Genomic DNA, 57,671 nt, shown 5'->3' with positions numbered 1-57,671 from the left:
TGCATGAAGGAGATACGGGGGTTCAGGAAAAGGTTGCACGTGCTGAAAAAGTGGATAGGGATATGATCGCCGGCAAGGTATCTGATATCAAGCAGCTGATCATGGATCATGGAGTGCAGGAGATTATCGTGGCGCTTGAGCCGGATGAAAAGGAACAGCTCATACCCATTCTGGATCAGATCGATATCCCGGATGTCTCGGTTAAAATACTGCCGGACTTCCATCAGATGATCACCGGATTGAATCAGACGAATCAGATTTTCGGACTGCCGCTTATTGATGTCATGCCCGACCCGATGCCGACCTGGGAGAAGTTTTTCAAGCGAATGATGGATATTATCCTGTCGCTCGTCATATTGATCCCCACACTGCCGGTCATGCTGGTCATTGCCCTGCTGATCAGGATGACCTCGAAAGGCCCGGCCATTTTCAGACAAAAAAGGGTGGGCAAGTATGACAGGGTCTTCACCATGTACAAGTTCCGCACCATGTTTATTGATGCCGAAAAAGAGAGCGGACCCGTATGGGCAAGTGACAATGATCCGCGAATCACACCGGTTGGCTACTGGCTCAGAAAACTGCGTCTGGATGAGCTGCCCCAGTTTTTCAATGTACTGAAAGGGGATATGAGCCTGGTTGGTCCGCGTCCGGAAAGACCCTATTTTGTAGAGCAGTTTAAAAAATCCATCCCGTTGTATTCCCGCAGACTGCGTGTCCGGCCGGGAATAACCGGATGGGCCCAGGTCAAATGGAAGTACGACGAGAATCTGGAAGATGTCAAGGAAAAGACGAAGTATGATCTTTTTTATGTTGAAAATATTTCACTTAAGATGGATTTTAAGATCCTTTTTAATACAATTATGACCGTAATAAAAGGAAAGGGACAATAGGATGAGCGGCCAGAGTGAATCACTGATTATTATACCGACATTTAACGAAGCGGAAAATATTACGAAACTGCTTCCCCATTTGCTGGGACTTGAAGAGAAGGTGGATGTGCTTGTTGTTGATGATGGTTCACCTGACGGTACGGCAGATGAGGTAAAAAAGCTTCAGGGTGAGAATCCGGACCGGATCCATCTCATTGAGCGTGAGGGCAAGCTTGGTCTCGGAACCGCCTATGTAACCGGATTTTATTTCGCGCTTGACAAGGGATATGAATATGTCTGCGAAATGGATGCTGATTTTTCACATGACCCTGACGATGTACCCAGGCTCATCAGGGAGGTCAAGGAAGGCCGTTGTGATCTGGCAATCGGGTCACGGTATGCCAATGGCATAAGTATCATTAACTGGCCGCTGACCCGGCTGATCCTGTCATACTCTGCCAATGTCTATGCAAGATTCATAACCGGGCTGCCTGTTCAGGATACCACTGCCGGTTTCAAATGCATTTCCCGGAAAGTGCTTGAAAAAATAGACCTTAAAAAAATCCGCTCAAATGGATATTCTTTTCAAATCGAGGTACATTTCAGGGCTTTTAGAGCCGGCTTCCGCCTGAAAGAAACCTCCATCATATTTCGCGAACGCACCGAAGGTGTCTCCAAAATGTCCAAAAAGATTGTTTTTGAAGCGGTTTGGATGGTTTGGGTGCTGAAGCTGCGCAGTATTTTCGGAGTACTCTGAAGTCAAAAACGGCCGGGAAACGGCGAGCCCTGTTCGACGGCAACTTAGTTGTCTGTGTCTTATCTTGTGCAGCATATCCATGAATTAGGAAATCCGCGATGAATTATCTTGATTTCGAAAAACCGATTATTGAGCTGGAAAAGAAAATTTCCGAACTGAGTGAATTGCATCTTACGGATGACAATGTGCTGACACCGGAAATTGAACGGCTCCGCAGCAGGGTTGAAGAGCTCAGAAAATCCATATTTACCAACCTGACGCACTGGCAGCGGGTACAGCTCGCGCGTCACCCCGACCGCCCCTACACACTTGATTATGTCTACAAGCTCACGGAAAATTTTATTGAGCTTCATGGTGACCGGTGCTACAGTGACGACAAAGCCATTGTAGGCGGACTGGCTGCATTCCGGGGGCGCTCCGTCATGATCATCGGGCATCAGAAAGGACGGGACACCAAAAGCAGAAAGTACCGGAATTTCGGCATGCCCAATCCGGACGGTTACCGCAAAGCGCTGCGGCTGATGAAGACAGCCGAGAAATTCGGGATTCCCGTAATTACCATGCTCGATACTCCCGGAGCCTTTCCCGGTCTTGAAGCGGAAGAGCGGGGACAGGCAGAGGCGATCGCCCGGAATCTTCGTGAAATGGCGCTTCTCAGAGTGCCGGTAGTAACCGTCGTCATCGGTGAAGGGGCAAGCGGGGGAGCGCTTGGCATCGGAATGGGCAATGAAGTATACATGATGGAAAATACATGGTATTCGGTTATTTCACCGGAATCCTGCTCATCCATTCTCTGGAAAACATGGGATTACAAGGAACAGGCTGCACGGGCTCTTAAGCTGAGTGCAAAGGACCTTATGGAGCTGGAAGTTATTGACGGCATCATCAGCGAGCCACTGGGCGGGGCACACCGGGATTACGATGCGGCATCTGTAGCGGTAGGTGACCAGATAGCCGAAAGCCTGGACCGTCTCTCCAAAATGAAACCCGATAAGCTGAAGTCACAGCGTATCGAAAAATACTCCCAGATGGGTTCGTGGTCCGATACTTCAAAAAAATAACTGATGCTGCCTGACAAAGATCCTCTTGTAACATATGAAATGCAGCTCAGAAGCCGGTACAGCGAAACCGACAAAATGGGGGTGGTTTATCACAGCCGGTACCTCGAGTATTTTGAGGTCATCCGGACCGAATTCATACGCGAAGCAGGTCTTTCATATGCTGAAATGGAAGAAAGAGGGGTAATGCTCCCCGTTGCTAATGTGGAAATCCGTTTCAGGCGACCCATTTTGTATGATGAGCTGATGAACGGCCGTTTGATGGTCTTTGATGAACCTGCGGTTCGCCTTGTGACGTATTACGATATCCGTCCCGCCGGTTCGCATCAGTCCAGTGTGACGGGAAAGGTCGAGCTTGTATTCGTGGATGCTGCCACCCGGAGGCCCGTTCGAGCCCCGGAATTTTTCAAAAAAAAAATGCAGAGCTATGCAGGAATGGCCTGAACATGTTGACCGAATTGTAACACTGGCTCTTGAAGAGGATATCGGCAGGGGAGATATCACAACAGATGCCATATTTTCCGGAGATGAAACCGGGTCGGCCGTACTGGTGGCCAAGGAAAATGGCGTACTTGCTGGTCTGGATCTTGTAGACTTTATCATCGGGAAGCTGGATAAGGACATTACATTCCATACCGGCAGAAACGACGGTGATATTGTGGCCGGCGGAAGTGTGATAGCCACTCTGGAAGGCCCCATGGCGCCCATGCTGAGTGCGGAACGGACCATTCTCAATTTTTTCCAGCGTATGTGCGGCATAGCAACGCGCACCAGGAAGTATGTACGGGCCCTGTCATCAACAAAAACAAAAATCCTCGATACGCGCAAAACAGCGCCGGGCCACCGGTATCTGGATAAACTCGCTGTCCGGGCGGGTGGAGGTGAAAATCACAGGATGAGGCTGGATGACCGGTTTCTGATCAAGGAAAACCATATCCGCATGGCCGGCAGTATTGCTGCGGCTGTAAGCAGATGCAGGGCCTACCGGAGCAAACATAACACGGAAGCACCGCTGGAAATCGAAGTTACCAGTCTTGCCGAGCTCGATAAACTGCTGGCAGCAGAGCCGGTGGAGTATGTCATGCTGGATAATATGCTGCTTGAGGAAATGCGGGAAGCGGTAAGGCGGATCAACGGCAGGATTTTGACCGAAGTCTCTGGTAATGTGACACTGGATAGAGTTCCGGAAATAGCCGGGGCGGGTGTTGACTTTATATCCTCGGGAGAGCTGACCCATTCGGTCCGGGCAATGGATATTTCCATGCTGGTACGTGAACGTTCCGGCGGCTGATGCTTCAGAGAAGAATTTCCGGCATGAATCAAATTTTGTTAACGACGCAAAATGGGGAGTTCGATGCATAATGGTGCGTCTGATGTGCTGAAGCTTCATCCCGTGCTGCTGGTTGTCGTACTATCAGCCGCCCTTTTTTTTGCTGCATCGGCCTGGAGTCCGCCGTTAATCTATGAGGATATTGCCGGATGGGCCGGAAGCTGGCAAAAAAAGCTGTTTTCGTTTGTTTGTCATCAGCAGATCGACAGATCATTTCACATTGGAGGAGTGCCGCTTGCCGTTTGCAGCCGGTGCACCGGAATCTATTCCGGTTTGCTTTCAGGTTTGATGATTTTCTCAGTGATTTATGCTTCAGTGAATTACTGGAAACATTATATTACCGGAATATTTCTGATCGGATCGCTGGCTGCTGTTGTTGACGGATCAGCAAACATACTGGAGCTTTGGAGTACTGCTGATAGTTATCGTTCCGTCATCGGAGCGGTCTGGGGATTTTCAGCAGGAGGCCTGTTAGTATTTGCAATCATAATACCCCGGGAAAAAAAATGAGGAAATGCATATGGAACCTGTAGAAAAGAAAAGTTACTGGAATGCCGCAGGAATGGCCGGAGTCATATTCGGCTTTATTGTATTTCTTGTGGCTACCATCGGAAGTTATGCGACCATACATTCTGAGCCCACCGGAACCTTTTTCAGCGGCACCATAGTCGCATCTGTCATTGGCTGCCTGATAGGCGCTTTCGGTGGCGTGCTCGCCGTAAAACTGTACATCAATGAATACGGTCCGGAACTGAAAATCGGAACCGGAGCCGTAATCGGTCTGGTCACCGGCATTTTTATCACTCTGGTTTATCAGGTTTTTTCGATGATATGGCCGGTAATAGACAGCTCGTACATTGAAAATCTGCAGTCTGCCATGATCGCAAATATTGAGATGATGGATGCATTGCCGGCGGCGACAAGGGATGAGATGATTGATGCCATGTATGCAGATATGCAGAACTACTATTCTGCGGGCACCATAATTCAGAATTTGTTTTTCGGCGTTCTGACCTATGGTCTGCTCAATCTGCTGAGTGGTCTGCTTGCCGCCAAGTTCATGGGTAAACCCCCGCAGGAAGAAGCAATCTGAGTACAGCCGGATGATCATCCAATTTTTCAAACAATCTGACATACCATGCAGCATGATGAGAACAATTCCGGCTTGAACAACTCCGGAATGAACAGTTCCGGAAGTCAGCAGCACAACCCTGATTCCGGGGGACAAGGTGAATCCGGCTCCGGACCCGGATTTACTTCGCCCTCCGGCTACCTTCACCAGCAAAGCTGGGCAGAACGAAACGGGTTTCCGCCCTGGCTGCTTGCCCTGGTCTGGGTAGTACTCGGATTTGTACTGTTCCAGCTGGCCGGTAACACCATGGCGGCCATTTATCTCATTACTGCTGCCGATGATGCGGTAACAGCGTTCGATGTGGAATTACTGATGGAACACATCGATGTGCTCTTTATCACAAACTCAATCAGCCAGATTCTTTTTCTGGGTCTTATGACCTGGCTGATCACCGGTCTGGTAACCACCGGAAAACGATCGGCCTTTCTTCGTTTCCGGACCGATGACAAAACATTGCCGGTCGTATTGCTGACCGTGGTTCTGGTGATTGTCATGCAGCCCGTGATATGGCTGTTTTCCTGGCTCAATGCCCAGATACCGATGTGGGACGGTTACATGGCTATGGAGGAGACTCAGATGGAGATGATCAAGGGTTTCCTGACAGCCGATCACGTCACCCTGATCGCCCTGTTTCATGTGGGCCTGGTTCCGTCCATATGCGAGGAAATTCTGTTCCGGGGGTATGCACAGCGACTCATGGAAAAGTCATGGGGCATCTGGGCGGCTATCATAGTCGGAGGGGTGTTATTCGGGCTGTTCCACATCCGTCTGACCCAGCTGATACCGCTCACTTTGATAGGCATGCTTCTGGCGTGGCTGGTATGGAGATCCGACAGCATCTACCCGGCCATTACCGGACATTTTGTCAACAATGGCGGCAGTGTGCTGGTTGCATCTCTTTATTCTGATTATGCCCTGGAACAGATGACGGCAACCGAACTTCCGCCCGTCTGGTTATTGTTGGTTAGTGCAGGAGTCACTATTATGGTAATACGATACATCCATCACATAACCGAACGGGAGTAGCATATGTTCAATGAAAAATTGTCGCCCGATAAAATTGATGACTGGAAATGCATTTATGAGACCAGTATGGAAAGTGAAGCCCGGCTGGTCCAGGCTTATCTTCAGGATCAGGGACTGACATGTCAGGTTCTGTCCAAAAAAGACAGTGCCTATAATGTGAATTTTGGCGACCTGTCTGCCATTTTCCTTTATGTTCCCAGTGAGGAGGTTTCGGATGCCGAAAAAGCACTAAAAGAGTGGAAAGACGGGACAATTGATTTTGAAGATCCGGAAAACCAGGGATCAGATCATGATTCTGATGATCCGCAAACCGATGACACGTAAAAAATCGAAACATCAACCAAATTGCAGCGTCAGTCGCTGTTTCTGATTGAATAAACCTGTTAGTGCTGATGATTTCATTACTGAGAGGAGCTGAGGGTGTCTGAATTAACAAAGCGCATAGTTACCGCTCTGGTGGCGGCACCGGTTTTTTTGTACCTGACCTGGCTTGGCGGATACTATTTCCTGATTATTCTGCTGTTGATATCCGGAATCATTCAGCTCGAAATCATACGGATGATCGAAAAGCAGGAGATGAAAGTGCTTACCCCGCTGGCCCTGCTGCTCGGCGTACCGATCCTGCTGTTTGTGCTGTTTCCCGCAACTGCATGGTTGTTTTTCCTGGCGCTGCTGCTTCTGACCTTCCTCATTGAAACATTCAGCCATCAGGTCAATGGCTGGAAACGTCTGGTAACCACTGTCATGGTCGCTGTCGTGGTTCCCGCTTTTTTTTCCGGACTCTTATTGCTGCGGAACTACCAGGATGACAGCACCGGATTTATTCTTACCCTTACCCTGCTGCTCATGGTATGGTCAAACGATGTTTTTGCTTATGCCGGAGGTAAAACGATGGGAAAGCATCCGCTGGCACCGTCCATCAGTCCGGCCAAAACGATAGAAGGTTTTGTCTGGGGGTTCGTCGGCAGTCTCCTGGCTGTATCTCTATGCAAGGCATTTATTTCCGGATTTCCTCTCAGCTGGGGGGCAGCTGCAGGTTTTGCCGCAGTAACAGGATTCTTTGGTCCTGCCGGTGACCTTGCCGAAAGCAAGCTTAAAAGAGCTTCCGGCATCAAGGATTCATCCGGACTCATGCCCGGTCATGGCGGGTTTTATGACCGTTTTGATGCTGTTATGTTTTCCGCCCCGGCCGCTGTGATCTATCTTGGTATTCTTGATTTCTTTGGCTTGTTCTAATCCTCGGAGGCCGCTATGAAATTCTACATTACCGGTGGAACCGGATTTATCGGATCCCGTCTGTGCCAGATGCTGGTTGAAGACGGCCACCATATAAAGGCAGCCAGCAGAAATCCCGGAAAACATTCCGGCAGCGGGAATGAAAAGCTGCAGTTTGTGCCTGTGCAGGATGACCCGTCAGATCATCTTTCCGAAACAGATGTCGTTATCAATCTGGCCGGAGAGAATATATTTGGAAAACGCTGGACTAAGAGCGTTAAAAAGAGGATTTATGAGAGCCGGATCCGCACGACCAGTGCACTGGTATCCGGAATGGAGAAAGCGGACAAAAAGCCGCATCTGTTCATTTCCGCATCCGGAGTGGACTATTACAACGATCAGGGAGATGATGTAATTACGGAAGACTCTGAGTCCGGTGATGGTTTTCTGGCTGACGTATGCCGGGAATGGGAGGCGGAATCTGCCAGGGCGGCAGATTTCGGGGTACGTGTTGTCAACCCGCGGTTTGGTGTGGTTCTGGGAAAGGGTGGCGGTGCGCTGGCGACAATGCTGCCTGTTTTCAAGTCGTTTATCGGCGGTTCCCTGGGATCAGGAAAACAGTTTTTCCCCTGGGTGCATATCAGTGATTTGTGCAGAAGCCTGCTGTTTGTGGTGAAAAACGAAGAAATTTCGGGACCTGTAAATATCACGGCTCCCGAACCGGTGACCATGGATACGTTTACCTCGGTACTCGGGGAAGTGCTTTCGAGACCGTCGGTGTTCAGGGTTCCCGGTTTTGCACTGCAGGCGGCATTTGGCGAGGCGGCAGAAATGCTTACCGCCAGTCACAGAGTAGTGCCCGAAAAGCTGCAGAAACACGGCTTTGATTTTGATTTTTCAACACTGAAACCTGCGTTGGTGGATCTTCTGCTGAAGAATTGAGCCTGACTCCAATGTGCTATTCTTCGTTGTCGTTCTCTTCTTCCTCCTCCTCTTCATCTTCCAGAAACCGGAATGACCACGCCCGGATTCCGTCACGTGTCTGTCCGATCAGTTCCATATCTCCGTTTCCTAGAATGTCAGTTACAATTGGCATCCTCACAGAAGTGGCCGGAATATTTTCAAGCCGCTCTCCGGATTCGACCTGCCATGCATAGACTCTGCCGTTGCTGCTCACACCGATAATATCCTCCTTGCCGCTGCCATCGAGATCAGCAATCATCATATTGTTATAACCGGCTGATTCCTGGCCCATGTTTCTGGTCAGGCGCAACTGTCCGCCCTCGTTCAGCAGAAACATGTTTCCGTCCCGGGTCTGGACTCCAATAAGGGTTTCGGTGTTGCCGCCGCTGTCGTCAATTCGCAGTCTCCGTACGATCGGGGCATTAATGACGGGGGCGTTTCCGACATAAACCCTTCGTACATAAAGCCCGTTTTGTTCATCACCCCCTGCATCGTTGTTTTCGGGGGCTGCCACAAGAGAATCGGCAAAGTACGGTTCTTCTCCGATGGCATACAGATGACCATCCGAGCCTCCGGCAAGAATGTGGTCATTGTGGAAGCTGATCGGGCCGAAGTCCGACTCAATGAACACCGGAAACGCCTGTCTCCGCTCGCCGCTATCAGTAAAACTGAACAGAGCGTTTCCTGCTGTCACCCAGAGATTATGTTCACCACCGTGCTCTTTGAATACCGGCTGATGGCGAACCCGGGTATTGACTTCCTGAGGCCATCCTTCAATGTTTCGGCCGCGCTGGTTCAGGACGTGGATTTTCCGGTCGGCCGTGGCTACGATCATTTCCGGCCGGCCGTCGCGGGCCACATCCGAAACGGCAAGCGGTGCTGTGATTTCCTCATCCATCGTAACCGGAAAGTTGGGAAGCGGAACACCCTGCGCATTCCAGGCATAAATGCGATTGCCCGCTGCCACCAGGACGGCGAGCTGATTGTTGCCGTACCAGTCATAAAGCACGGGTGAACCTATCGGCTCCTGGTTGTCCGTCTGCATTTCCAGAAATCCGGTTCCGTCAGAGGCAATGCCGATGATCTCATTTCTGTCCGTGGCTGCGATAATCTGATCCCTTGATCCGCGTCCAAGATTGCCGAGTACCGGTTTTCCGGTGAGGCGTGCTCCTCCGATGTCGTAAACCCACAAGTCCCTGACCGGATCGGTACGATCTTCGCTGTAATACAAGTCCATGCTCAATTCCAGGCTGTTGTTCTCACGCACCATGCTCATCGCCCCCACATCCATCAAGCCCGCAAGCGAACCGGCATGGTTAACAGGGCTGAGCATCGGATCCAGATAATTTAAAAGAGGTGCGGTACGGGAATATGTCCAGCTGCTCACGTTTTGCGGATGGCGCTCCCTGGCGGCCATGTAGTCATCATCATAATAATAAACAGCTCTTCGGCGCCTGTCCTGGTCGACTCTGCGCGACAAGCCGGAGCGCTTGGTGATTACTGCGGCACTGCCGGAGCGGCTGATATAAAAATCGCTGATGCCGCTGTTCGGTCCGGCCAGAAGCCGGCCAAGAATGGCGCTGCTGGCATAGTAGATGTCTCCGGTCTGCTGCAGGAAGCCTTCGCTTTCCAGTTCACTCAGGATACGGCTGAAACCGGAGTTGTCCTCCAGACGCCGGAGATACATGTGTTCGCCTTCCGACAAAAAGCCGCTGGCTTCAAATGTGGCAAAAGCCGTTGTGCGGGATAGTGTTCCGGATATTTCCCCTATACGGTCGGGATCGTTTCGCAAAAGGGTGTCAAGCGGTCCGACGGGCTCGGTCTCATCAATATCGGGCACATTTGTGTCCTGATGATAAACGGAAAAAAAAGCGGCATCGGAAGGGATGTAACGGTCAAGATCAAAGCTTTCCGGTTCGGATGTGAAGGTGTTCAGAAACGGAGAGGAGGCATCACCTGAGAGCGGAATGGTAGCGGAAAGCGAGCGTTCATAAAGCGGATCATCGTAATCCTGGTCATGAACAGAGATTACCGCAGGTTCTGTGCCCGAAAAAAGCTCACGGAATCTTGGGAGATAGCGGGGTGCTCCGACGGCCTTGACCCAGTTTTCAAACCGTGGTGTGTTGAGCAGCATATCGCCTCCGGCAAGCTGGTCTTCGGAGATGCGTACATGCGCATCATCATCCATATAGGTAAGATAGCTGTTTTCAACGGCGATACTGTTGTTGCTCATTACAATCCAGTTATTCAGCTGGGTGGCAAACAGGCGCTGACCGTTTATGTGAAGAATGTGGATTTTCTGATTGTTGAAACGGTAGCTGTTTTCGGCCATTTGCTTGCGGAAAGGATCGGCGATGGCATCCAGCCCCGCGCCCGGGTCCTGCATTATAAAAACGGGGTTCATGTTGCCGCCCTCTCCGGGGAACAGTGCAACCCCTTTTACGGCAAGCGTTTCATCAAATCCGCCTTGCATGTCCGATACAAGCTCAAGATCGAAATCTGAAATATCCTCAAGCAGGGAGCTGCTGCTTTTTTCCAGCACGGAGTCAAAACCGGCATCATTGTGAAGGAAGGTCAGCGGACTTTCGGATGGGATGGCCGCCGTCCAGGGATGGTCGGCAGGCCGGTCGGAACAGCCGGAGGCGGCGATAATTACCGAAAAAAATAAAAGGAAGGAGAATCTGGATATTGCTATCATAAACAAGTGTTGGGAAATACCTGTACAGGCACAACGTTTACATCATATCGTTCGCGGACAACATAAAATATCATTTTTTGGATGAGTTTTCTGAACCCAATCTTATTTGCGGCTTTAGCGGCGGTGGCCATACCGGTCATCATCCATTTCATTAACTTCCGCAAGCCCAGGAAAATTGCATTTTCCACACTGGCTTTTTTTCAGGAGCTGCAAAAATCGACCATCCGGCGTCTGAACCTCAAACGGTACTTGCTGCTGGCCCTCCGTGTTCTTGGCATTGCCATGCTGGTCACCGCTTTGGCCAGGCCGTTCCTTCCGCCGCAAATATCGGGCTGGCTGGGCGCCTCTTCCGGGCAGCAGGTCATCGCACTGCTCATCGACAACGGACCCAGCATGATGCAGATCGATGAAGCGGGCCCTTACATGGATCAGGCGAAAACGGCAGCCCGTGAGGTCATCGAACAGTCATCCGATGACGCGCGGTTTCTCATAGTGCCCAGCCACGGTGAAGTGGAATCCGGCAGGATCATGCGCCGGGCCGAGGCGCTCAGATATCTGGAAGATCTTGAACCCCTGAACAAGGGCGGTTATCCCGCTGAGCGGATGCGTCTGCTTCAGGAACGGCTTGCTGACCAGCCCGGCCAAAGCGGGCATGCCTACTGGATTTCCGATGCACGAAAAACACATCTCCAAAAATTCAAAGACAACTACAACAACGACGATCCCGAAAGTGAACATTCCGTCACGTTTATCCGCGTGGGTGATGATTCGTTTCAGAATATTTCGGTTGCATCGGTGGAGCTGACGGACCATGTACTCGGCGAAGGTATCCCCGTGGGAGTTGCCGTTACTGTGAAAAACTTCGGGGATCAGCCGGCATACAACTCCTACCTGAGTCTCGAAATTGACGGTGAACGAATGGGGCAGTACGATGTGGATCTCGAGGCCGGCCAGGAAAAAGAGCTTCTGTTCGAAGTCATTCCCGAATCACCGGGCACCATCGGGGGCAAAGCCATACTCGAAGGCGGAACATATACCTTCGACCACAAGCGCTATTTTTCCATCGATGTCCCGGAAAGCCGCAATGTGCTGCTGATCGGAGATGAAGGCGAAGACCGTTCCCGCCGTTCTTATCTCAAACCCGTTCTTGACGCAGTATCGGAGACGGGAACCCGGGTAAAGGCCGAAACTACCGACATGCGGAACATCCGTGATCATGAGCTGGACAACTTCGATGCGCTTATACTTGAAAGTCCGGAGCAGATACCCGACTATCTGCAGGCCGAACTGGTGCAGTTTGTCCAGCAGGGACGCGGCCTGTTCTTCGTTCCGTCCGAAAAGGGAAGCATGTCAGAATACAATCGCTTCCTGAGTCAGTTTGATGCCGGTTCCTATTCAGGCATGAGAGGCACTTACGGCCGGTTTGAAGAAGTAGCTTCGTTCCAGCCCCTGTCAGAAGGACATATTCTGCTGGATGATGTATTCCAGTCCGACGAGGATGAGTTGCGAATTGATATGCCGACCATCTATCACTATCTGCGCTATGACAGGGATGCCGGAACTTCCGGCACATCGCTGCTGCGATCCAATCTGGATGAGCCGCTTTTTGTAGAACACCGTTTTGGAGACGGCATGATTCTGGTCGGCACGATGGGATTTTCGCCGGGCTGGTCAAACCTGAGCATCAAGCCGCTGTATGCCCCGCTGGTCTACCGCATGATACTGTATGCGGTTGCATGGGAACAGGGTGGTGTTCGCGAGCATACACTGGGCAGGTCATTTGACAGACAGTTTGCCGATATCGGAACCAGTGTAACCATGAAACTGAACGGAGACGAGATACGTCCGGAAACGGCATCAGGCGGACAGGGGCTCAGAGTCCGGTACCCGGCTGTTGAATGGTCGCCGGGTTGGCTGGAGATGAATCTGGATGAAAAAAAATATGTCATCGCGGTGAATCAGGATATATCGGAATCGGACTTTACGTCGTTATCCATAACAGAAACCGAAGAATTTCTCGAAGAGAGCCTGTCGCTGGCCGGAGTACTCGATATCACAGGTTACAGTGAGTCGGAAATTCGCACAGCAATGGCTGATATCAGTTTCGGACGAGAAATATGGAGTTTGTTTATAATTATTGCGCTTGCTTTTATGATTGCAGAATGCATTATTTCAAAGACATACAAAACGGAAACCGGTGCTGATAAACAGGCTTGATGTATGATACAACTTGCTACGATACACCTTGCGATAGTGGCCTTGGTAACTCTCGGAACGACGATGATCATGGTTGTCACGGCTTCAAATGCCTTGCGCCTGAGAAATGTAGAACTCAGCTGGAGCGCAGGGAAGTTGTTTGGCTACCCGCTTTTTGCCACGATTTTTCTGCTATTCTCCGTCAGCCTGACCGCCCTTGTGTACGTACAGCAGCTGCACCATCATACAGTCACCCTGATGTGCTATAACTGGATTGGAATCACCTGGTTCATCACCAGCCACCTGATGTCGCGCCGCTACGTAACCGATCACGGCATCGTAAAAAATGTCAATGACCCCTCCCAAACCGTTGCCTGGAACCGGATTATGGATTACGTAGAGCGCAATGAAGGCAAGAACCAGACCTATGTTTTCTTTTATCCCGATCATTTGCAGGCAGACCGCTCCCGTAATATCCGGCTGGAAATTGATATCCCGATTGAAAAACGCCTTTCTTTCGGCCACATCATCCAGAGAAAGCTGGGCCGGCGCTTTCATCTCGGAGAGCTTGAAAGCACGGATATCAAACAGCTCAAATTGTAATTCTCATCACAGATTAACGGAACAGGAAGAGTTTTTTGAACAGCGATATTCAATCCAACATAGAAAGCAAAGAACGGGCAGTACTGGTTGGTATTTACGGTGATACCATAGATAAGAGACAGGCGGAAGAATACATTACGGAACTTGAGCTTCTTGCTGACACCGCCGGAGGCGTCACCGTTGACAAAATCCTTCAGCATAAGCCGCGGCCGGATGTGAGTACCTATATCGGCAAGGGCAAGCTCAGAGAGGTCCGGCAGAAGATGAAAGAGGCATCTGCCGATCTTGTGATATTCGACGATGACCTGTCGCCAACCCAGGCCAGGAATATTGAAAAGGCAACCGAGTCCAAAGTGCTGGACCGCAGCGGCCTGATCCTTGATATTTTTGCCTCGAGGGCAAAAACGTCAGCGGCCAAAACCCAGGTTGAACTTGCGCAGCTTCAGTACCTGCTTCCGAGACTGACCCGCTACTGGACGCACCTTTCACGGCAAAAAGGCGGTATCGGCACAAAGGGACCGGGTGAGACTCAGATTGAAACCGACCGCAGGCTCATCGGCCGGCGCATTTCCGTGCTGAAAGAAAAACTTGAGAAGCTGGACAATCAGCGGAAAGTCCAGCGCAAAGGCAGAAAAGATGCGCTACGTGTTGCACTCGTCGGGTACACCAACGCCGGCAAGTCATCACTGATGAATGCCATGACCGACACCTCCGTATTTGCGGAAAACCGCCTTTTTGCGACACTCGATGCTACCGTCCGCCGGCTTCAGATTGACCAGGAAGAAGTATTGCTCTCTGATACCGTAGGATTCATCCGAAAACTGCCCCACAATCTGGTGGAAAGTTTCAAGTCGACACTGGATGAAATCAGGGAAGCCGACATTCTCCTGCATGTGGTGGACGTCGCATCTCCGGTAAAAAACGACTACATCGAAACGGTCAATAAAACACTCGAAGAACTCGAAGTCCACAAAAAGCCGGTAATTCTGGTCTTTAACAAGGTAGATCTGCTGGAATCCCCGCAGGACATGGCTGACGTCAAACATCAGTATCCGGGTGCCGTGATGGTATCTGCATACAGAGGTATCGGGCTGGATGATATTTCCCGTGAGATCAAAAAAAGAGTTGAAAGCAACTATTTATACCGAAAAATTGTCTTGCCCATACAGAACTATCACGTAGTTTCGTTTTTACATGAAGTAGCCGAGGTTGAAGAGGAGTCATATGATGAGGATTCGATCGTAATTACTTGCAGGATTCACGAGAAATACTCCGGCAGGCTCGACGAACTGCTGAGGAAAAACAATGCATCCGGTACAGATTTGCAGGGTGCGAACGGAGAAAACCATGCTGATCCGGGAAATTATCAGTGAACATATAAAACCCCTGAGGGCATCAGATACGGCTGCTGAAGCTCTGGCTGCCATTTTGGAGAGCGGCCAGGGGGTTTTGCCTGTTGTTGACCGGACAACCAACCGCTTTATCGGCATGGTTTCCCGGGAAGCGGCAGAAAAGCACTGCGGGTCTGTCGACAGTGTAATGCTGATCAGGGATGCAGAAGCTGTTGCAACCGCGCCGGATCAGAATGTGTTTGATACTGTCCGGTTGATGGACAAAAATGATATCAGTCTTATTCCCGTCGTTGAGCATGACCGCAACTACCTCGGTGTAGTCGAAAGACGGATTCTTTTCGACCGGATTATCCGTATGATGAATTTTACCGAATACGGTTCGCTGATCACCATCCACTTCAAGGAGCGGGATTTCACTTTGTCCCAAATGGTCCGGATAATCGAAGCAGAGGGCGGACTTATACTTGGATTGAGCGTAGAATCACCCAAAGACAGCCATCCCTTCTATGTGGTTTCCATCAAGCTGAACTTGCCCGATCCCGGACGTATTGTTGCCGCTTTGCGAAGGCACGAGTTTATAGTAGATAATCACAGCATGGAAAACCAGGAAGATCAGCGCTATGAGGAACGGGCTGATGAGCTGCTCCGCTATCTCGACATCTGACAAGGTCTGCATGACTCCATCCGGATCCGCCTGATAATCTGCAGAAGAACTATTCCCGGTCAATTATTATATTGTAACCTTTAAAATATTGCGGCTTTCCCTAATTTCTGATTGCAAACAAAATGACAGGGCTTTTTAGATTATGTATTATCCTGCTGGTGCTGGCAGGCTGGGTTTTTATACCGCCTCCGGCTCACGGCCAGTCGTCACCGTCTCCGGCTCACGACCATTTTGAAACAGGGAAAAGACTCTATGAAGAGGGGCTGTTCCTGCAGGCAGCAAACTATTTTAACAAAGCCCTGCAGTCCGGTCAAGAGCGTCATTTTACTGAAGATGCCCGCTTTTACCTTGCCAAGTCACAGGCTGCCCTGGACACGCTGAACCACAGGGTCTACACAGAGCAGTTTCTCCAGGATTACCCCGCCGGCAGATATGCTGCCAGAGTCCTTGAAGATATGGGAAGCCGAAGTTTTCAGATGCAGGACTTTGAAGAGGCTCTGTCGGATTACTCCCGTGCCTATAAAATCGAAACAGAAAAAGACGAAAGAGCGCGTTTCCTGTTTTTGATGGCCGAGTCAACCCGGGAAATGGCCGCAACCGACAGTGCATCCGTTCTGTACGATACGCTGGCGCACATGTATCCTGAAACCGAATGGGCGCCAAAGGCTCTCTATTCCCGTGGCAGGCTTTATCTGGAAAAAGAAGATTTTGATCAGTCCTCAGCAGTATTTGAATCGCTTCGGGAGCGATATCCCAACCATACCGTAACACGTCAGATCGGGACGGCACTCGGCGAGATGTACTACCGCCAGGAGCGCTACGAAGAAGCCATTGAGGCCCTGCGCAGTGAAATGTCGTACCTGGAAGGGGAAGCACAGATGAAAGCGGTGCTGCTCATCGCGGAAAGTCATAATTACCTGGAAAATTTTGACCGGGCCGCTACTTTTTACCGCCGGTATATCAATCTTGCAGACGATGAAATGGAAGAGCGTCCCGCCCATTATGGGCTGGGATGGGTTTATCATAAACAACAGGTCTATCACTGGGCGGCAGAGTCATTTGGAAAAGCGGCGAAGGGAGATGACGAACTGGCCCGGAAGGCACGATATTATCAGGCCGTCAACTACAAGCTCAGCGGCCGTTATGACCGCGCCCTGGAAGTGTTTGAAACTTTCGGAGACCGGTACACCGACGGGTTCTGGGTAGAGTATGCCTACTATGAGTGGGCGCTGACGGCATTTGAGCTGGGTAGATACGATCTGGCCATTGATGTACTTCAGAGACTCATAAGGGGAGATGACGACCTGGAGGATCCCGGCAAGGTATACTCCCTGCTCGGGGAAGCCTATTTTGCAAACAACGAATTTACCCGGGCTGTCAGGGCTTTTGAAATTGCAGAGCAGACGGATGAAGTTGATGCGGATATGAAGCGGCAGGCCCGTTTTCAGAGGGCCTGGGTCTTGTATGAAAATCATGCATTCAGAGAAGCCGCACGTGCTTTTGAAGAAGTTTACCGGGATCAGCCCTCGGGTGAACTTGCTGCCGAAGCACTTTTCTGGAGTGCCGACAGTTATTACAATCTCAGCCAGTGGGAGCAGGCGGCACGCCATTTTGAACGTTTTCTGGAAGGTTATCCCGACCACAGGTTTGCCGGAGCAGCCTCATACTCTCTGGGATGGGCAAACTTTCACATGAGAAACTTCCTGCAGGCAGTGCGCTATTTCGAGGCGTTCAAACGTGACCATGAACCGCCTCCCATGGCGCTTTTTCCGTATGAAATTGATACCAGGCTCAGAATCGGCGATTCTTACTATGCGCTGGGAAGATACGACGATGCTATCGCGAATTATGACCAGGTGGCCGGGTCGGAAGAGGGCGGCGATTATGCCCTTTTCCAAATGGGCAACAGCTACTTCAGAAACGATCAGTCCTTCGAGGCTGTAAGAACATTCCGGCGGTTGCCGCGCGTCTTTCCGGAAAGCAACCTGAGAGAGCAGGCCAGATACAATATTGGCTATATCTTCTTTTTGAACGGCAATTATGATCAGGCCATAGAAGAATTTCATGAGCTGATCAATCGCTATCCCGGTACCGAGTGGGCGGCACGTGCCCAGTATCAAATTGGTGATGCTTTCTATAATGCCGGCCAGTTTGAAGAAGCCGTGGAAGCCTATCGGACCGTACTCGATGAATACCCCGGAAGCCGTCTGGTCGTTGACGCAGTGAACGGAATTCAGTTCGCCCAGCTTGCCGGAGGTAAAGAAGATACAAGTCTTGATATCCTGGAAGATTTTCTGAATCAGCATCCGCAAACCGGAACCGCCGACCAGCTGAGATTCCGTCAGGCCGAAAACCTCTTGCAGGCCGGAGATTACGAACAAGCGGTCAGTTCATTCCGGCACTACATCAGAGTGACCACCTCCGAGTCCATGATTCCGGAAGCCTGGTATAATATCGGCGACGCCTATGAACAGCTTCGTGAGTACTCTGAGGCTGTTGCTGCCTATCGCACCATTGTTGATGAATACCCGGAATCCGACAGGGTTGATCCATCCCTGCTGAATATTGGCCGGATTGAATACGAGCAGGAGCGATATTCCGACGCCATCAGCGCACTGGAAAAACTGGTTGAAAGTGAGGGGCGACTGCAGGTTGAAGCACTTGCGACTCTGGGTGATGCTTATTTCGCAGACGGAAGAACCGGCCGTGCAGAATCTGCCTACAGGAGGGCAACGGATATCCGTGATGATCACCAGCAGTCACTCATCGGAAAAGGGCGGGTTGCACTCGAGCGGGGACAGTATATGGATGCCAGCCAGCTCTTTTCACGCGTTGCGGAGATGAGTACCGCAAACAGGGGGGCCGAAGCGCAGTATTATCTTGGAAAAGTCGAGCAGGCACGGAACAATCACGAAGAGGCGATCGATGAATTTGCGCGTGTGAGCGCACTGTATGAAGCTTATGATGAATGGGTCGCCCGGGCGATGCTGGCCACAGCCGACTCATACAGAGAGATGGGTCGGACCGGAAGGGCCAGTCAGACCCTTCAGGATGTCATCGAGCGTTTTCCGGATACGAAATATGCCCGTCAGGCGTCCGAGCAACTGTAACCGCTTCAGAAGGTATGAATAAATCAATACTCCCCGCGGCAAAACTCCAAGGTCATATATCCGTTCCGGCAGACAAATCCATTGCCCAGAGGGCAGCACTGTTTTCGCTTCTGGCTGAAGGCCGCTCTGAGATTAAGAACTTTCCGCCAGCCCAGGATCCGCAAACCGCATTGCAATGCATCCGGCTGCTGGGTGCTGAAGTCATTCAGGAAGGAAGCGATGTCGTGATTACAGGTCCCGGCCGCTGGAATATGAAGGTGCCCGGACAGGAAATAGACTGCGGGAACTCCGGAACCGTGATGCGGCTCTTGTCCGGCATACTGGCAGGGGCCGGAATACCGGCTACACTCACGGGAGATGAGTCCCTTTCTTCCAGGCCTATGATGCGAATTATTGAGCCCCTGATGCAGATGGGGGCTGAAATTACATCATCTGAAGGAGGATATCCTCCGCTGCGGATTGAAAGGAACCGGGAGCTTGCATCTGTTGATTTCACACTGCCGGTTCCCAGTGCACAGCTCAAGTCGTGTGTTTTACTGGCCGGTTTATTCGGAAGCAACCCCACTACAGTCACGGAAACGCTGCCCAGCAGAAATCATACGGAAACCATGCTGCAGCTTCCGGTAAAACAGCAGGGCAATAAAAAGATTATTACGGTCAGCCGCGATCATGCGGTCAGGCCGATGAAGCTTCACATCCCGGGCGATTTTTCATCCGCTGCATTCTGGCTGGTCGCCGGATCTGTTTTAAATGATTCCGAAATCAGACTTTCCGGCACCGGTATCAATCCTACCCGAAGCGGAGCCCTGAAAGTCCTCGAAAGGATGGGAGCCGATATTTCGGTAACCGGTGAACGTACTTCTGCCGGAGAACCCGTTGCTGATATTGTGGTCCGTTCTGCCCGTCTGAAAGCCACCAGCATTCAGGCAGAAGAAGTGCCTGATGTCATTGATGAGCTGCCCGTTCTGTCTGTGGCCATGGCTTGTGCAGACGGGGTTTCGCATATCCGGGGTGCCGGTGAACTCCGCGTCAAGGAAAGCGACCGCCTGGCTGCGATGGAAAAAATGCTGCATCAATCGGGAGTCCAGATCAGGACATATGAGGACGGACTAACCATTTCAGGCAAACCGGATGCCCGCCTTTTACCTGGAAGATACCTCAGTTTCCATGATCACCGCATCGCCATGGCAGCTGCCATATTGGCGCTTAAGGCTGACGGTGTGTCAGAAATTGCTGACGCAGAAGCCGCCGCAGTGTCATATACGGAATTCTGGGATCATCTGGACATCCTGTCATACCGCTGATCAGGCCGGTACACCTGTTCTCTGTCAATTCGACAGATAAAACTGCCTCTCCGTGTGTTGGCATCGTAATTGCATTAGTGCTGGCAGAAGTAATAAAAATGTTACTTACAGAATGTTAATCTGAACAGGAATCATACAGAAACGGAATTTATTATGAGTAAGATTATTGGAATTGATCTCGGAACAACAAACTCCTGCGTATCGGTGATGGAAGGCAACGAGCCGGTTGTCATTCAGAATTCAGAGGGTGGCAGAACCACTCCGTCGGTCGTGGCTTTCTCCAAAGACGGGGAACGGCTGGTTGGAGCTCCCGCCAAGCGGCAGGCGATTACCAATCCCCAGAAAACCATCACTTCCATCAAGCGTTTTATGGGTCGCTTTTACGATGAAGTGACCGAAGAGCAGAAAACCGTATCCTACAAGATTGTCAAAGCGGATGACGGCACCGCCCGCGTAGATCTTGAGGACAGGACCTATGCACCGCAGGAAATATCAGCCATGGTACTGCAGAAAATGAAGCAGACTGCAGAGGAGTATCTTGGCGAAAAGGTGTCGGAGGCAGTGATTACCGTACCGGCATATTTCAACGATGCACAGAGAAAAGCAACCCAGGAAGCCGGAAAGATCGCCGGACTTGAAGTCAAGCGGATTATCAACGAGCCGACAGCGGCATCACTGGCTTACGGTCTGGACAAAAAAGACAAGAGCATGACCATCGCCGTATTTGACCTTGGCGGTGGTACTTTTGACATCTCCATCCTGGAGCTGGGTGACGGTGTGTTTGAGGTTAAATCCACAGACGGTGACACCCATCTTGGTGGTGACGACTTTGACGAGCGCCTGTTGAACTTTCTGGCTGACGAATTCAAGAAAAGCGACGGAATTGACCTGAAAAAAGACCCCATGGCGCTTCAGCGTCTGCGTGATGCTGCAGAAAAGGCAAAGGTTGAGCTTTCAAGCTCACAGAAAACCAACGTCAACCTGCCGTTTATTACGGCCGATCAGTCCGGCCCAAAGCACCTCAGCATCGATATCACACGTTCTAAGTTTGAGCAGCTTGTTGAGGATCTCGTCCAGAGAACGCTCAACCCTTGTGAAAAAGCTCTGAAAGGTGCCAAACTCAAAAAGTCCGAAATTGATCAGGTTATTCTGGTGGGCGGATCCACCCGGATTCCCAAAATCCAGGAAGTTGTAAAGGATTTCTTTGAAAAAGAGCCCAGCAAGGGCGTGAACCCGGATGAGGTTGTTGCCATTGGTGCGGCCATTCAGGGCGGTGTCTTCTCAGGGGACGTTAAAGACGTAGTATTGCTTGACGTCAACCCGCTTACCCTCGGTATTGAAACCCTGGGCGGTGTAATGACCAAGCTCATCGAAGCCAACACCACGATCCCGACAAGCAAGACAGAAACCTTCTCCACAGCTGCCGACAACCAGTCCAGTGTGGAAATCCATGTGCTTCAGGGTGAACGTGCCAAGGCCGAAGACAACCGGACGCTCGGACGGTTCCACCTGGATGGCATCCCGCCGGCGCCCCGCGGTGTGCCTCAGATTGAAGTGACTTTTGACATCGATGCCAACGGTGTACTCAGCGTAGGTGCCAAAGACAAGGGCACAGGCAAAGAGCAGAGCATCCGCATCGAGGCAAGTTCAGGACTTTCTGAAGAAGAAATCGACAAGATGAAGAAGGCGGCTGAGGAACATGCCGATGAAGACAAGAAGCTGCGTGAAAAAGTGGAGACACTGAACAAGGCCGACAGTCTGATTTTCTCCACCAAAAAGCAGCTTGAAGAGTACGGTGAAAAGCTTTCCGAGCAGAACAAAGCCAACATCCAGCAGGCACTTGAGAAGCTGGAAGGACTCCACAAGGAAGAAAAAGTGGATGAGCTTGAAGCTGCTATGGAAGAGCTGAATAAGGCATGGTCCGATGCATCAAGCGAAATGTATCAGGCAGCCCAGGATGCTCAGCAAGGAGCCGGAGCCGGTCAGCAGGCCGGAGCTTCAGGCGAAGCCGGTGAGCAGTCCGCCGGTGAAGAACAGCAATCCGCTGATGACAGTGATACTGTTGATGCGGAGTTTGAAGTTGTCGATGATGAAGATAAAGACAACAATGATGACAAGAAGTAACTTGCGGTTGTTTATCTAACCGCATTGTGAGCAAGCAGTTGCAGAACCCGCACTGGTACAATGCTATAAGCAGGTACCGGTTGCGGGTTTTTTTATATAAAGTAATGGAACGTAATTGTCTCAAAGGTGCTTTTGCATTTTGTGCAGAAAAATTCAACCCGGACTAGTTATAAACACAGTCCGGGGTGTTAATCCACAGAAGATAATCCGGGCTCATATGCAAGAGGATCTTTACAGGCAACTGGCATCCAGAATAGCAGCATCAGACGAGCAGGCTTTTGACGAACTTTTCCGAACGTTATATGCACAGCTCGTTTCCTATTCTTTTACCTATACAAAAGACAAGGAGACGGCAGTTGATATCACTCAACAGGCATTCATAAAACTATGGCAGAAACGAATGGAGCTGGACGTGGATAAATCAATTAAAGCGTACATGTACAGAATAGTCCGCAACCTTTCACTCAACCACAACCGTGACACTGCGGCGGTTGATTACATTTTTGACTTCGATAATCTGCACAACGGACGTCATACTGCGGATGAGCCGTTTGCCGACGACGAATCTGCGGATACGCCGGCCCGGATGAAACTGCTTGAACAATGGATATCATCACTGCCCGAAAGACAGAAAGATGCACTGATGCTCAGCAAATTTGACGGCCTGGATCATCAGGAAATTGCAGAAATCATGGAAGTATCCAAAAACACTGTGAATAATCATATTGTAGCAGCAATCAAAAATCTGAAAAAGCGGTATTATCAGTATCTCAAAACATCTCATGCAGGTTATGTCTGATAACCCACTGAAATATTATTTAAACTGTTACGTGACTGCGTTGAAACAGATATGGGCTGATGTTCGGGGTGGAGAAACACCGGACAGGCAAAAAAGCACTGTGCCGGTTCGCAAGCACCCGCAAAGTAATATTGTTTCGGAAGCTGAAACCGAAATCGCGCTGGCATCAGTAAAAAAACAGCTGGGTCATAAAAATACCGGTCCTGATTCCGTAAAGAAGCAGGCTGTTGTTCGCAGGAAACCTTCAGTAACTGTGCGATTTGTCCGGTATGGCATAGCTGCTGCCATACTTTTTGCTGCAGTCGGCACAGGCTATTATATGATGCCGGTCACATCAGTCGTGCCCAAGGGTGAAATTATGACGAAGACGTTATCTGACGGCAGCACTGTGACGCTGAACAGCGGGACCAGTATCAGCTACAACAGGCTGTTCGGCACATTCCACCGGAACATCACACTGGACGGTGAGGCCTTTTTTAATATCGCATCAGCCGATCACCGGTTTCGCGTCCGGGCAAATGAGACCATAACCGAGGTGACCGGCACCCGTTTTAACATTCGCTCCTGGAGTTCGGATCCCGAAATAATAACTAAAGTAACCGTGGCTGAAGGATCAGTACTGTTTTACTCCCGTGATTCCGAACCGGATAAAGTCGAGCTCTCCGGTGGAACTTTCAGCCTGATCGAAAAAAAACGCGGCATCCCTGAAGAACCCGGGACGGCAGAACTGGACAATATCCTGGCATGGAAGGAGCGGAATCTTGCGTTCACCAGTCAGCCGCTTGGTGTCATTTTTTCCGAACTTGAGCGACGGTTCGACAAGACTATCGAAATTGAGGATGAGCAAATATCCGGCGAATATCTGACAGCATTCTACACCAAGCCGGACAGCCTGGAGAATCTTATCAATGACATATGCACTGTCAAAGGGCTGAAATACGCCAGAACGGCCAATGGTTTCAGGATATATATGTGACTTTTAAATCTGAAAAAAAATCACGGGTCAGGGGAGCAATGAGAAAACGCGTACAGAAAATTATCATCCTTCTTTTTCTGTTTGGTCTGACAACGTCATCAGAATCAGAAGCACGTGGTGCTGATGAAAAGAAAACGTACACATTTGATTTCACCGGGGAGTCCATGGTCAGGGTTCTCGAGCACCTCGGCAGCCAGGAAGGTGTTGATCTGATTTTTGACCCGTCAATTCTCAAGGGGTACGAAGTTTATGCAAGGATCAGGGACAATACTATGGAAGAGGCACTCTCCAGTGTACTCAAAGATACTTCGCTGGACTACATCGTACTGTCATCAGGCACATATGTTGTCATCCGTTCATCCCGCCGCGATCCTGCATACGGAGCATTCGCCGGCAAAGTATATGATGCCCAAAGCGGAGATCCGCTGCCCGGTGCCACTGTAATGCTCGCAGATGCCAGCGGCGGAACCGCATCCAACAATGCCGGACACTTTTCACTTGGGAAAATGAAATCCGGTTCATACGACATCATTTTTTCCTATGTCGGATACGAACCGGTAAAAATAACGGTATCCATTTCGCCGGATGAGCAGCACAGGCAGGAAATTGCACTCCATCCGGCCCGAATAGAGTTCAGTCCCATTGTTGTCACAGATCACCTTCCGCTTATTCCTGCTGCGCACATGTTGCAGACCGATCAGGAAACAGCAGCTGAATGGGTTTCCGGTCCGGGAGCACCCGGTGTCATTCAGGATCTTTCATTATTCAGAGGCGTCCAGCACGGGCTGCCATTGTCTGACATCCACATGCAGGGCGGACAAAGCGGTGATCATCGGTTTTTCCTGGATGATGTTCCTGTTTATCAACCCTACAGTATGGGCCGTCTGTACAGTGCCTTCAGTCCTTACGCAATCGGGCGCGTGTCGGTGGAAAAAGCCGGATTTGGCGTATCATCGGGCAGTTACATCGCCGGAAAAATAAATATGAATCATAAGCACGGCAGCTATGCAGGACAACACGGACTGGTCCAGGCAGATCCGCTGAATACGAATGTCCGCCTTTCCGGATCTGCGTTGAACGGCGATCTGCGTCTCATGGGAGCATTCAGGCACAGCTTCTGGGACTGGTTTGAAGAGCCGGTTCTGTCCGATGCCATTTCTGACTGGGACCTCGTTGACCCGCTGACCTATTCCCTCGTTACCGGCAGTGATGGTGAGACCCCTGCGTTTCAAACAGCTTCTGACAATACGGACATCCGGTACCGCGATCTGCACCTGTCCGGAGATTATCAGTTCGACAGGTACAGAAGTCTCTCTTTTTCCCTGTATCACGGGCAAAATTTTGTCGAAACCGACCTGCTTGCCGAAAGCGGAAATTCAGCACCTGTGCAGCGTATGTACTCCAGAGACGGGTACGACTGGCAAAACATCCTGTCGCAATTGCGCTATGAATGGCTGGTTACGCCGCGTCTTGATCTCCATTTCCAGGCAAGTTACAGCAGCAACCGGCTTGAGCACAGTTATGCCATGTTTGACGACGACGAAATCAGCAGGCGTGCTGAGTCAGATCCCGGGCAAAATTTGTTTCAGCTTTTGGTATCAGGGGCTGATGAAGCTCCGGCTCAGGCCGATCAGAACATAATCAGGCATGCGACAGTAAAAACCGATCTTGAATATTCGGTATCATCGGACTTTTCACTCTCAGGGGGAGTTCGCTTAGATCATGTGAATTCGGAATTCGATCTTGCCGGACTGTTTTATCTGCCAGCGCTCAACGAACAGGCATCCCGGCTGGTTAGCACGTATGTGAATGCGGACCGGAGGATATCAGGAAACATTGGAGTCAATATCGGCTCGCGCTTTACCTACTTCGATCCCGATCAGCGCATATATGCCGAGCCCAGAGGCTCCATTCAATTTGACAGAACGAGCAGCAGGACTGGTTACTGGTCCCTTAAATTGTCCGGCGGGATGTACCGCCAGTTTGTCAACCAGTTCCAGATCACAAATGTAGGACCGAGCTCTCTGGTTCCGGAGTTCCAGGTATGGTATCACGACGACGGCATTGACCAGCCGCTGTCATACAACACAGCTGCAGACCTTGTTTTCGAGCCGTCGTCAAGCACGACAATCCGGTTGGATACCTATCTGAAAATTCAGCCGGTTGCTTATATTACATCATACCACAATTTGCTGCTGGCGGATGAGGCCGACCGCCAGGGGATAAATTCGTTCGCGGAGGAGACAAGTTTGCGCGCCTACGGAGGTGGTGTCCGCATTCATCAATCCTTAATGGATGATGATCTGCAGTTTCTTGTGGGATACGATCTGAGCAGGACTGATATTGATTATGACACCCAGTTCGGACGTACGCTGCCTGCTCCGTGGAACGAACCTCACCGGCTCCAGGCACGTGTGCTGGGCCATGTGCGTTCAGATCTCTCTGTCATAGCCAGATGGCAGGGAATTTACGGCAGAAAGTGGGGTTTTCGTCAATCCTACTACGATTTTCTGACACTTCACAATGTGAGCGAAGCAGGCGGGTATTCATTTATGAATCCGGAAGATGACCGTCTGGCCGCTTTTCATCAGGTAGACCTATCACTTATATACAGCCCCTCACGTGACCCCCTGAACCTGGAAATCCGGGTTGATCTCATAAATATTCTCAACCGGCGGAATGAGATCGACTGGAGCCTTCAGCCAGCAGATTCCGGGTTTGCACAGCAGAATGATGCTGAAGTCAGTGACTTCGAAAAAAGAAGCCGAAGAATGCCAGGGTTTATGCCGTCGCTGAGTATCAAGCTGGGACTGTGATTTGCCGTAACACCTATGAAAATGCAACAGGACATCTGTAATGCTCAATTGGTTTGATTTGTCCGGGTTTTGTGTTGCGGCACAATCGGTCATCGCAGTATTAAACAAAAAAAATTTTACCAGGGCTAGTTGTATCTGATTTTCAGGTGTTTAAGAAACGATTCGCTTTTAATACAGGTAAGCCTGTGTCAAATATGAACTCCATTTTCTGGACATAATGTCTAAGAATGTAAAACCCCAACCAAAACACACAATCATGAGACAACTAACTACATATTTAAAGTATGTACTGGCTTTTGTTGTGATACTGCTTGCAGCGCCCGGCGTGTATGCCCAGAACGGCACCGCCAATCTGCAGATTATCCACAATTCGCCTGATCCCGCCGTTTCATCGGTGGATATTTATGTGAACGGAGATCTGTTTCTTCGCGATGTCAATTTCCGGGATGCTACAGCTTTCGATGAAGTACCGGCCGGTGCGGATCTTGACATTGAGATCGCTCCGTTAGGAGAAGGTATCGAAAATGCTGTCGGGCCGTTCACTTTCAACCTGACCGAAGACGAAAACTACATACTTGTTGCTTCTGGTGTAGTTGACGAATCGGCTTTTGAGGATGCCGAAGGATTCTCACTCGAGGCTTTTACACCGGCCCGGCAGGAAGCGGAAGATGCAGGAACGGTTGATGTAAATATCATGCACGGATCTCCTGACGCCCCTGACGTGGATATTCATCTTGTCCAGCCCGGAGATACACGCATCTTCCTCAGCGAAGTTTCCTATCCCGATTTCTCAGGCTATGAGGAATTTGATCCGGTGAATACAATTCTGGGAATCTCAGGTGTCGGGGGAGAAATTCTGCTTGAGTTTTCTGCTCCGTTAGCTGATCTGGATCTTGAAGGATCGGCACTGAATGTCCTGGCGTCAGGATTTTTTAATGAAGAAAACGCCGGTGACGATAATGCTTTTGGTTTACTGGCCGTACTGCGCGATGGCACAACACTGATGCTCGAAGCCTCGGAGCCCCAGATCGAGCGCAGCGTCTCTTTCAGAGGACAGGCACTGGATCTCACCGCTGATGACACAGAGGTAGTGGTTGAAGGACTGACTACCATGGAAGATGATCTTTTAGTCATTACCACAAATCCGGCCGATGGTGACTTTGTGGGAGCTGAAATCGTTGGATTTACAGAGGTCGGAGCAATGGAAGACGGCAGTGTTGCCGTAGACGTTTCCGGTGCTGATCCGGTCGACCACGTTGCTCACGTTCTTTCCGGCGTTTCAGAAGAATCACTCAGTGATGGTGTGGTATCCGAAGAAACACTCGGCTTTGTTCTGGCGACAAGTGACGCTGCTCCCGTCTATGCGCTGGCAGCATTTGAATGGTCAGATCAGACCTTCAGCGGTTCCGCTTCATCGGTGACGATAGATGAGATCCAGATACTCTATAATGGTGAGCTGGGCGAGTCGCTGTTTTCCATTGATCTTCACGAAGTGGAAGACGGTCAGATCGGTGCGTTTGTTGGAGTTGCACAGATGGACCTGGAGTTCAACGAAGAATATTCCGGCGTCGAGGTTGACGTTGTTGAACCGGTAGATCCCGCTGATGACAATCCGGTACGTGTCGATGCGCAAATCACCGAAACGGGTGAATATTTTGCGATGACACATCTCGGACCTGCCGGTACAGACGCCGATGGCAACCGGATTCCGGCCCAGACCCCCGGACTGCTCACCAATCAGGGTGATGGTACCAATCTGAGGCCATTGATCGGAGACTTCGCCACTGTTACAATCGAGCCTGCGCTTGCAAACCTTCAGATCATTCACAATTCGCCTGATCCCGCCGTCTCCTCGGTGGATATTTATGTAAATGGCGATGAGTTTCTGAGCGGTGTAGATTTCCGCGATGCCACGGCTTTCGATGAGGTTCCTGCCGGTGTAGAACTCGAAATTCAGATTGCACCTGCCGATGCCGGCATTGAAAACGCAGTCGGGCCATTCACATTTACGCTCGAAGAAGATGAAAACTATATCCTGGTAGCTTCCGGTGTAGTTGATGAGGATTCCTTCAGCGGAGCCGAGGGTTTCTCACTTGAAGCCTATGCCCCTGGCCGGATGGAAGCGGAAGACGCAAGTCTGACAGACGTCAATATCATGCACGGCTCACCTGATGCCCCGGCAGTTGATATCTATCTGGAACAGACCGGAGCTGACAGTCCTGCCGTTAGCGAGCTTGCATTCCCGGATTTCACCGGATATGTCTCTCTTGAACCGATGAACGAGACTGTTGGAATAGCCGGTGCCGGTGGTGATGTTCTTGTAGAATTCGCTGCTCCCTTCGCCGATCTCGGACTTGAAGGTGCGGCACTGAGCGTATTGGCATCAGGCTTTTTTGATGACGACAATGCCGGTGAAGACAACGCCTTCGGTTTGCTGGCCGTACTGCCGGACGGTACTACGCTTATGCTTGATGTTATTGAGCCCGAGCCGGAACCGGAGTTTGCCCGTGCACAGATTATTCACAACGCGGCCGATCCTGCTGCAGAAGTAGTGGATATCTATGTCAACGGAGATCTCTTCGCAGACAGTCTGGCCTTCCGCGCCGCCACCCCGTTTGTTGATGTGCCGGCCGGTACGGGACTGGATATCGAAATCTATCCTTATGGAGCAGACGCCGGTGATACGGATGCTGCGTACACCCTTGAAGGAGCAGAATTCGATGCGGATGAAACCTACACCATCATTGCCAATGGTGTGCTGGGTGACGGGTTCGCTGAAAATCCCGATGATATCTCTGTGAATTTTGACTTGTTCGTAGTTGCTGACACAAAAGAAAGTCATGATGATGGAAACGAAACCAGCTTGTTTGTCTGGCACGGTGCTACGGATGCTCCGTCTGTAGATGTTCAGATCCGCAATGATCCGCCGGTTGTTACCGATCTTGCATACTCAGAATCAACTGACTATCTCGATGTACCTGCTGCTGATTATATTCTCGACATCAGCCCGGAAGGTACCGGAGATGTGATTGCTTCCTTTAAAGCACCTCTGGCTGAGGCAGGCGGACAGGCCATCGCTGTACTTGCATCAGGATTCCTTGATCCTTCCAACAACAACGATGGACCGGCTTTCGGACTGCTGGCTGTCTTTGCTGACGGAACCACGCTGGAGTTGCCGGCTGCCGATCTGCCTGAGGACCTGTTCAGCGTTACTTTCAACGTGGACATGAGTCAGGCTGATGACTTCGATCCGGATTCCTACGATGTCTACATCGGCGGAAGTCTTGCCGGTGACTGGACCCAGCCCGGCTCGGATCCCGAGTTCCGTATGGAACCGGTTGAAGAAGGCTCGGACATTTACACCATCACCCTGCATCTCGAAGAGGGAGACTATGAGTACAAGTACTTCCTGATCGATGATGAGCCCGACTGGGATATGGGCGAGTGGCCCGGCGATCCGAACCGCTCGGTTTCGGTAACCGGAGACATGGAAGTCAACGATATCTTCGGAGTACAGCCAGATGAGATGGTTGCCCGGGCGCAGATCATCCACAATGCCGCTGATCCGGCAGCAGCATCGGTTGACATCTACGTCAACGGCGAACTGTTTGTTGATGAACTCAGCTTCCGTGAGGCGACCCCGTATGTCGACGTTCCGGCCAACACGGCCCTGGACATTGCCATCTATCCGGCCGGAGCCGATGCCGGTGAGACCGATCCGGTATTCAGTCTGGAAGGAGCCGAATTTGCCCTGGGCGAGACCTACAGCGTGATTGCCAACGGTGTGCTGGGAGACGGCTTTGCGGCCAATCCCGATGGTGTGGAAACCGACTTCAACTTGTTTATCGTTGAGGATGCGCAGGAAGATGCTTCTGAAGAAGATGTCAGCTTCTTCATCTGGCATGGGGCGACCGATGCTCCCGCAGTTGATGTCTGGGTTGCTGACGGACCGGCACTGGCTGAAGGCGCCGCCTACACCGATGCTACCGGAATCATCACCGTAGAAGCCATGATGTATACACTCAATCTGGGTGTGGAAGGTTCGGCTGACACGGGAGATGCCCTGTTCGAGTTTGCGGCTGATCTGTCAGGAGCCGCCGGTTCAGGTGCTGCAGTACTTGCTTCAGGATTCCTGGATCCGTCAGCCAACGAAGATGGCGAGGAATTCGGATTGCTGGTTGTTCTTCCTGACGGCACAACATTGCTGCTGGAAGCGGTCGATACCAGTACCGAACAGCACCTGAGTGACCGTCCCGAGACATTCCGTCTGGAGCAGAACTATCCCAACCCGTTCAATCCGACGACCAAGATAGAATTCTCAATTCCCGAATCGTCTGATGTCACCCTGGAGGTGTTCAATGTACAGGGACAACGGGTAGCTACACTTGTCAATGAAAGCCGCAGTGCCGGTGTGCACACTGTGGAATTTGACGCAACCAATCTGTCCAGTGGTGTGTATCTCTACCGGATTCAGGCCGGTGATTTCACACAGGTGAACAAAATGATGCTGGTCAAGTAAACCGGATTTCCGGCTGAAAAAAAGGGTGCTCCTGATGAAGGGGTACCCTTTTTTTGTAACTGCAACTAACAAAAACGATCAGGATCATATTTGCGGGATAGCTGCACCTGATCCTTGATGATCATTTACAGATGCAGCCGGCATACTGAGGGATTCGTCATAAGTGGCGGAATTTCATCATTTTTCGTGGTGAAATATCGCCCTTTCCCGGCGTAATTTCGCCACTTTGCTGCATGTTAACTCGGATTTCTTTTTGAAAAACAGTCTTTAAAAGCACTCACGGCATCCTGTATGTTTGACTGCTAATGTGGCATTTTTTTTGTGCATTACGATTGTCAGGTAGCAAGAAACATTCGGGATAGTAACCTTATCGTAACATCATCTGAGCTCTCTTATTAATACTTTGGTTATTGAAACCGCTGTGATGCAGTGTTGCTTCCTGAAACTATCTGAATCCCGGAAATTTTGCCCGGTTATGAAGTGATGTCCGGACATATTGCCTATTTCAAAGCTCCACATAAAAAACAAACTATGCACACAGATACAAGTGAAACAACCCGGAATATTTTTAGTTCTTACAGAAGCGCTTTCAAATTGCCACTGTTGTACGTCCTCATGTTTATTACAGGTGTGACGTTATCTGCCAATTCAGTGATGGCAGGGGATATAACCATTGACGGTGCAGAGACTTTCAGCGACGATCAGACATTTGGTGATATCACGCTGACCATTGACACTGATGAAGATGTCGTGTTCGAACAGAATGTCACCTTCGATGGAACAACGGTCGTATTTACCCAAAATGCAGGGGGAAACCTGATCGTACACGGTGATATAACAGTTTCAGACACAGACTGGGAATACGCGTCGGAATCCGATGTCTGGAACTTTGATGTACGGGAAGACGGAAATCAGACGGTCAGTGCCGGAAACGGGTCTTATCTGCTGGCATACAACTTCCGCGCGGACAAAGAAAACGGTGATTTCGAACTGCATTCAGAACAGGAAGATGAAACTGTGCTTCGCGTGCTCAATAATTTCCGGACAGATTTCTCGGGTGCGGCGATATTTCGCGACAACTCCACCAGGTTTATTGTGGGTGATGACATCCGGATTCGCGGTGAAGCGGACTCTTATGATCTCACCGGAACACTGGAGCACCGCGTGCATGACGGCAACTCGGATTACGAAGCTGTCGCTGCCGATCTTAATAATTTGTTTGTTCATGTCCGCGGCGATGGCAACCCGCGATTCCGCGATGAACAGGGAGAAGGCGATGATGATGATTTTACCCGCGAAATCACTATTAACGGCGATTTCATAGTGGATATGGACGGCACCGGCGATTTCGAATTCAATGATGTCATCCTTGATATCGGCGGATCTTTTGACCTGACCCATCATCGTCCTGAAGAAGGCCATGACGACGGCGACGGTGAAGGCGAAATTGATATCGATGATGCTGTCATCACCACCGGAAGCGATGTCATTGTCCGCCTTTCCAAAGACCTTCCCGACGGAGACGAGAATATTGATGTGGATGACGGAGTCGTCAATGTGGGAGGCAATCTATACATCTTTGCTGAAAACAACGGTGAGTTTGATTTCGACGGTTCTGAGTTTACGGTCGACGGCTATACTGAAATCACCATGACCGACGGAGGGATTGTTGATATGGACGAGTCGGAGTTTTCCGTGCAGGGTGATCTGACTGTGGATATCAACAGCGTCGAGGACTTTGAGTTTGGCGAAGCCATTGTCAGCATCGGCGGTGACTTTAACCTGACCCACCATCGTCCCGAAGGTGCCGACGGCGACGGCGAGATTGACGGCGATGAAGCCATTATTGAGATCGGCGGCGACTTTATTGTCACGCTGACTAAACACGAAGCCGACGATGATGAAAATATCGACGTTGATGACGCCGAAGTTACGGTCCGCGGCAACCTGTACGTATTTCTGCTGGAGGACGGCGAATTTGACTTCGACGACTCGCAATTCCAGGTGGACGGCTATGCCTTGTTCGACATTCGTGACGGCGGCATCGCAGACATGGATGAGTCGGACTTCACGGTCAACAACAATCTGAGGATAATGATCGATGAGACCGGAGTAGTAGATACCGAAGATCTTGATGAAGGAGCTGTGTCGGTGGGAGGCGATCTGCTGATCGATCTTATCGGGCACGATGATGACACGCTGGTAGACACATCCAAATTTGATGTTGCGGGAGAGATAATTATTACTGATAATGCCGTAACTGCTGAAGAAACAAAAGATATCCCTGAAAAACTCTCTCTTGAACAAAACTATCCGAATCCTTTCAACTCATCTACTGTCATAACTTATGAGCTGCAAAGAAGCATGCATGTCACGCTGACAGTGTATGATGTCCTGGGCCGCAAAGTACGCGTCCTGGTTGACGAGACACATGATGCGGGCCGGCATGAAGTCAGCTGGGACGCAGAGAGAATGAGCAGCGGAATCTATATCTACCGGCTTCAAAGTGGTGAACAGAGTCTTATGCGGACCATGACACTGGTCAAGTAATCCGCTTATGACAGTATTCCTATGCTCCAATATTCCGGCATCCCGAAAATATATTTATTAAGAACAGCCACCCATAACTAAACAATCGATTAATATGAAACACGTCGAAACGCTACAATCCAAATTTTTAAAACTACGGCGAAACAGCGTTCGAAGTGTGCTTGCAGGCACTTCGATGGTGCTTGTGCTGGCACTTGTCTTCTGGCCGCTGAATGCCCATGCCAATGATGATGTAACCCTCAGTGATGAAACGGTTTACGATGAAGATGTTACCTTTGGTGATATCACGCTGACCATTGACACTGATGAAGATATCATCTTTGAGCAGAACGTTTCCTTTGATGGTACTACGGTCGTATTTACCGATAATGCAGGAGGCGATGTGATCGTCCACGGTGATATTACGCTCAGTGGTGATCTGACATGGCAGTACGATGATCCCGGTGATGTATGGAGCCTGGAAATGGAAGAGGATGGCGATCAGACCATCACAGCCGGCGAGGATTCCTGGTTTTTGGCTTATAATATTGACCTGGAAAAAAGCGAAGGTACACTGGACCTTGCTACATCCGGTGCCAGCGGCCCCGTCCTGCAGTCATATAACAATTTCAGTGCTGACTTCAGCGGTAATGCCATGTTCCGAGATAACGGCAACACGTTCATTGTAGGTGATGACATCGAACTGGACGGAGAGTCCGGTTCCTATGAACTCACCGGAACTCTTGAGCACCGCGTGCATGACGGCAACTCGGATTACGAAATCGTCGTCCCGGAACTTTACAACCTGTACGTTCATGTCCGCGAGGATGGCAATCCGCGATTCCGCGATGAACAGGGAGAAGACGGTGACGATGACTTTACCCGTGAAATCACCATTAACGGCGATTTCATAGTGGATATGGAAAGTACCGGTGATTTCGAATTCAACGATGTCATCCTTGATATCGGCGGATCCTTTGACCTGACCCACCATCGTCCTGAAGAAGGCCATGACGACGGCGACGGAGAAGGCGAAATTGATATCGATGATGCCGTCATAACCACCGGAGGCGATGCTATCGTCCGCCTTTCCAAGGAACTTCCCGACGGAGACGAAAACATCGACGTTGATGACGGAATCTTCAATGTGGGAGGCAACCTCTACATATTTGCCGAAAATAATGGTGAATTTGATTTCGACGGCTCTGAGTTCACAGTAGACGGCTATGCTGAAATCACTATGACAGACGGTGGAATTGTTGATATGGACGAGTCGGTATTTACAGTTCAGGGTGATCTGACTGTGGATATCAACAGCGTTGAGGACTTTGAGTTTGGCGAAGCCGTTGTCACCATCGGCAACGACTTTCACCTGAGCCACCATCGTCCCGAAGGTGCTGACGGCGACGGCGAGATTGACGGAGACAACGCCACTATCGAAGTGGGTGGTGACTTTATCGTTACCCTGACCAAACACGAGGCAGACGGTGATGAAAACATCGATGTTGATGACGCTGAAGTTACGGTCCGCGGCAACCTGTACGTATTTCTGCTGGAAGACGGCGAATTTGACTTCGACGACTCGCAATTCCAGGTGGACGGCTATGCCTTGTTCGACATTCGTGACGGCGGCATCGCAGACATGGATGAGTCGGACTTCACGGTCAGCAACAATCTGAGAATACTTATTGATGAGACCGGAGAAGTGGATACCGATGACCTTGACGAAGGTGCTGTCTCGGTGGGAGGCGATCTGCTGGTCGATCTGCTCGGCCATGATGATGACACGCTGGTAGACACATCCAAATTTGATGTCGCAGGTGACATCATTGTTACGGAAAACTATGTTGAAAGCGCCATCGCATCGTTTGCCCTGCTTAGTCCGGAAGACGGAGCCGAACTGCTGGTTGCCGGAGAGCCTTCCGATGAGGTGGAAATTACCTGGGAGACAGCTGAATCGGATGAGGCCGTGACCTATACCTGGCATCTCGATGTGCGCGGCGGCGAGTTCGACGATCCGATTGCAAGTCTTCCTGCTGACAATGACGGTGAAGACACCCGCATCACCCTTACCATAGGGGACATCGACCAGCTTCTTGATGACAATGGCGTGGAAATTGGTGATGTCCTGGAAGCAGACTGGACCGTTACCGCTGAAGTCGATGATGACGTGGTATTTGCGGATGCACCGTTTGCCATCGATCTGGAGCGCGGGGAAATGGACATGATTTCCATCGCCCAGGCGCGCAGTCTTGAAATCGGAAGTATTGTAGTTGTCAAGGGCATTGTTAACTCCACTGACTTCGGATTCGGTGTGGCCGACTACTTCATCCAGGATGAAACGGGCGGGCTGAATGTGACCGACTTCAGTGATGGCGGAGCCCAGAGCGGCGTTTATGCCCAGCCCGGTGACAGCATCATCATCATGGGTGAAATGGAAACATTCAACAACCAGCGCAACATCGAGGTGATGGAATACGAGATCACCAGCTCCGGCAACGATCTGCCCGAGGCGGTCGCCATCGACGGCGAAGACATGCGGGACGACTCGGAGTATCAGGGTATGCGCGTGCAGCTGCGCGACATGTACATTATCGAAGAAGATCTGGACAACTGGCCGCTTCCCGGCGACCCGGTTGCAGAAGGAAGCGGTGTGAATGTGCGTGTAACCAGCGAAGCCGAAGCCGACACCTTTGTGGTTCGTCTGGCCCGCAACAATACCCCGTGGGGAGATGATCATAACGGACAGCCCATGCCGCCGGCGGTATTCCATGTCAGCGGAACCATGGGTCAGTTCAACGAGGACACCCAGGTCTTCCCGTTCTTCACCGACGACTTTGAACCGCTCGAAGATCAGTATCGCGTAGAGTTCAACGTTGATATGGGCGGAGTTCAGGGCTTCGATCCGGACGAAAACCATGTCTATCTTGCCGGAGGCATTAACACTCCGGAGTGGCAGGAGCCGGGCAGCAACCCGCGCTACCGTATGTTCGCATCCGAGGATGACGAAAACATCTATACGGTTACCCTGTACGCTGAAGCCGGAGATTACGAGTACAAGTACTTCATGGTGGAAGACGAACCGGATTGGGATAACAGTGAATGGCCGGGCGACCCCAACCGCATGATTACAGTTGATGATGACAAGGTAGTCAACGACGTATGGGGCGAGCAGCCGACCAGCGGAGAGCAGCTGAGCGACGTTCCGACCGAGTTCGGACTCGACCAGAACTACCCGAACCCGTTCAACCCGGTAACCACGATCCGCTATCAGGTTCCCGAGTCGGCCAATGTGACTCTGGAAGTGTATGATGTGACCGGACAGCGTGTGGCTACCCTGGTCAATGAATCGCGTGAAGCAGGTGTTCACACGGTTGAGTTCGATGCCACCCGTCTGGCAAGCGGCGTGTATATCTACCGCATGCAGGCCGGTGACTTCGTACAGTCCAAACAGCTGATGCTGGTGAAGTAGGATCATTCACAGCAGCACAATCATAGCAGCAAATAAAAAAGGGTGCTTCCTTCGGGGAGCACCCTTTTTTTCTGGTCAGCTTCGCTATGCATCCCGTTACCGGAGATAAGCCCGGTTATCTTACTGAGTGCGTGGTCCTGTTTGCAGGGTCACACCCTTTTTCATTAGTATTTGAGAAGTCCGGGGAGAAAGATGAATTTACGGGCTGTTATTTCTCACTTATCACAGTTATATTATATATTTACACCAAATTGAAGTATATTTGACTGTGGAACAAACAAGTTCGAAAAACTGGAGCCCGACCTCCTGGCAATCCCATCCCATTAAACAAATCCCGGAGTATAGCAATCAGAAACTCCTGAAACAGGTCTATAAGGAACTGAAAAGCTACCCGCCTCTGGTCAATTCATGGGAGGTGGAAGATTTGCGTGATCAACTGGCTCTGGCATCCCGCGGCAAAGCGTTTTTGTTGCAGGGTGGAGACTGTGCCGAGGTCTTTGACAACTGCAATGCCCCTCAGACGGTGAGCCTGCTTAAGGTCCTGCTTCAGATGAGTTTTATCCTGATTCACGAAATGAACATACCGGTCGTGCGGGTGGGCAGAATCGCAGGGCAGTATGCCAAGCCCAGATCCAAACCCATGGAAAAAGTGGCCGGACAGGAGCTGCCATCCTACCGTGGTGATCTTTTCAACAAGTTTGAGCAGGACGAAGAGGCGCGGATGACCAATCCCAAGCGGCTACTGGAAGGATACAAGCTTTCGGCATTGACCCTGAATTTCATTCGTTCGCTGACGGAAGGAAAGGGTTTTGCCAACCTTAACCATCCGGAATACTGGGAGCTCGATTTCATGCGGCGGAACAAGTACTACAAGGAGTACGAGTCGATGGTCAAATCGATCACCAATGCCGTCCGTTTCGTAGAAACCATTTCCAATCACAAAATCGATGCCCTCAAACAGGTACGGGTTCACACATCTCATGAGGCACTCAATCTGTACTATGATTCGGCGCAGACTCAGCAGGTTCCTCATAACAAGGGCTGGTATAATCTGAGCACGCATATGCCGTGGCTGGGCAACCGGACCCGCGACCTTGAAGGCGCCCATGTTGAATATTTCCGCGGAATTCGCAATCCGATCGGGATCAAGGTCGGACCTCCGTTCGAAAGTGAGGAGGTTGTGCGGCTTATTGAAAAGCTCAATCCCGAAAATACGGAGGGAAAGGTCACTCTGATCACCCGCATGGGTAAAGACAATGTCGAATCCATGCTGCCGGAACTGATCCGCACCGTTGAGCGTGCCGGACTGAGTGTGATCTGGAGCTGCGACCCCATGCATGGCAATACGTATGCCACGGACGAAAATATCAAAACCAGAAGTTTTGACGATATTCTGACCGAAATCAAGCAAACATTTGCCGTACACCGGAGTGAGGGCACCTTTCTCGGCGGCGTCCATTTGGAGCTGACCGGTGACAACGTTACCGAATGTGTCGGAGGTGCGAACAATCTTCGTGCTGACGGACTCAAGCGCAATTACAAGACATTTTGTGATCCGCGCCTGAATTATCAGCAGAGTCTAGAGATGGCATTTCTGATTACAAAGGAGTGGAAGGCAACCTGGCAGGACCGCTGAAATTCTGACACATATCTGTCATCCGTTCCGGCCCCGGAATTGTCTTAATGACAAATCAACCGAAGGGTTCTGTCATTTTTAACAGATCTGTATGACATGCATAACACAAAACTTGTCAAAAATGACAGATGGCATGGGTTGGTACGCCTTTTGCAATAGTTCATGGTGAAAACAGGAGTTAACCATGAACCTTAAAAAAGGAGGTAGCTATGGCTATCACAAAGTATAACCCAATGCAAGAATTTGAAAGAGCAGGAGTACCGCGCACCTTTTCCAGCATTCTGGATGAGTTTTTCAATGATGTAGTGACCAGTGACAGCGGCCGGCTTTATGCGCCGAGCATCGATATTTCCGAGACCGACAGTCACTATCATGTTCAGGCTGCGCTGCCCGGAATGAAGAAAGACGATATCAATATTGATCTGCAGGATCGTCGTCTGACCATTTCCGGTGAGCGTAAGGAAGAAACCGAAAACAAGGATACCAAGCATCATGTCCGTGAAACCCGTTACGGACAGTTCGAGCGTTCCATCATGCTTCCGAACAACATCAATCAGGACAAAATTGATGCACGTTTCGAAGATGGTATCCTTAAGCTGGATATCGAGAAGAAGGAAAAGCAGGTGAACAAGCAGATCAAGGTTAAGTAAACATTGAGATGCTTGTCATCATGTCGTGTGGTACGAGGCCCGGCCGGGGTTGAAACAGTGCCCTTGCCGGGCATTTTTTTGGATGGCAGCCGTACAAATGTATCCGGATATGGCGAACATCAGTCATAATGATGTGTCCCAAAGCTTACAACGACTTGAATACACTTGTCAGCTCCCTTCCGATCCCGACCGCTGTTTTGAGATAAGCCTGCTGTTCTTTGTCCGTGCCATCGGTGCTTTTGGGATCTTCAAATGTAAAGGCAGCCCGGGACTGTGCTCCAGGTACAACCGGACAGTTCTGATCGGCATCCGAACAGGTCATTACGGCTATAAACGGAAGACTCTGATCGATGCTGTCTTCAATTTTTTTGGAATAGCAGACCAGTTCGGTCAGGTTGGATCCGGCAGAAACATGCCAGCGCGGATTGGGACCGTTTGAAGACGGAGTTTCGGGCGTGATCTGAAATCCGAGCGTTTTCATGGCACGAATAGCATTGGGGTGGAATGCCGTTACTTCAGTGCCCCCCGAGTAACACTCAACACTGGGAATCTGAAAGGAATGAGCGAGTGCATGTGCCCAGATCTGGGCCATTTGACTGCGCCTTGAGTTGTGGGTGCAAATAAAGTTCAGCCTAACCGGCTCTTTTGACTTCTGCACGTCCCTGATATTTTTCACCAGATCCTCAATAATGTGCTGACGCGACTGCGGAATGTGATCTTCTTCTTCCAGGAACTGATCGATGAGCTGATCGATGACGGGATATATACGTGACATGTTTGCCGGACTTTAGAGAGGAATGATGGAAACTGTGATTTCACGCCGGCAACGGTTGTTCAAATGCGGTACCTGGTATTGTCGCTGCCGCCGGAAACAATCCATAATATAAGGCAAATCCCGAATGGTTCCATAGTTCCGGTTGATGCACCTGTAATGAATCATGATAACAATAAAATACCCGCGCAATAAGTTTTAATGTTCAAGGTGTCGAAACACTTACCAATTACAATAATCCTTAAAGAACACGTATCAGGAGTCAGAGCATGAAAAGTCATTACTCGAAGTTTGCCACCGCATTAACTGTCGTACTGGTATTTTTGATTATCCGCGTGCCTCTGGGGGCAGGCACAGCTGATGAGCCGTATGAATTTAAACCGAGGGAATCTGATCAACAGGCAGAATTAAAGGATGAATCTCAGGATCTGCTGACACGCTTCAACAACGCACTGGTGAACTTGTCGGACGTTACCAAGCCCACTGTTGTGATGGTATCTACGGAAAGGACAGTGAGAAGAAGCACGGGCGGCAGAGGCATGTTTGATGATTTCTTCCGGCCGTTCAGAGATGATCCGTTTTTCCGTGACCATCCGTTTTTCCGTGACCGCGGTGAAGATCGTGAGCGTGAATACCGGACACAGGGTCTGGGTTCAGGTGTGATTGTTTCAGAGGATGGGTATATACTCACCAACCATCACGTTATTGCCCAGGCCGATACCATCAAAATTACTCTGATTAATCAGAAAGAAATCCCGGCCACGGTAGTTGGTTCAGATCCCAATACCGACATCGCGGTTCTCAAAATTGAAGCGGAAAACCTGCCCTATATGGAGTTCGGAGACAGCGAAGAACTTCAGGTCGGTGAAATGGTAATGGCTATTGGAAGTCCGCTCGGTGCCGCACTGGCACATACGGTCACCCAGGGTATCGTGAGCGCCAAAGGAAGGGAAGACCTTAATATTCTCGGACGGGACGGCTATGAGAATTTCATACAGACCGATGCCGCCATTAACCGGGGTAACTCCGGCGGACCGCTTATCAATATGAAAGGCGAACTGATCGGAATCAACACTGCCATTGCCTCTCAGTCGGGTGGCTTCCAGGGAATCGGATTTGCCATTCCCAGCAACATGGCCCGCAATGTGATGGAGTCCATCATCGAAAAAGGACGGGTCGTCCGCGGATTTATCGGTGTTGAGTTTCAGCGGCTTGATGAAAGCCTTGCCAGAGCATTTGATCTTCCCGAAGCACGAGGTGTTCTTATCACCAACGTATCCAGTGATTCTCCTGCTGAAGAGGCCGGTCTGCAGCCCGAGGATATCATCCTGAAATTCAATGGCCGGGAAGTGGAAACCGGATCAGAGTTCCGTCGCAGGGTGGCTGAAATGTCACCGGGCACCGAGATTACGTTGACGATATTCCGTGATGGTGACGAGATGGACGTAAATGTTACTCTGGGAGAGCATCCGACCGATGATCTGGCGGTGGCCGATCAGGAGACGATCCGCGATGTCATAGGCTTTTCGGTTACTGAACTGACCCGTGAACTGGCTGAAAGATTGCGGATACGCCCTGATGTGGAAGGTGTGGTCGTTGAAGAAGTCGACGGCAACAGCCCGGCAGCTGAGAATGGTCTGCGCCAGGGTGATGTCATAGTTTCCCTGAACAGAATGCCGGTAACTTCGGTTTCTGAATTCAACGAGGCGGTTTCTGAAATGACAGTGGGTGAATCCATGTTGCTTCAGGTTCTGAGAGGTAATCAGCGGTTGTTTATCGCTTTTGAGCTGCAAAGCACATGATGCTGACACCTGGCCCGCAGGATAAGCGGGCCGGCAAAATATCGTATTGAGCTGACCTGATCTGGTGCTGCTCTCTGATATAGTTCAAGGCTCCTGCCTGGTTTTCGGCGGGAGCTTTTTTTTTTGGCAGAAATTCAAATGTGGCAAGGAATTTGTGCATTTTATAGTGGAATAATTTTGATGACAACAGATATGCATTTTTATGAGTATGTTATGCCATTGTGGGACATGACGACAGGGAACCTTGCCAGTTTGTCATTTTGGAATATTATAATTGTTTGAATTGCCATGAATTACAAAGATTATTACAGTATTCTTGGAGTTAAAAAAGGTGCTTCGAAAGATGAAATAAAGAAGGCTTACCGAAAGCTGGCCAGAAAATACCACCCGGATGTCAATCCGGATGACAAGGAAGCGGCCAGAAAGTTCAATGAGATCGGTGAAGCCTATGAAGTGCTCAGTGATGATGAAAACCGGAAGCTCTACGATCAGGTAGGAGCTGACTGGAAAAAGTACAAGCAGGCGGGAGCACAAAGTGGTGATTTCAACTGGCAGCAGTACGCACGTGGGCAGGCTGGACAGGGAGGCCGGCATGCCTATTCCAGAACAACAGAAGACTTTTTCGGCGGGGGCGACTTTTCGGACTTTTTTGAGCAAATCTTCGGTGGGGGCATCAACCGTGGTCAGCAAAGACAGCGCCGTGCACGTCCGGGTGCCGACTTTCGGGATGCCGGATATGGCTGGGATGTCAGAACAGAGTCCCGGAAAGGCAAGGACATAACCGCTGAACTTGAAATCACACTTGAAGAAGCATATCGCGGTACAGAAAAGTCTGTGCGTGTTAATAAGAATCAGATGAAAATAAAAATCCCGAAAGGGATTTACAGCGGACGCAGGCTGAAACTGAAAGGCCGCGGCCAGCCAGGAACCGGTGGAGGAGAACCCGGTGACTTATACATCAAAGTCACAATTAAACCTCACGAGGTATTTACTAGAGAGGACGATGACCTGTATACCAATGTCGAAGTGAGCCTCTACAAAGCACTTCTGGGAGGCACCATGGAGGTGCCAACCATGAACGGTACGGTCAAAATCAAGGTGCCTGCAGAATCACAGCCCGGCCGGGTATTCCGGCTTCGCGGCTATGGCATGCCCGTGTTCCAACAGGAAGAAAAGAAAGGTGACCTGTTTGCAACATTGCAGGTGCGGTTGCCTGAAAAGCTTTCGAAAAAAGAAAAAGAAATGTTCCGCGAGCTTGCGGAAATACGCAAAGAAAATCTCTGAGCCCGGACTCTGCGTGTCAGCCTGCCAAAAAGTCAGAACTGAAGCTGAATTTCAATATGGTACGGAATTCGCTCTGTTATCTGAGAAAACAAGTTAAATCAACGACGTTATAATCGCAGAGTTATGAATTTGAACAAATTTACTTTAAAAGCTCAGGAAAGTATTCAGCAGGCTTTGGAGGTTGCATCAGATAACGGCCACCAGGCCCTGGAACCGGTGCATATTCTCAAAGCACTGATTTCTGACCAGTCCAATATCACCGTAACCATTCTCAAGAAAATTGGTGTCTCGATTAATGAAGTGGAGTCCGGTATCGCGGAGATTATGAAGAAAACTCCGGTTGTCAAAGGAGCTTCGGTATCCGGTCAATATATGTCGAATGACACCAAATCTTTGTTTGACAAGGCATCGTCCCTGGCATCTGAATTCGGGGACGAATACATAAGCTCGGAACACCTGCTGCTGGCTTTGATCGACCATGAAAGCGAAGTTTCGCGGCTGCTCAAGAGATCGGGTGTCAAGCGGGAGGATGTCATGAACGTACTTCAGGATGTGCGGGGCAGTCAGAAGGTGGATGACCCCAACGCCGAGGGACGTTATGAGGCATTGAAAAAATATGCACGCGACCTGAATGAAGCCGCCGAGAAAAACAAACTTGATCCGGTCATCGGCCGGGATCAGGAAATCCGCAGGGTTATGCAGATCCTGACCCGCCGGACAAAGAACAACCCCGTACTGGTTGGTGAGCCGGGAGTGGGTAAAACGGCCATCGCCGAGGGACTCGCACTCCGGATCATACAGGGCGATGTTCCTGAAGGACTCAAGACCAAGCGCGTTATTGCACTCGACATGGGTGCGCTGATCGCGGGGGCCAAATACCGCGGCGAATTCGAGGACCGGCTGAAGGCCGTGGTCAAGGAGGTTATCGATGCCGACGGTGAGATTATCCTTTTCATTGACGAGATTCACACCCTGGTTGGCGCCGGTGCCACAGAAGGAGCCATGGACGCAGCCAATATCCTCAAGCCAAGCCTTGCCAGAGGAGAGTTGCGCGCCATAGGGGCGACAACCTTGTCCGAATACCGGAAATTCGTTGAGAAGGACAAGGCTCTGGAGCGCAGGCTGCAGACAGTCCATGTCGATGAACCATCAGTGGAGGACACCGTTTCCATCATGCGCGGACTCAAGGAAAAATATGAACTGCACCACGGTGTGCGCATTACCGATGGAGCCATCATCGCAGCGGCGGAGCTGTCCGACAGGTATATTTCCGCCCGTTTTCTGCCGGACAAGGCCATTGACCTTATGGATGAGGCTGCATCGCGTCTGCGAATCGAAATCGACTCCATGCCGGAAGAACTGGATCAGATTGATCGTCAGATCAGGCAGCTTGAAATCGAACGTGAAGCCATCAAACGGGAAGAAGACAAGTCAAAACTTGAGGATATTAACCGCGAGCTTGCCGATCTGAATGAGAAGTACAAAGAGCTGAAATCACGATGGAACTCCGAACGGGAGCTGATCCAGAATATCCGCAGCATGAAGCAGGAAATCGAGAATGCCCGCAATGAGGCTGACAAGGCGGAGCGGGAGGGCCGCTATGAACAGGTGGCCGAGCTGCGGTACGGCAAAATCGCCAATCTCGAAAAAGAGCTGGAAGCGACAAAAGAGAAGCTCACAGAGCAGCAGAAACAATCACCCATGCTCAAGGAAGAGGTTGAAGCTGATCATGTCGCTGAAATTGTATCCCGCTGGACGGGTATTCCGGTGCGAAAAATGCTCCAGAGCGAGCGCATGAAGCTGCTCTCGATGGAGGACGAACTGCATCAGCGGGTGATCGGGCAGGATCAGGCCATCGACGCTGTTTCGCACGCGGTGCGGCGGTCACGTGCCGGACTTCAGGACGAACATCGCCCGATCGGCTCCTTTATCTTCCTCGGCTCCACCGGCGTCGGCAAGACCGAGCTTGCACGCTCTCTTGCAGACTATCTTTTCGATGACGAGAACGCCATGGTCCGCATAGACATGAGCGAGTACATGGAGCGGCACAGTGTGAGCCGCCTGGTGGGGGCGCCTCCGGGATACGTTGGCTACGAGGAAGGCGGACAGCTCACAGAAGCAGTGCGTCGCAAACCTTATTCGGTGGTTCTGCTTGATGAAATTGAGAAGGCGCATGCGGATGTGTTCAACATTCTTTTGCAGTTGCTCGACGATGGCCGCCTCACTGACAACAAGGGAGTGACGGTCGATTTCACAAATACCATTGTGATCATGACCAGCAATATCGGATCACAGGAGATCCGGCGTAAAATCGAGGAAGCCTCAGGAGACATTTCCGAAGCTGAATATGCCAAACTTCAGGCACGGCTGCTGGAGACGCTGAAAGAGACGATCCGGCCGGAGTTTCTCAACCGGATTGACGACATCATCGTATTCCATCCGCTTGGCAAGGATCAGATCCGTCAGATTGTTGATATCCAGCTCAAGCGTGTTGACCGCATGCTTGCCAAAAAGGATGTCACGATCAGACTGGACAGTCAGGTTCGCGACTGGCTGGCCGACCGCGGTTATGATCCGCAGTTTGGAGCGAGACCGCTTAAGCGGCTGATTCAGCGCGAGGTTGTGAACAAACTGGCAACCATGCTTATTTCCAAATCTGGTGAAGAACCGGTTGAGTATGAGGTTAAAGTGGCCAAAAACGGGAATGAGCTGACATTTGCCGAGGTGTTCGACGATGTTGAGGCGTGGTCAGAGTGACCAAGTAAATCTGGCGCTTATAAAGGCGGTCTGATCTAATTCAGGCTGCCTTTTTTTTCGTCCGGACGGGGGATATACAAAGCGCAGGACTTGATTTCGTTCAGACCTGGATATACAAAGCGGATGACTTGATTTCGTCAAAGTCTTGCGTTTTTTAAGGCGTTTACTCTAACTGCCAGTTTTTTTATTCGTGAAGTGTAGTTACTTAATGAGAGCTTTTTTTATCTTCACTGGTTACCATTACGGAGTGAGCACAGTTGGCTCCTCAAGACACTACTAACGGTTATACCGCACTCAGCAAACCATGGAATTACGCAACAGCACATCCAGCAGAAACTCGGCAATCATTCTCATCCACTGTCCGGATAAAAAAGGGCTTGTTGCCGCGGTAACCCGGTTTCTGGCGCACAACAACGGAAATATTCTGGAAATTGACCAGCATGTGGACAAGCTCAGCCAGGTGTTTTTCATGCGTGTGGAGTGGGATCTTGATGGTTTTCTGATTCCCGACGATCAGATTGAAAGCGAATTTTCAAAGCATATCGGCACTCCGTTTGATATGCACTGGCAACTTTACTTTTCCAGAGAAAAACCCAAAATGGCAGTTTTTGTCTCCGGCTACGGACATTGCCTTTACGATATTCTTGCCCGGTATGACAGCGGGGAATGGTATGTGGATATTCCCCTGATTATCAGCAATCATCCGCATATGAAGCAGGTGGCAGACCGGTACGGGATTGACTACCATCAGTTTGATGTTAACCAGGAAAACAAGCCGGAAGTAGAGGCGAAGCAAAAAGAGTTGCTGCATTCGTACGAAATCGATGTGATGGTGCTGGCGCGGTATATGCAGATTTTGTCAGACAATTTTGTGGCGGATTATCCGGGCCGGATTATAAACATTCACCATTCCTTCCTTCCGGCCTTTCCCGGTGCACGTCCGTATCATTCGGCTTTTCAGCGCGGCGTAAAGGTGATCGGAGCAACCAGCCATTATGTAACCGCCGATCTGGATGAAGGCCCCATTATTGAACAGGATGTGATCCACGTAAATCACCGGCATTCAGTGGAGGATCTGGCCAGAAAGGGGCGCGATCTGGAAAAAATTGTACTGGCAAGGGCGATCTGGCTTCATCTGGAGCGCCGGACCATGGTCTTCGAAAATCGGACAATCGTATTTCAGTAACTGTTTGTCCAAAGATTATCAGGACCTGAGCCTGTTGTGCCCTGAGTCTTTTTTCAAAAGCAAGGGTAAGCCGTGAGATATACTGTCATCAGATCACATCCATTCCGGGTCATAAGCTCAAAGTTTCAGGTTTTAAGGTCAAAATGAAGTCTTTTGATCAGAATGAACTCACCAGACAGGATGTCATTGTAAGGCTGACAACATAGCGAAGCTGACAAAAAAAGGGTGCTCCCCGAAGGAAGCACCCTTTTTTTACTGCTGTGATGGTGCTGCTGTGAATGATCCTACTTCACCAGCATCAGCTTTTTGGACTGTACGAAGTCACCGGCATGCATGCGGTAGATGTAGACACCGCTTGCCAGACGGGTAGCATCGAACTCAACCGTGTGAACACCTGCTTCACGTGATTCATTGACCAGGGTGGCCACACGCTGTCCGGTCACATCATACACTTCCAGAGTCACATTGGCCGACTCGGGAACCTGATAGCGGATCGTGGTTACCGGGTTGAACGGGTTCGGATAGTTCTGGTCGAGCCCGAACTCGGTCGGAACGTCGCTCAGCTGCTCGCCGCTGGTCGGCTGCTCGCCCCATACGTCGTTGACTACTTTGTCATCATCAACTGTAATCATACGGTTGGGGTCGCCCGGCCATTCGCTGTTATCCCAATCCGGTTCGTCTTCCACCATGAAGTACTTGTACTCATAATCTCCGGCCTCGGCATACAGGGTAACCGTATAGATGTTTTCGTCATCCTCGGATGCGAACATACGGTAGCGCGGGTTGCTGCCCGGCTCCTGCCACTCCGGAGTGTTTATGCTTCCGGCAAGATAGACATGGTTTTCGTCCGGATCGAAGCCCTGAACTCCGCCCATATCAACGTTGAACTCTACGCGATACTGATCTTCGAGCGGTTCAAAGTCATCGGTGAAGAACGGGAAGACCTGGGTGTCCTCATTGAACTGACCCATGGTTCCGCTGACATGGAATACCGCCGGCGGCATGGGTTGTCCGTCGTAGTCATCTCCCCACGGGGTATTGTTGCGGGCCAGACGAACCACGAACGTGTCGGCTTCGGCTTCGCTGGTTACACGCACATTCACACCGCTTCCGTCTGCAACCGGGTCGCCGGGAAGCGGCCAGTTGTTCAGGTCTTCTTCGATGATGTACATGTCGCGCAGCTGCACGCGCATACCCTGATACTCCGAGTCGTCCCGCATCTCATCGCCGTCGATGGCGACCGCCTCGGGCAGATCGTTGCCGGAGCTGGTGATTTCGTATTCCATTACCTCGATGTTGCGCTGGTTACGGAAGGTTGCCATTTCACCCATGATGATAATGCTGTCACCCGGCTGGGCATAAACGCCGCTCTGGGCTCCGCCATCATCAAAATCGGTCACATTCAGTCCGGCCGTTTCATCCTGGATGAAGTAGTCGGCCACACCGAATCCGAAGTCGGTGGAGTTGACAATACCCTTGACAACTACAATGCGGTCGTCGTCAAACGAACGGGCCTCGGCAATGGAAATAATGTCGAGGTCGGCGCTGTAATCCGGGAATTCCAGATCAAGGTCAAAGGCGTGATAGCCGCCGATGCCGTTGTTGGTTCCCAGTACATACAGGTTGGCCGTTCCGTCGGGGTTGCCGGTAAATGCCACTTCTCCGGTACCGTTGGGATTGCCGGCTCCGCGCATCGATGGTGTGTCGAAGACAAAGGCTGCTTCATCAAGATCGCCGTCCGGGATACGCACGACACGGATTTTTTCATCCGTTTCGGGATCAGAGCTGTGGCCGTGGATGTAGCCTGCCAGCATGTGATCACCGTTTTCGGTACCGAGGTAGCGAAGTGCCGTCGTGTTGCCGGGGAACAGATCTGATGAGATGGAGCCAAGGTGGTTTCCTTCATAGTCGAACTTGTGCACATCGCGTCCGCTGGCCGTCCAGAAGAACGTACCGTCTCCGACCGGTGCAACAGACGGGACAGCTCCGGAGTCAACTTCTTCAAGATCGATGACAACCGGCTCATCGAAGAAAGCGCCGTCGGGTCCGTTCATCGGGAATACATAAACAGTGGCACTGTTGCCATCTCCTGCGTACAGACGCATACCACCGTCGAGGGTGCTGCCTGTGATCATGATGCGATCTCCCAGCCTGGCACCGTCCTGTTCAAACTCAAGAACCACTTCCGGTTCGCCGTTGCGCATGCGATATACCTTGAAGGCATTGTCACCGGCATCCAGCGTCATGTTGGCGGCGAAAAGATGGCCATTGTCACTGATTTCGATGTCGTTGAGGGGGAACAGTCCGCCGCTCACACCTTCGGTGTTCAGAGTATCGAGGACCTCGCCGGTCTCGTTATCCAGCACGTAGACAAAGATCCCGTCCTTGCGGCTGACGGCATACATGTGATCATCGCCGGCGATCATTCCACGCTCGGTGTGGTCATCGCTGAACCAGTCCGGACGGGTTTCGTCGATCGTGGAGAGCTGGAACAGGGTCTCATAGGGGAGAACCTCAACCGGTTCTTCGTCATACCACTGTTCACCATCATACCAACCGGTGGTGTTTCGGGACAGGTCATCAGTCTGATTCCCGTCATTATCATTGAAGATGATCATGTCGAAGTTTACGGGCACATCATAGCTGTACCACTCGGAATCTTCTTCGGGTTCGTTCATCAGTTCACCCGGCCATTCGATATAGGGATCACCATCATCTTCCCAGGCATAGGCGTACACATCATCCCATCCTTCCGGGTTGTTGTAGTAAACGGTGAAGAAGTCCGGCTCGGGATCCGGTTCCACACTCAGCCACTGAACATTGTCCACGGCAACCTGGGCACCACTTGAGGTGTTCTGGAAGCGAAGAACAAAATCGCCTTCTACATCCGGGATGCCAATAAGACCGGAGCTGAGCACTTCATTCTGCTGACCGTCTGATGTAACTGTAGCCACCAGCTCGTCATTGACAAACACATCCAGTTCAACATCGTTGCTGAACATTTGCATGTAGTCAAACTGCAGGGCAGCAATGCCACCGGTGATGGTGCCTGACTCGATTTTTGCATCGGCATTGTTTTGCAGACCCGGTGTCGGTTCATCAATATGTATGTCACCTCTTGCATTTACATATTCCCATGTGGAACCGTCCTGGCCTTCAAAGGTGCCGCTTTGATATTGACCGGCAGTTACAGGGAAATTTGCAAAATCTTCAAGATTGTCAAACTCAACTGTGTCGATTTCGCCACGCTCAAGATCGATGGCAAATGCCGCATCTGCAAATACCACTTCATCGCCTGCTTCGGCAGTTATGGTCCAGTCTGCTTCCAAGACATCACCGATGTCAAGGCCGTTGTCATCCAACAACTGGTCGATGGCACCCATGGTAAGGGTCAGCTGATTGTCATTGCCATTGCCATCAGCAGGAATGCTGACTATAGGATCATCAAAGTTATCTCCGCGGGCATCGAGGTGCCAGGTGAAGTGCAGCAATCCGTCGACGTTGGATGCCGGGCGCTCCCAGGTAATCACAACTTCATCAACTGGTGAGCCTTCGACAGTAAGCTCAGCACCGTCTTCAGGGGATTCCAGAGCGAAGCCTTCAATATCCACTTCGACTTCTTCAATCAGGTCATAATGAGCTGCATATAGCTGTGGAGTACCGAAGAATTCTGCGGCAATGCCTTTGAGGTTGACGACCCCTGCCGGTATAGCTTCACCAATAACATCAGAATCACTTAAATGAGTTCTGAAAGTCACAGGACTGGTTACGGTTGGGTCAATAATTCCATAGTTGGTGGTTTCTTCGAAATCACCTTCGTCAACAAATTGAGCCATTTCAACTTTCATCAGCCGTGGCTCACCAACATATTCAAGATCCGCCAGTGTGGTTTCCCAGTATGGCAGGTCGTTGTCAGATGTGGTGGGTGCAATATCAGCGAGCGGGAGCAGCTGAGTAGTACCATCAGATTCACTGAATTCAAAAGTAAATCCGGTGATACCATCGCCTCTTGCCAGTCCGGTAAGAACGTTGTTGTCATCATCAACCAGTACGGCACCTGTTTCGTCTGACAGATAGTGCTGGTTGCGATTGGTAGCTGCCACGAATGTAACAATCACTTCGTTGGTCAACACTGCTTCTTCACCTACCTCGGCATTATCAAGAAGGTCAGCTATGTTATCGTATTCATTCAGGTCCGGTTCTTCAAGCAGCTCAACCGAATACGAGCCGATGCCTCTCGCACTTGCCATTACATAGGCATCAAAACCATCATCAGTCCGGATGAACCGTGGTTCGCCGAGTCCTGCAAAAGGCAGGCCTGAGCCCAGTGACGGAGTTGTGCCGATTACTTCTGCAAGTTCGGGATCACCGTCTACAACACGTACCAGTTCGGCACTGCTGTTATCAGAGTTGATTACCGCTATGTAATCATTGCCCTCATAGGTGTCGATAAACTGGACTTTAATAGTTGACGAACCAAGCACTTCACTGGGTATTGCGCCAATTTCGGTGCCGTCAGAATCCATTTTGAATACCGAACGGCCGTCAGCAGTCCAGTAAAAGGGCTCTTCACCCGGAAGTGCTGCGGAGGCACTCGGGTTGGTTCCGATGTCATTTACTTCAAAGATTTCCGGGTCGTCACTGAAGTTTTCTCCCGGACCGGTCTGTGTGTACCGAAGGATTGCTTCTTCTTCCGGTTCATCAGCTGCAGGTGTGCTGGTTACATAAAGTGTAGCCGTTCCATTGTCGAAATTGCCTGTCATGTTGGCCACGCGGCCAATGCGCCATCCATCCTGAGCGATGAGGTCATCTTCGAGTACAACGACAGGATCTTCATCATCCAAATCGGTGAACATCTGTACAAGGAATGCCGTATGCCCGGCAACCTCGGCATAGTTGTTGACAAAAATCTTGTTGTCTTCTGTTGTGGTTACGTCACTGATGCGAAATGTGCCTTTGCCATCGTCATAGCTTCCAAGGCTCATCTCTCCCTCATCATCGCCGTTTTCTGCATTAATTACTCGGACGTTCCAATAGGCATCAGCAGCCCATGGAGAAGTGGCTGATGTGATGAGCAAATATTTATTGCCGTTCTCCTCATGAACGGCCATTCCACGCTGATTGCCGTCCATCCATTCAGGCAAATTGTCTTCTGTTACAGACTGTTCCCAATTGGTCGTAATCTCCGTAGCCTGAGAATACGATTGGGAGAAACCCGTAAACAGAAGAGCGAATGCCAGTAAAAACCCTGTAAAAGGTCGTAGCATTTTGCTATTCATATATGTCTCCTTTTGTTTTAGTTGGCAAGTATGCTTGATACATACCCGCTTTATGATAACGAATTGTTAGATCGCGTAAAAGCAGATTCCCCTGCTTAATGATTTGGTAATCGCTTATCCCTGCAAGCGCTTTTTTGTTTGATGCAGCTAAAGTAAATGTAGCAAAAAAAATCCGAGTCATGCAACAAAATTACCCGACATTTGACTTCATAACAACTCCCTGGAGCAGAAGGCGGTCATCTTCCTTTAAAAAAGTTATCCGGGTTTAATATTTGTAAATCATCGGGGACGAAATGGCGGCCCTTGCGGATGAGTTCGCCGTCAAGGTACACATCCGCACCGATGCATACCAGATCCCAGTGGACCTGGCTTTTGTTGCCGTTCGGCGCTTCGTCGTAATCCTGACCCAGCGTCAAATGATTCGATCCGTAGATCTTCTCATCAAATAATATGTCATACATCGGCTGCCCGATCACCGGGTTGGTGCCAAAGCTGAATTCGCCGAACCGGCGCGAACCCTCATCCGTATCCAGAATCGACTGCAAGGCCTCGCGGTCCGATGCATCAAAATCCGTCACAACCCCGTCTTTTACGGTCAGTTCAACAAAATCGAACGGTTTGCCGAGGTAAACACTGGGGGCATACCGGATCCTGCCGTTAACTGAGTCGCGAAGGGGAGACGAAAAAAGTTCGCCATCGGGAATATTGCGGGTCCCGTGGCAATTGACCCAGTCCTGTCCGTCCACATGGAGGCGGATGTCAGTGCCTTCGCCTTTCAGCCGGACCTCACTGGCCTTGCGAAGGCGCTCCTCGAGCGGCAGCATCGCATCCCGCAGCCGGGCATAATCAAGCAGGCAGGCATTGTAATAAAAATCGGTGAAGGCTGATGTGGGCATGCGGGCGTTCATGGCAAATGCCGGGGAAGGATATCTCAAGACGCACCATTTGGTGTTTTTGACACGCTCATCGAAGTGAACGGGTTGCAGGTAGTGCTGCTGAAATGCCCGGTTGGCCTTTTCGGGCACCTTTGACGATTCGTAGATGTTTTCCGAAGCGCGAATGCCGACAAAGGCATCCATCTGTTTCATGAGCGGCACGCCGTCCGATTCGGCCTGATCTTTCCAGAATCCCGCATCCCCGGTTTCGAGCAAAATACGCTGGGTCTCCGGATCCACGATATCCAGATACGGGTGTGCACCGATCTCCCGGGCAAGGGTGACCAGGGCGCGTACCAGCCCGATTCCGTTGAATCCGATCAGGTTTATGAGGATCCGCTCCCCTTTTTCCAGCCGGGTGCTGTGCGTGATGATGGTTTCTGCAAGCTTGTAATCTCTGGGATCAGTCATGGCCATGGTACGCAGTTTGGTTGTTGAGTTTGTAATTTGATGGTAATGTAAAGCTGTTAGTCAGCATGTATTTCGGCGGCCTGCAGGAATCTTTTAGCAGGCATCTTTTATCCTCTGATCTGATGCGCGCCTGCCGGAGAAAGCGAGATCATGCGGTCACAAAGGGAAAGCTCCTCTTCGCGATTGGAAGCCAGCAAAACCATGCCACCGCTGTTTTGCTGATGAAGCACGATTTCCCTCACCAGCGCCATGCCTTCAGAATCCAGATTCGTCCCCGGTTCATCCAGCATTAAAATTTCCGGGCGTGACACGAGTGCTCCGCAAAGGCGAACCCGCTGCTGCTGTCCTGATGACAATGAACCATATTCCTGACCGCCCAGTCCCTCCAGCCCGCAATAGGCAATCAGATCGTCTATACCGTTTCCGGTATCCCTTTTTCCGGAAAGAGAGGCAGAAAAGGAATCTTTCCCCTCCAGCAGGTCCGTAAATTCCTGACCGCCATCAGGAAGACCACCCGTGGCAAAAGCGGCTGCTTTCACATTTTCGGATCCGGCCCGTTTATCCGGGCGAATTTCTTGAATAAACGTGAGATTTTCCCGGATCGACAATTCCTTGTACAAATGGATGTAGGGAGCGGCATACCCGATATGCCTGCGAATACTTCCGGAGTCAGGCTGCTCGTCCCTGACGGTCCAGGACACCCGACCGGTGCTTGGCCGGAGCAGACCGGAAAGGCATTTCATCAATGTTGATTTGCCGCTTCCGTTTGCACCCTGAATACCAATGCACAAAGCCCCGCTGAATCCGAAATTCAGGTCACGAAATACTTCCGTTTTTCCAAATTTTTTGCCAAGATGCGTACATTGCAGGTTTATCATAGATAATAATGTAAGGAGAGTGACTAAATTGACCAACGAATTCGTTGGAAATCTGTATTTTGTCTGAAATCTGTTTCACAAACTCCCGGATCATGGAGAAACTTATTCAAGTCATCATCAAAAACCAGAAAAAGAAACTGGACGACCGGCGTTCACATTACACGCCGGAAGAGCTGCTCAGTGCCGGACTGCCCGATTTTCTGGTCCGGCGCATGCGCGTTGAACTGACCCGCAGGGTCGACGAGTCCGTTACCATGCCTGAAAGCAAGTGGGCAGATATGAGTTCCGGTTCCGTCAGGGATGCCTGGGACCGTTTTCTTGAATCCGTGCATCAGGGGGTGAGAATGCCGGCAGATCAGGCAGAGTCTGTACTAGCGGATTCACTTAAAGACCTGCTTGATATGATGATCACCCCGCGGGCGTTTCTGCCGGATTATATATTTGGTGATGAGACAGAACTGAAACGCGAAACGGTGAAGCAACGGCTGCAGGGTGTGGTGGTCTATGAGTATTTTGCCACGGCTATCCCGAGGTTTATGGAAAAAAAACAGAGAGAGGTGCTGACCAAGGAACAGGCAGACCGGATTATCGAGCGCCTTGATGAACGCGTAACTTCGAAATACAACTCTCTGAAATGGGCATCACTTTTCGATCCCTGGTTTGAACTGATGGGTGAGTCGATTGATTCGGAATATTTTTCAATGTTTTTCAGAGACAAGGGCAAGCCGGGTGTCGCACGTTTGTTTGATGCCGAAAAAAAGGGTGTCAACCGTGACAGGCTGATTGAAATTATTTCCCGCCCGCTTCTTTATGATGATGACGAACTGGATGATGTGGGTGCCGATCTGCTTGGTCCGGAGGATTCTGCACCTGCCGTATCTGATGATGGTTCAGCGGTGAAAGAGTCAAAGGTTCGGTCCGGGGATGCATCCGCCCGGCAGAGTTCGCTTCGTGAAGACAACCCGGAAGAGAAAAAGGACAAAAACACAAAATCAATACGCACGGAGTGGTCCCGGCTGCAGTCAGAAATGTCCCGCAGACAAAGAGATCGTGATGATTCAGGACGCGCTGGTGCGGCTTCTGATGCTGCACCGGAAAACGAAGATGCAGAAGAGAAGCCCACAAAGACGTCTCTCAGCAAAGTAAGCGACGACATCTCATCCGGCCGGAGTCACAGCGACTCAGAGGCAGGACCCGATGAAGAAGAGAATCTTGTGGCAAGGTTCCGCAAGGTGAACGGAGGCAGGGATCAGGATTCGACATTGAACTCCCGGCTGAACACAGGGTTTGGCGGCAGCGGCGAAGACGATGAACCGCTGTATTCCAAACTGAAAAAAACGGAAACGTCAGGAAGCGATCAGGATGATGTGCCGATATGGCAGCAGTTCACACAGGTGCCCTATGAGTTTTCTTCAGATGAAAGGGAGGATGATGTATCAGCCGGAGAGCAAGAAGCACAGTCTGATGACGACGACTCAGGAATGATTCCCGGAAATGCCGGTCTTGAGGATATCCGGTCCTATGTCAGAGATATGGAAAAACAGTTCATTAATGAGCTGTTTAATGGCAATAAAAATGCCTATCTGATGGCGCTTGATGAGATATCGCAGCGAAAAAGCTGGAGTCAGGCCGGAGAGTTTATCAGCAGGGAGGTTTTTGACAGGAACATGATCGACATTTATTCCGATACGGCCATTCACTTTACCGACCGGATGCAAACCTATTTTTCCGAAAGGACTTAGCCGGACCGCCCATTCTATACGATATTGACTTCCGGTTCCAGACGTATTCCGAACTTGCCGGCTACGGCATCCTGAATGGACCGCGCAAGATTCAGTAGTTGCCGGCCTGTAGCATTGCCGTGATTGACAATTATGAGTGCATGTCTGTCATGAACACCGGCATCGCCGTCCCTTTTTCCTTTGAATCCGCATTGTTCAATAAGCCATGCAGCCGGAACTTTCATCATTTTTTCCGCTCCTTCCGCACCCTGTGCTTGTTTTTCACTTTGGCTCTTTGCCGGAAACCCGGGAATTTCAGGCCATGATGCTTTCAACTCCTGAAAATACCCGGCTGACATCACGGGATTTTTAAAAAAACTTCCGGCATTGCCGGTCACCGCAGGATCCGGAAGTTTTGATGCGCGTATGGAGCGAACCGCCCGGCTGACATCATGAATGTCCGGGTCGGTTATGCCTTCGGCTGCAAGTGTGTGTCGCAAATTGCCGTAATCCAGTGTGGGTTCGGGTTTTTTTTGCAGTCTGAGCGTCACACTTGTAATGATATACTTGTCCTTGTGTGTCCGTTTGAAAATGCTGTCCCGGTACCCGAAACGGCACATTTGATGGTCGAAGTCCGTATGTTCGCCGGTTTTCAGATTAATGGCTTCGAGTGAAAGGAACGTATCTTCAAGCTCCACTCCATAAGCTCCGATATTCTGAATGGGTGCAGCTCCCACGGATCCGGGAATCATGGAGAGGTTTTCAATACCTCCAAGATTATGATCTAGACTGTACCTGACCAGGTCATCCCAGATCACTCCGGCACCGGACTTCAGGATAACGTGACG

General features: G+C 50.6%; 37 protein-coding genes (2 of these 37 cut by a window edge). 31 read left to right on the top strand and 6 right to left on the bottom strand.

Annotated elements, in window-relative coordinates; translation table 11 throughout:
• The 11 genes from NATSA_RS02295 to NATSA_RS02245 all read left to right on the top strand — a co-directional run.
• On the top strand, positions 1 to 890 hold the 3' portion of the coding sequence (locus NATSA_RS02295) for a sugar transferase (RefSeq protein ID WP_210510032.1). It extends 607 nt beyond the left edge of the window; 890 of the gene's 1,497 nt are visible here — the last part of the coding sequence; its start codon lies beyond the left edge, outside the window; its stop codon occupies positions 888 to 890.
• A gap of 1 nt (position 891) precedes the next feature.
• Positions 892 to 1,626 (top strand): polyprenol monophosphomannose synthase, encoded by a 735-nt coding sequence (locus NATSA_RS02290; RefSeq protein WP_210510030.1) that lies wholly within the window; start codon positions 892 to 894, stop codon positions 1,624 to 1,626.
• A gap of 98 nt (positions 1,627 to 1,724) precedes the next feature.
• Entirely contained in the window at positions 1,725 to 2,687 is a 963-nt protein-coding gene (locus NATSA_RS02285) for an acetyl-CoA carboxylase carboxyltransferase subunit alpha (RefSeq protein WP_210510028.1), read from the top strand.
• 3 nt (positions 2,688 to 2,690) lie between these two features.
• On the top strand, positions 2,691 to 3,128 hold the full coding sequence (locus NATSA_RS02280) for an acyl-CoA thioesterase (protein ID WP_246481572.1): 438 nt from the start codon (positions 2,691 to 2,693) through the stop codon (positions 3,126 to 3,128).
• Positions 3,112 to 3,975, top strand: a complete 864-nt coding sequence (nadC, locus tag NATSA_RS02275) for a carboxylating nicotinate-nucleotide diphosphorylase (RefSeq protein WP_210510026.1) — start codon at positions 3,112 to 3,114, stop codon at positions 3,973 to 3,975. Before NATSA_RS02280 ends, nadC begins: the two co-directional genes overlap by 17 nt.
• A gap of 63 nt (positions 3,976 to 4,038) precedes the next feature.
• Positions 4,039 to 4,524, top strand: a complete 486-nt coding sequence (locus NATSA_RS02270; RefSeq protein ID WP_210510024.1) for a DUF2085 domain-containing protein — start codon at positions 4,039 to 4,041, stop codon at positions 4,522 to 4,524.
• 10 nt (positions 4,525 to 4,534) lie between these two features.
• Positions 4,535 to 5,107, top strand: coding sequence for a DUF4199 domain-containing protein (locus NATSA_RS02265; RefSeq protein ID WP_210510022.1), 573 nt, complete (start codon positions 4,535 to 4,537; stop codon positions 5,105 to 5,107).
• 45 nt (positions 5,108 to 5,152) lie between these two features.
• Entirely contained in the window at positions 5,153 to 6,172 is a 1,020-nt protein-coding gene (locus NATSA_RS02260) for a CPBP family intramembrane glutamic endopeptidase (protein ID WP_210510020.1), read from the top strand.
• Positions 6,173 to 6,175: 3 nt separating this feature from the next.
• A complete protein-coding gene (locus tag NATSA_RS02255) occupies positions 6,176 to 6,496 on the top strand; it encodes a putative signal transducing protein (protein WP_210510018.1) in 321 nt (106 codons plus the stop codon).
• Between the two features lie 96 nt (positions 6,497 to 6,592).
• Positions 6,593 to 7,408, top strand: coding sequence for a phosphatidate cytidylyltransferase (locus tag NATSA_RS02250; RefSeq protein WP_210510017.1), 816 nt, complete (start codon positions 6,593 to 6,595; stop codon positions 7,406 to 7,408).
• 15 nt (positions 7,409 to 7,423) lie between these two features.
• The gene (locus tag NATSA_RS02245; protein ID WP_210510016.1) at positions 7,424 to 8,329 is read left to right on the top strand and encodes a TIGR01777 family oxidoreductase; all 906 of its coding nucleotides are present in this window, start codon (positions 7,424 to 7,426) and stop codon (positions 8,327 to 8,329) included.
• A gap of 16 nt (positions 8,330 to 8,345) precedes the next feature.
• On the opposite strand, the gene NATSA_RS02240 is transcribed toward NATSA_RS02245, so the two are convergent.
• Positions 8,346 to 11,048, bottom strand: coding sequence for a hypothetical protein (locus NATSA_RS02240; protein ID WP_210510015.1), 2,703 nt, complete (start codon positions 11,046 to 11,048; stop codon positions 8,346 to 8,348).
• 81 nt (positions 11,049 to 11,129) lie between these two features.
• On the opposite strand from NATSA_RS02240, the gene NATSA_RS02235 reads away from it, so the two are divergent.
• The 15 genes from NATSA_RS02235 to NATSA_RS02165 all read left to right on the top strand — a co-directional run bounded on the left by NATSA_RS02235 (position 11,130) and on the right by NATSA_RS02165 (position 39,798).
• Positions 11,130 to 13,265, top strand: a complete 2,136-nt coding sequence (locus NATSA_RS02235) for a BatA domain-containing protein (protein WP_210510014.1) — start codon at positions 11,130 to 11,132, stop codon at positions 13,263 to 13,265.
• 3 nt (positions 13,266 to 13,268) lie between these two features.
• Positions 13,269 to 13,847, top strand: coding sequence for a hypothetical protein (locus NATSA_RS02230; protein WP_210510013.1), 579 nt, complete (start codon positions 13,269 to 13,271; stop codon positions 13,845 to 13,847).
• A 35-nt stretch (positions 13,848 to 13,882) separates the two neighbouring features.
• The gene (gene hflX / locus NATSA_RS02225; RefSeq protein ID WP_210510012.1) at positions 13,883 to 15,220 is read left to right on the top strand and encodes a GTPase HflX; all 1,338 of its coding nucleotides are present in this window, start codon (positions 13,883 to 13,885) and stop codon (positions 15,218 to 15,220) included.
• Positions 15,177 to 15,863 carry a CBS domain-containing protein gene (locus NATSA_RS02220; protein WP_210510011.1) on the top strand — a complete coding sequence of 229 codons (687 nt, stop codon included), beginning with the start codon at positions 15,177 to 15,179 and terminating at the stop codon, positions 15,861 to 15,863. The genes hflX and NATSA_RS02220 overlap by 44 nt, the downstream gene beginning before the upstream one ends.
• Before the next feature lie 122 nt (positions 15,864 to 15,985).
• Positions 15,986 to 18,973, top strand: coding sequence for a tetratricopeptide repeat protein (locus NATSA_RS02215; RefSeq protein ID WP_210510009.1), 2,988 nt, complete (start codon positions 15,986 to 15,988; stop codon positions 18,971 to 18,973).
• A 14-nt stretch (positions 18,974 to 18,987) separates the two neighbouring features.
• Positions 18,988 to 20,277 carry a 3-phosphoshikimate 1-carboxyvinyltransferase gene (gene aroA, locus NATSA_RS02210; protein WP_210510007.1) on the top strand — a complete coding sequence of 430 codons (1,290 nt, stop codon included), beginning with the start codon at positions 18,988 to 18,990 and terminating at the stop codon, positions 20,275 to 20,277.
• Positions 20,278 to 20,430: 153 nt separating this feature from the next.
• Positions 20,431 to 22,401, top strand: coding sequence for a molecular chaperone DnaK (gene dnaK, locus NATSA_RS02205; RefSeq protein WP_210510005.1), 1,971 nt, complete (start codon positions 20,431 to 20,433; stop codon positions 22,399 to 22,401).
• 217 nt (positions 22,402 to 22,618) lie between these two features.
• A complete protein-coding gene (locus NATSA_RS02200; protein ID WP_210510003.1) occupies positions 22,619 to 23,200 on the top strand; it encodes an RNA polymerase sigma factor in 582 nt (193 codons plus the stop codon).
• Between the two features lie 31 nt (positions 23,201 to 23,231).
• On the top strand, positions 23,232 to 24,176 hold the full coding sequence (locus NATSA_RS02195) for a FecR family protein (RefSeq protein WP_210510002.1): 945 nt from the start codon (positions 23,232 to 23,234) through the stop codon (positions 24,174 to 24,176).
• Between the two features lie 38 nt (positions 24,177 to 24,214).
• The gene (locus tag NATSA_RS02190) at positions 24,215 to 26,992 is read left to right on the top strand and encodes a carboxypeptidase-like regulatory domain-containing protein (RefSeq protein ID WP_210510000.1); all 2,778 of its coding nucleotides are present in this window, start codon (positions 24,215 to 24,217) and stop codon (positions 26,990 to 26,992) included.
• Positions 26,993 to 27,248: 256 nt separating this feature from the next.
• A complete protein-coding gene (locus NATSA_RS02185) occupies positions 27,249 to 31,511 on the top strand; it encodes a DUF4397 domain-containing protein (RefSeq protein ID WP_210509998.1) in 4,263 nt (1,420 codons plus the stop codon).
• 654 nt (positions 31,512 to 32,165) lie between these two features.
• Entirely contained in the window at positions 32,166 to 34,061 is a 1,896-nt protein-coding gene (locus tag NATSA_RS02180; protein ID WP_210509996.1) for a T9SS type A sorting domain-containing protein, read from the top strand.
• Positions 34,062 to 34,155: 94 nt separating this feature from the next.
• Positions 34,156 to 37,512, top strand: coding sequence for a T9SS type A sorting domain-containing protein (locus tag NATSA_RS02175; protein WP_210509995.1), 3,357 nt, complete (start codon positions 34,156 to 34,158; stop codon positions 37,510 to 37,512).
• 268 nt (positions 37,513 to 37,780) lie between these two features.
• A complete protein-coding gene (locus NATSA_RS02170; RefSeq protein ID WP_210509993.1) occupies positions 37,781 to 39,148 on the top strand; it encodes a 3-deoxy-7-phosphoheptulonate synthase class II in 1,368 nt (455 codons plus the stop codon).
• Positions 39,149 to 39,357: 209 nt separating this feature from the next.
• Positions 39,358 to 39,798, top strand: a complete 441-nt coding sequence (locus NATSA_RS02165) for an Hsp20/alpha crystallin family protein (RefSeq protein WP_246481568.1) — start codon at positions 39,358 to 39,360, stop codon at positions 39,796 to 39,798.
• A gap of 145 nt (positions 39,799 to 39,943) precedes the next feature.
• On the opposite strand, the gene NATSA_RS02160 is transcribed toward NATSA_RS02165, so the two are convergent.
• The gene (locus tag NATSA_RS02160; protein WP_210509991.1) at positions 39,944 to 40,573 is read right to left on the bottom strand and encodes an arsenate reductase/protein-tyrosine-phosphatase family protein; all 630 of its coding nucleotides are present in this window, start codon (positions 40,571 to 40,573) and stop codon (positions 39,944 to 39,946) included.
• 266 nt (positions 40,574 to 40,839) lie between these two features.
• Between NATSA_RS02160 and NATSA_RS02155 the strand changes: the two genes are divergently transcribed.
• From NATSA_RS02155 to purU, 4 genes are all read left to right on the top strand, one after another.
• Positions 40,840 to 42,372: a DegQ family serine endoprotease gene (locus NATSA_RS02155; protein ID WP_210509989.1), complete on the top strand. Its 1,533-nt coding sequence runs from the start codon at positions 40,840 to 40,842 to the stop codon at positions 42,370 to 42,372.
• Between the two features lie 288 nt (positions 42,373 to 42,660).
• The gene (locus NATSA_RS02150) at positions 42,661 to 43,656 is read left to right on the top strand and encodes a DnaJ C-terminal domain-containing protein (RefSeq protein ID WP_210509988.1); all 996 of its coding nucleotides are present in this window, start codon (positions 42,661 to 42,663) and stop codon (positions 43,654 to 43,656) included.
• A 123-nt stretch (positions 43,657 to 43,779) separates the two neighbouring features.
• Positions 43,780 to 46,413 carry an ATP-dependent chaperone ClpB gene (gene clpB / locus NATSA_RS02145; protein ID WP_210509986.1) on the top strand — a complete coding sequence of 878 codons (2,634 nt, stop codon included), beginning with the start codon at positions 43,780 to 43,782 and terminating at the stop codon, positions 46,411 to 46,413.
• 304 nt (positions 46,414 to 46,717) lie between these two features.
• Entirely contained in the window at positions 46,718 to 47,599 is an 882-nt protein-coding gene (purU, locus tag NATSA_RS02140) for a formyltetrahydrofolate deformylase (protein ID WP_210509985.1), read from the top strand.
• A gap of 284 nt (positions 47,600 to 47,883) precedes the next feature.
• Here the strand turns inward: purU and NATSA_RS02135 are convergent, their stop codons facing one another.
• From NATSA_RS02135 to NATSA_RS02125, 3 genes are all read right to left on the bottom strand, one after another.
• Positions 47,884 to 52,878, bottom strand: a complete 4,995-nt coding sequence (locus NATSA_RS02135; RefSeq protein ID WP_210509983.1) for a starch-binding protein — start codon at positions 52,876 to 52,878, stop codon at positions 47,884 to 47,886.
• A gap of 236 nt (positions 52,879 to 53,114) precedes the next feature.
• Positions 53,115 to 54,224 carry an aminopeptidase gene (locus NATSA_RS02130; protein ID WP_210509982.1) on the bottom strand — a complete coding sequence of 370 codons (1,110 nt, stop codon included), beginning with the start codon at positions 54,222 to 54,224 and terminating at the stop codon, positions 53,115 to 53,117.
• A gap of 107 nt (positions 54,225 to 54,331) precedes the next feature.
• The gene (locus NATSA_RS02125; protein ID WP_210509980.1) at positions 54,332 to 55,102 is read right to left on the bottom strand and encodes an ABC transporter ATP-binding protein; all 771 of its coding nucleotides are present in this window, start codon (positions 55,100 to 55,102) and stop codon (positions 54,332 to 54,334) included.
• A 92-nt stretch (positions 55,103 to 55,194) separates the two neighbouring features.
• Here NATSA_RS02125 and NATSA_RS02120 point away from each other — a divergent pair, with 92 nt between their 5' ends.
• The gene (locus tag NATSA_RS02120) at positions 55,195 to 56,844 is read left to right on the top strand and encodes a hypothetical protein (protein WP_210509978.1); all 1,650 of its coding nucleotides are present in this window, start codon (positions 55,195 to 55,197) and stop codon (positions 56,842 to 56,844) included.
• A gap of 14 nt (positions 56,845 to 56,858) precedes the next feature.
• Here the strand turns inward: NATSA_RS02120 and murB are convergent, their stop codons facing one another.
• Positions 56,859 to 57,671 carry the 3' portion of a UDP-N-acetylmuramate dehydrogenase gene (gene murB / locus NATSA_RS02115; protein ID WP_246481565.1) on the bottom strand. 261 nt of this gene lie beyond the right edge of the window, so only the last 813 of its 1,074 coding nucleotides appear in the window; its start codon lies off the right edge, out of view — the gene reads right to left on this strand; its stop codon occupies positions 56,859 to 56,861.

Origin of the sequence: Natronogracilivirga saccharolytica (assembly GCF_017921895.1) — a bacterium.
Classification (GTDB): Bacteria; Bacteroidota; Rhodothermia; order Balneolales; family Natronogracilivirgulaceae; genus Natronogracilivirga; species Natronogracilivirga saccharolytica.
Note: the sequence above shows the minus strand (reverse complement) of the source record. Positions and strands in the feature narration are given on the sequence as shown.

Bases quoted from the DNA above. Each gene is read 5' to 3' on its own strand.
- NATSA_RS02285 (WP_210510028.1), top strand. From the start codon at position 1,725: ATGAATTATCTTGATTTCGAAAAACCGATTATTGAGCTGGAAAAGAAA.
- purU (WP_210509985.1), top strand. From the start codon at position 46,718: ATGGAATTACGCAACAGCACATCCAGCAGAAACTCGGCAATCATTCTC.
- NATSA_RS02260 (WP_210510020.1), top strand. From the start codon at position 5,153: ATGCAGCATGATGAGAACAATTCCGGCTTGAACAACTCCGGAATGAAC.
- NATSA_RS02190 (WP_210510000.1), top strand. From the start codon at position 24,215: ATGAGAAAACGCGTACAGAAAATTATCATCCTTCTTTTTCTGTTTGGT.
- nadC (WP_210510026.1), top strand. From the start codon at position 3,112: ATGCAGGAATGGCCTGAACATGTTGACCGAATTGTAACACTGGCTCTT.
- NATSA_RS02160 (WP_210509991.1), bottom strand. From the start codon at position 40,573: ATGTCACGTATATATCCCGTCATCGATCAGCTCATCGATCAGTTCCTG.
- NATSA_RS02245 (WP_210510016.1), top strand. From the start codon at position 7,424: ATGAAATTCTACATTACCGGTGGAACCGGATTTATCGGATCCCGTCTG.
- NATSA_RS02125 (WP_210509980.1), bottom strand. From the start codon at position 55,102: ATGATAAACCTGCAATGTACGCATCTTGGCAAAAAATTTGGAAAAACG.
- NATSA_RS02175 (WP_210509995.1), top strand. From the start codon at position 34,156: ATGAAACACGTCGAAACGCTACAATCCAAATTTTTAAAACTACGGCGA.
- dnaK (WP_210510005.1), top strand. From the start codon at position 20,431: ATGAGTAAGATTATTGGAATTGATCTCGGAACAACAAACTCCTGCGTA.
- NATSA_RS02200 (WP_210510003.1), top strand. From the start codon at position 22,619: ATGCAAGAGGATCTTTACAGGCAACTGGCATCCAGAATAGCAGCATCA.
- NATSA_RS02215 (WP_210510009.1), top strand. From the start codon at position 15,986: ATGACAGGGCTTTTTAGATTATGTATTATCCTGCTGGTGCTGGCAGGC.
- NATSA_RS02155 (WP_210509989.1), top strand. From the start codon at position 40,840: ATGAAAAGTCATTACTCGAAGTTTGCCACCGCATTAACTGTCGTACTG.
- NATSA_RS02120 (WP_210509978.1), top strand. From the start codon at position 55,195: ATGGAGAAACTTATTCAAGTCATCATCAAAAACCAGAAAAAGAAACTG.
- NATSA_RS02185 (WP_210509998.1), top strand. From the start codon at position 27,249: ATGAGACAACTAACTACATATTTAAAGTATGTACTGGCTTTTGTTGTG.
- NATSA_RS02270 (WP_210510024.1), top strand. From the start codon at position 4,039: ATGCATAATGGTGCGTCTGATGTGCTGAAGCTTCATCCCGTGCTGCTG.
- NATSA_RS02230 (WP_210510013.1), top strand. From the start codon at position 13,269: ATGATACAACTTGCTACGATACACCTTGCGATAGTGGCCTTGGTAACT.
- NATSA_RS02290 (WP_210510030.1), top strand. From the start codon at position 892: ATGAGCGGCCAGAGTGAATCACTGATTATTATACCGACATTTAACGAA.
- NATSA_RS02255 (WP_210510018.1), top strand. From the start codon at position 6,176: ATGTTCAATGAAAAATTGTCGCCCGATAAAATTGATGACTGGAAATGC.
- NATSA_RS02165 (WP_246481568.1), top strand. From the start codon at position 39,358: ATGGCTATCACAAAGTATAACCCAATGCAAGAATTTGAAAGAGCAGGA.
- aroA (WP_210510007.1), top strand. From the start codon at position 18,988: ATGAATAAATCAATACTCCCCGCGGCAAAACTCCAAGGTCATATATCC.
- NATSA_RS02135 (WP_210509983.1), bottom strand. From the start codon at position 52,878: ATGAATAGCAAAATGCTACGACCTTTTACAGGGTTTTTACTGGCATTC.
- NATSA_RS02130 (WP_210509982.1), bottom strand. From the start codon at position 54,224: ATGACTGATCCCAGAGATTACAAGCTTGCAGAAACCATCATCACGCAC.
- clpB (WP_210509986.1), top strand. From the start codon at position 43,780: ATGAATTTGAACAAATTTACTTTAAAAGCTCAGGAAAGTATTCAGCAG.
- NATSA_RS02265 (WP_210510022.1), top strand. From the start codon at position 4,535: ATGGAACCTGTAGAAAAGAAAAGTTACTGGAATGCCGCAGGAATGGCC.
- NATSA_RS02180 (WP_210509996.1), top strand. From the start codon at position 32,166: ATGGCAGGGGATATAACCATTGACGGTGCAGAGACTTTCAGCGACGAT.
- NATSA_RS02280 (WP_246481572.1), top strand. From the start codon at position 2,691: ATGCTGCCTGACAAAGATCCTCTTGTAACATATGAAATGCAGCTCAGA.
- NATSA_RS02240 (WP_210510015.1), bottom strand. From the start codon at position 11,048: ATGATAGCAATATCCAGATTCTCCTTCCTTTTATTTTTTTCGGTAATT.
- NATSA_RS02235 (WP_210510014.1), top strand. From the start codon at position 11,130: ATGAGTTTTCTGAACCCAATCTTATTTGCGGCTTTAGCGGCGGTGGCC.
- NATSA_RS02150 (WP_210509988.1), top strand. From the start codon at position 42,661: ATGAATTACAAAGATTATTACAGTATTCTTGGAGTTAAAAAAGGTGCT.